At 71.9% G+C, this 56,162-nt stretch carries 52 protein-coding genes and 1 pseudogene (2 of these 53 cut by a window edge); 36 read left to right on the top strand and 17 right to left on the bottom strand.

Annotated elements, in window-relative coordinates; genetic code table 11:
* Positions 1-1,661, bottom strand: the 5' portion of a protein-coding gene (locus tag AB0D74_RS31470) for a glycoside hydrolase family 15 protein (protein WP_362594560.1). The gene continues 142 nt to the left of window position 1, outside the view; only the first 1,661 of its 1,803 coding nucleotides appear in the window; it begins with the start codon at positions 1,659-1,661; its stop codon lies off the left edge, out of view.
* A gap of 515 nt (positions 1,662-2,176) precedes the next feature.
* Here AB0D74_RS31470 and AB0D74_RS31465 point away from each other — a divergent pair.
* The 12 genes from AB0D74_RS31465 to AB0D74_RS31410 all read left to right on the top strand — a co-directional run bounded on the left by AB0D74_RS31465 (position 2,177) and on the right by AB0D74_RS31410 (position 15,948).
* Positions 2,177-3,865, top strand: a complete 1,689-nt coding sequence (locus AB0D74_RS31465) for a CTP synthase (RefSeq protein ID WP_362594558.1) — start codon at positions 2,177-2,179, stop codon at positions 3,863-3,865.
* 84 nt (positions 3,866-3,949) lie between these two features.
* A complete protein-coding gene (locus AB0D74_RS31460; protein ID WP_362594526.1) occupies positions 3,950-4,576 on the top strand; it encodes an NUDIX hydrolase in 627 nt (208 codons plus the stop codon).
* A 195-nt stretch (positions 4,577-4,771) separates the two neighbouring features.
* On the top strand, positions 4,772-6,847 hold the full coding sequence (locus AB0D74_RS31455; RefSeq protein WP_362594524.1) for a tetratricopeptide repeat protein: 2,076 nt from the start codon (positions 4,772-4,774) through the stop codon (positions 6,845-6,847).
* A 135-nt stretch (positions 6,848-6,982) separates the two neighbouring features.
* Complete coding sequence (ald, locus tag AB0D74_RS31450; protein WP_362594522.1) at positions 6,983-8,107, top strand: alanine dehydrogenase; 1,125 nt, start codon at positions 6,983-6,985, stop codon at positions 8,105-8,107.
* Between the two features lie 405 nt (positions 8,108-8,512).
* Positions 8,513-9,640: a ParA family protein gene (locus AB0D74_RS31445; protein WP_351962411.1), complete on the top strand. Its 1,128-nt coding sequence runs from the start codon at positions 8,513-8,515 to the stop codon at positions 9,638-9,640.
* Positions 9,625-10,227, top strand: a complete 603-nt coding sequence (locus AB0D74_RS31440) for a hypothetical protein (protein WP_362594520.1) — start codon at positions 9,625-9,627, stop codon at positions 10,225-10,227. The genes AB0D74_RS31445 and AB0D74_RS31440 overlap by 16 nt, the downstream gene beginning before the upstream one ends.
* A gap of 18 nt (positions 10,228-10,245) precedes the next feature.
* Positions 10,246-11,343 (top strand): segregation/condensation protein A, encoded by a 1,098-nt coding sequence (locus tag AB0D74_RS31435; RefSeq protein ID WP_362594518.1) that lies wholly within the window; start codon positions 10,246-10,248, stop codon positions 11,341-11,343.
* Positions 11,340-11,990 carry an SMC-Scp complex subunit ScpB gene (gene scpB, locus AB0D74_RS31430; RefSeq protein ID WP_362594516.1) on the top strand — a complete coding sequence of 217 codons (651 nt, stop codon included), beginning with the start codon at positions 11,340-11,342 and terminating at the stop codon, positions 11,988-11,990. The genes AB0D74_RS31435 and scpB overlap by 4 nt, the downstream gene beginning before the upstream one ends.
* Before the next feature lie 11 nt (positions 11,991-12,001).
* Positions 12,002-13,126, top strand: coding sequence for a pseudouridine synthase (locus AB0D74_RS31425; RefSeq protein WP_362594514.1), 1,125 nt, complete (start codon positions 12,002-12,004; stop codon positions 13,124-13,126).
* 320 nt (positions 13,127-13,446) lie between these two features.
* A complete protein-coding gene (locus AB0D74_RS31420; RefSeq protein WP_362594512.1) occupies positions 13,447-14,166 on the top strand; it encodes an NUDIX domain-containing protein in 720 nt (239 codons plus the stop codon).
* Entirely contained in the window at positions 14,163-15,185 is a 1,023-nt protein-coding gene (locus tag AB0D74_RS31415) for an ADP-ribosylglycohydrolase family protein (RefSeq protein WP_362594510.1), read from the top strand. The genes AB0D74_RS31420 and AB0D74_RS31415 overlap by 4 nt, the downstream gene beginning before the upstream one ends.
* 4 nt (positions 15,186-15,189) lie before the next feature.
* Positions 15,190-15,948 carry a nucleotidyltransferase domain-containing protein gene (locus AB0D74_RS31410; protein ID WP_362594508.1) on the top strand — a complete coding sequence of 253 codons (759 nt, stop codon included), beginning with the start codon at positions 15,190-15,192 and terminating at the stop codon, positions 15,946-15,948.
* Here AB0D74_RS31410 and AB0D74_RS31405 read toward each other — a convergent pair.
* Genes AB0D74_RS31405 through AB0D74_RS31390 form a run of 4 tightly spaced genes read right to left on the bottom strand, consistent with a single transcriptional unit; the run spans position 15,874 to position 18,426 of the window.
* The gene (locus AB0D74_RS31405; RefSeq protein WP_362594506.1) at positions 15,874-16,617 is read right to left on the bottom strand and encodes a nucleotidyltransferase domain-containing protein; all 744 of its coding nucleotides are present in this window, start codon (positions 16,615-16,617) and stop codon (positions 15,874-15,876) included. The two genes, AB0D74_RS31410 and AB0D74_RS31405, sit on opposite strands and share 75 nt — an antisense overlap.
* Positions 16,618-16,640: 23 nt before the next feature.
* On the bottom strand, positions 16,641-17,129 hold the full coding sequence (locus AB0D74_RS31400) for a Rieske (2Fe-2S) protein (protein ID WP_362594504.1): 489 nt from the start codon (positions 17,127-17,129) through the stop codon (positions 16,641-16,643).
* Positions 17,126-17,710: a DUF6529 family protein gene (locus AB0D74_RS31395; protein WP_362594502.1), complete on the bottom strand. Its 585-nt coding sequence runs from the start codon at positions 17,708-17,710 to the stop codon at positions 17,126-17,128. Before AB0D74_RS31395 ends, AB0D74_RS31400 begins: the two co-directional genes overlap by 4 nt.
* 29 nt (positions 17,711-17,739) lie before the next feature.
* The gene (locus tag AB0D74_RS31390; protein WP_362594500.1) at positions 17,740-18,426 is read right to left on the bottom strand and encodes a hypothetical protein; all 687 of its coding nucleotides are present in this window, start codon (positions 18,424-18,426) and stop codon (positions 17,740-17,742) included.
* 124 nt (positions 18,427-18,550) lie between these two features.
* Between AB0D74_RS31390 and AB0D74_RS31385 the strand changes: the two genes are divergently transcribed.
* From AB0D74_RS31385 to der, 6 genes are all read left to right on the top strand, one after another.
* Positions 18,551-18,724, top strand: a complete 174-nt coding sequence (locus AB0D74_RS31385) for a hypothetical protein (protein ID WP_362594498.1) — start codon at positions 18,551-18,553, stop codon at positions 18,722-18,724.
* Between the two features lie 131 nt (positions 18,725-18,855).
* On the top strand, positions 18,856-19,218 hold the full coding sequence (gene aroH, locus AB0D74_RS31380) for a chorismate mutase (RefSeq protein WP_362594496.1): 363 nt from the start codon (positions 18,856-18,858) through the stop codon (positions 19,216-19,218).
* Positions 19,215-20,300, top strand: a complete 1,086-nt coding sequence (locus AB0D74_RS31375) for a prephenate dehydrogenase (protein WP_362594494.1) — start codon at positions 19,215-19,217, stop codon at positions 20,298-20,300. The genes aroH and AB0D74_RS31375 overlap by 4 nt, the downstream gene beginning before the upstream one ends.
* A 97-nt stretch (positions 20,301-20,397) precedes the next feature.
* Positions 20,398-21,084: a (d)CMP kinase gene (gene cmk / locus AB0D74_RS31370; RefSeq protein WP_362594492.1), complete on the top strand. Its 687-nt coding sequence runs from the start codon at positions 20,398-20,400 to the stop codon at positions 21,082-21,084.
* Positions 21,085-21,137: 53 nt separating this feature from the next.
* On the top strand, positions 21,138-21,725 hold the full coding sequence (locus AB0D74_RS31365; protein WP_362594556.1) for a lysophospholipid acyltransferase family protein: 588 nt from the start codon (positions 21,138-21,140) through the stop codon (positions 21,723-21,725).
* Positions 21,726-21,808: 83 nt separating this feature from the next.
* Positions 21,809-23,293, top strand: coding sequence for a ribosome biogenesis GTPase Der (gene der / locus AB0D74_RS31360; RefSeq protein ID WP_362594490.1), 1,485 nt, complete (start codon positions 21,809-21,811; stop codon positions 23,291-23,293).
* A 69-nt stretch (positions 23,294-23,362) separates the two neighbouring features.
* Here the strand turns inward: der and AB0D74_RS31355 are convergent, their stop codons facing one another.
* Both AB0D74_RS31355 and AB0D74_RS31350 read right to left on the bottom strand, forming a co-directional pair.
* Positions 23,363-23,770: a hypothetical protein gene (locus AB0D74_RS31355; RefSeq protein WP_362594488.1), complete on the bottom strand. Its 408-nt coding sequence runs from the start codon at positions 23,768-23,770 to the stop codon at positions 23,363-23,365.
* A 139-nt stretch (positions 23,771-23,909) separates the two neighbouring features.
* Positions 23,910-24,692 (bottom strand): hypothetical protein, encoded by a 783-nt coding sequence (locus AB0D74_RS31350; protein ID WP_362594487.1) that lies wholly within the window; start codon positions 24,690-24,692, stop codon positions 23,910-23,912.
* A gap of 540 nt (positions 24,693-25,232) precedes the next feature.
* Between AB0D74_RS31350 and AB0D74_RS31345 the strand changes: the two genes are divergently transcribed.
* Positions 25,233-25,937, top strand: a complete 705-nt coding sequence (locus tag AB0D74_RS31345; protein ID WP_362594485.1) for a transglycosylase family protein — start codon at positions 25,233-25,235, stop codon at positions 25,935-25,937.
* A 492-nt stretch (positions 25,938-26,429) separates the two neighbouring features.
* Positions 26,430-26,645 carry an I78 family peptidase inhibitor gene (locus tag AB0D74_RS31340; RefSeq protein WP_362594483.1) on the top strand — a complete coding sequence of 72 codons (216 nt, stop codon included), beginning with the start codon at positions 26,430-26,432 and terminating at the stop codon, positions 26,643-26,645.
* 104 nt (positions 26,646-26,749) lie between these two features.
* Here the strand turns inward: AB0D74_RS31340 and AB0D74_RS31335 are convergent, their stop codons facing one another.
* Together AB0D74_RS31335 and AB0D74_RS31330 are read right to left on the bottom strand one after the other, a co-directional pair.
* Positions 26,750-27,769: a phosphatase PAP2 family protein gene (locus AB0D74_RS31335; RefSeq protein ID WP_362594481.1), complete on the bottom strand. Its 1,020-nt coding sequence runs from the start codon at positions 27,767-27,769 to the stop codon at positions 26,750-26,752.
* A gap of 238 nt (positions 27,770-28,007) precedes the next feature.
* Positions 28,008-29,318, bottom strand: coding sequence for a mannosyltransferase family protein (locus AB0D74_RS31330; protein ID WP_362594477.1), 1,311 nt, complete (start codon positions 29,316-29,318; stop codon positions 28,008-28,010).
* A 271-nt stretch (positions 29,319-29,589) separates the two neighbouring features.
* On the opposite strand from AB0D74_RS31330, the gene AB0D74_RS31325 reads away from it, so the two are divergent.
* Positions 29,590-31,206 (top strand): MFS transporter, encoded by a 1,617-nt coding sequence (locus AB0D74_RS31325; RefSeq protein WP_362594475.1) that lies wholly within the window; start codon positions 29,590-29,592, stop codon positions 31,204-31,206.
* A gap of 347 nt (positions 31,207-31,553) precedes the next feature.
* Positions 31,554-32,747, top strand: a complete 1,194-nt coding sequence (locus AB0D74_RS31320) for an acyl-CoA dehydrogenase family protein (RefSeq protein WP_362594473.1) — start codon at positions 31,554-31,556, stop codon at positions 32,745-32,747.
* 36 nt (positions 32,748-32,783) lie between these two features.
* Here AB0D74_RS31320 and AB0D74_RS31315 read toward each other — a convergent pair whose 3' ends face one another.
* Positions 32,784-33,224 (bottom strand): cell division protein SepF, encoded by a 441-nt coding sequence (locus AB0D74_RS31315; RefSeq protein ID WP_362594471.1) that lies wholly within the window; start codon positions 33,222-33,224, stop codon positions 32,784-32,786.
* Positions 33,225-33,741: 517 nt separating this feature from the next.
* Here AB0D74_RS31315 and AB0D74_RS31310 point away from each other — a divergent pair.
* The 10 genes and pseudogenes from AB0D74_RS31310 (at position 33,742) to AB0D74_RS31265 (ending at position 44,752) form a co-directional block, all read left to right on the top strand.
* The gene (locus AB0D74_RS31310) at positions 33,742-36,006 is read left to right on the top strand and encodes a nitrate- and nitrite sensing domain-containing protein (protein ID WP_362594469.1); all 2,265 of its coding nucleotides are present in this window, start codon (positions 33,742-33,744) and stop codon (positions 36,004-36,006) included.
* A complete protein-coding gene (locus AB0D74_RS31305; protein WP_362594467.1) occupies positions 36,003-36,431 on the top strand; it encodes a roadblock/LC7 domain-containing protein in 429 nt (142 codons plus the stop codon). Before AB0D74_RS31310 ends, AB0D74_RS31305 begins: the two co-directional genes overlap by 4 nt.
* A complete protein-coding gene (locus tag AB0D74_RS31300) occupies positions 36,428-36,778 on the top strand; it encodes a DUF742 domain-containing protein (RefSeq protein ID WP_362594465.1) in 351 nt (116 codons plus the stop codon). The genes AB0D74_RS31305 and AB0D74_RS31300 overlap by 4 nt, the downstream gene beginning before the upstream one ends.
* On the top strand, positions 36,762-37,358 hold the full coding sequence (locus AB0D74_RS31295) for an ATP/GTP-binding protein (protein ID WP_362594463.1): 597 nt from the start codon (positions 36,762-36,764) through the stop codon (positions 37,356-37,358). Before AB0D74_RS31300 ends, AB0D74_RS31295 begins: the two co-directional genes overlap by 17 nt.
* Positions 37,359-37,906: 548 nt before the next feature.
* On the top strand, positions 37,907-39,661 hold the full coding sequence (locus AB0D74_RS31290) for an FAD/NAD(P)-binding protein (protein ID WP_362594461.1): 1,755 nt from the start codon (positions 37,907-37,909) through the stop codon (positions 39,659-39,661).
* A 109-nt stretch (positions 39,662-39,770) separates the two neighbouring features.
* A complete protein-coding gene (locus AB0D74_RS31285; protein ID WP_362594459.1) occupies positions 39,771-40,586 on the top strand; it encodes an LLM class flavin-dependent oxidoreductase in 816 nt (271 codons plus the stop codon).
* Positions 40,587-40,650: 64 nt separating this feature from the next.
* A pseudogene (locus AB0D74_RS31280) lies at positions 40,651-41,260 on the top strand (DUF1684 domain-containing protein).
* Positions 41,261-41,522: 262 nt separating this feature from the next.
* Positions 41,523-42,422: a S1 family peptidase gene (locus AB0D74_RS31275; RefSeq protein ID WP_362594457.1), complete on the top strand. Its 900-nt coding sequence runs from the start codon at positions 41,523-41,525 to the stop codon at positions 42,420-42,422.
* A 147-nt stretch (positions 42,423-42,569) separates the two neighbouring features.
* Positions 42,570-43,397 (top strand): slipin family protein, encoded by an 828-nt coding sequence (locus AB0D74_RS31270; RefSeq protein WP_362594455.1) that lies wholly within the window; start codon positions 42,570-42,572, stop codon positions 43,395-43,397.
* Between the two features lie 275 nt (positions 43,398-43,672).
* Positions 43,673-44,752, top strand: a complete 1,080-nt coding sequence (locus AB0D74_RS31265; protein WP_362594453.1) for a S1 family peptidase — start codon at positions 43,673-43,675, stop codon at positions 44,750-44,752.
* A gap of 137 nt (positions 44,753-44,889) precedes the next feature.
* Here the strand turns inward: AB0D74_RS31265 and AB0D74_RS31260 are convergent, their stop codons facing one another.
* Positions 44,890-45,960 carry a LacI family DNA-binding transcriptional regulator gene (locus AB0D74_RS31260; RefSeq protein ID WP_362594451.1) on the bottom strand — a complete coding sequence of 357 codons (1,071 nt, stop codon included), beginning with the start codon at positions 45,958-45,960 and terminating at the stop codon, positions 44,890-44,892.
* Between the two features lie 141 nt (positions 45,961-46,101).
* Here AB0D74_RS31260 and AB0D74_RS31255 point away from each other — a divergent pair, with 141 nt between their 5' ends.
* Positions 46,102-46,977, top strand: coding sequence for a TIM barrel protein (locus AB0D74_RS31255; protein ID WP_362594449.1), 876 nt, complete (start codon positions 46,102-46,104; stop codon positions 46,975-46,977).
* A gap of 55 nt (positions 46,978-47,032) precedes the next feature.
* Here the strand turns inward: AB0D74_RS31255 and AB0D74_RS31250 are convergent, their stop codons facing one another.
* Together AB0D74_RS31250 and dnaE are read right to left on the bottom strand one after the other, a co-directional pair.
* Complete coding sequence (locus tag AB0D74_RS31250; RefSeq protein ID WP_362594447.1) at positions 47,033-48,058, bottom strand: ImpB/MucB/SamB family protein; 1,026 nt, start codon at positions 48,056-48,058, stop codon at positions 47,033-47,035.
* A complete protein-coding gene (gene dnaE / locus AB0D74_RS31245; RefSeq protein ID WP_362594445.1) occupies positions 48,055-51,507 on the bottom strand; it encodes a DNA polymerase III subunit alpha in 3,453 nt (1,150 codons plus the stop codon). Before dnaE ends, AB0D74_RS31250 begins: the two co-directional genes overlap by 4 nt.
* Before the next feature lie 574 nt (positions 51,508-52,081).
* Here dnaE and AB0D74_RS31240 point away from each other — a divergent pair.
* Positions 52,082-52,942: an alpha/beta fold hydrolase gene (locus tag AB0D74_RS31240; protein ID WP_362594443.1), complete on the top strand. Its 861-nt coding sequence runs from the start codon at positions 52,082-52,084 to the stop codon at positions 52,940-52,942.
* A 73-nt stretch (positions 52,943-53,015) separates the two neighbouring features.
* On the opposite strand, the gene AB0D74_RS31235 is transcribed toward AB0D74_RS31240, so the two are convergent.
* Positions 53,016-54,011 (bottom strand): lytic polysaccharide monooxygenase, encoded by a 996-nt coding sequence (locus tag AB0D74_RS31235; RefSeq protein WP_362594441.1) that lies wholly within the window; start codon positions 54,009-54,011, stop codon positions 53,016-53,018.
* 198 nt (positions 54,012-54,209) lie between these two features.
* Between AB0D74_RS31235 and AB0D74_RS31230 the strand changes: the two genes are divergently transcribed.
* The gene (locus AB0D74_RS31230) at positions 54,210-54,659 is read left to right on the top strand and encodes a GNAT family N-acetyltransferase (RefSeq protein WP_362594439.1); all 450 of its coding nucleotides are present in this window, start codon (positions 54,210-54,212) and stop codon (positions 54,657-54,659) included.
* A gap of 18 nt (positions 54,660-54,677) precedes the next feature.
* On the opposite strand, the gene AB0D74_RS31225 is transcribed toward AB0D74_RS31230, so the two are convergent.
* Positions 54,678-54,812 (bottom strand): hypothetical protein, encoded by a 135-nt coding sequence (locus AB0D74_RS31225; RefSeq protein WP_362594437.1) that lies wholly within the window; start codon positions 54,810-54,812, stop codon positions 54,678-54,680.
* Between the two features lie 140 nt (positions 54,813-54,952).
* Between AB0D74_RS31225 and AB0D74_RS31220 the strand changes: the two genes are divergently transcribed.
* Positions 54,953-55,567 carry a class I SAM-dependent methyltransferase gene (locus tag AB0D74_RS31220; protein WP_362594435.1) on the top strand — a complete coding sequence of 205 codons (615 nt, stop codon included), beginning with the start codon at positions 54,953-54,955 and terminating at the stop codon, positions 55,565-55,567.
* 43 nt (positions 55,568-55,610) lie between these two features.
* On the opposite strand, the gene AB0D74_RS31215 is transcribed toward AB0D74_RS31220, so the two are convergent.
* Both AB0D74_RS31215 and AB0D74_RS31210 read right to left on the bottom strand, forming a co-directional pair.
* Positions 55,611-56,126 (bottom strand): DUF402 domain-containing protein, encoded by a 516-nt coding sequence (locus AB0D74_RS31215; RefSeq protein WP_362594433.1) that lies wholly within the window; start codon positions 56,124-56,126, stop codon positions 55,611-55,613.
* Positions 56,107-56,162 carry the 3' portion of a GNAT family N-acetyltransferase gene (locus tag AB0D74_RS31210; RefSeq protein WP_362594431.1) on the bottom strand. Its footprint extends 874 nt past the window's final position, so only the last 56 of its 930 coding nucleotides appear in the window; the start codon falls outside the window, past its right edge; its stop codon occupies positions 56,107-56,109. Before AB0D74_RS31210 ends, AB0D74_RS31215 begins: the two co-directional genes overlap by 20 nt.

Here is a 56,162-nt window from a genome sequence, read left to right as displayed (position 1 = left end):
AGCGCGAGGAGCTTCTCGAACAGCTTGCGGGCCTCGTCGACGCGCCCGATCATCGCGAGGTCGTCGGCCATCCAGAACGAGCAGGCCAGGAAGGCCCCCTCGTCGCCCGGCAGGCCGTCCACGCCCTCCTCGCCGCCCGAGGTCGGGTAGCGCAGGATGAAGCCGTCCGAGGTGGACAGCTCGCGCTGGATCGCCTCGATGGTGCCGATGACCCGCTTGTCGTCCGGGGGCAGGAACCCCATCTGGGGGATCAGCAGCAGCGACGCGTCCAGCTCCTGCGAGCCGTAGGACTGGGTGAAGGTGTTGCGCTCCTTGTCGTAGCCGCGCTCGCAGACGTCCCGGTGGATGTCGTCGCGCAGCTCCTTCCAGCGCTCCAGCGGGCCGTCCGCGTCCCCGGACTCGATCAGCTTGATGGTGCGGTCGACGGCGACCCAGGCCATCACCTTGGAGTGCACGAAGTGCCGGCGCGGCCCGCGCACCTCCCAGATGCCCTCGTCGGGCTCGTCCCAGTGGTCCTCCAGGTAGCGGATGAGCTTGAGCTGGAGGAGGGAGGCGTAGTCGTTGCGGGCGAGTCCCGTCATGTGGGCCAGGTGCAGGGCTTCGGTGACCTCGCCGTAGACGTCCAGCTGGAGCTGGTGGGCGGCGCCGTTGCCGACCCGGACCGGCGCGGAGTTCTCGTAGCCGGGCAGCCAGTCCAGTTCGGCCTCGCCCAGCTCCCGCTCGCCCGCGATGCCGTACATGATCTGCAGGTTCTCGGGGTCGCCCGCGACCGCGCGCAGCAGCCACTCGCGCCAGGCGCGGGCCTCCTCGCGGTAGCCGGTGCGCAGCAGGGAGGACAGGGTGATGGCCGCGTCGCGGAGCCAGGTGTAGCGGTAGTCCCAGTTGCGGACGCCGCCGATGTCCTCCGGGAGCGAGGTGGTCGGCGCGGCGACGATGCCGCCGGTGGGGGCGTAGGTGAGGGCCTTGAGGGTGATCAGCGAGCGGATCACGGCCTCGCGGTACGGGCCGTGGTACGTGCAGTGCTCGACCCACTCCCGCCAGAAGTCCTCGGTCGCCTGAAGCGACTGCTCCGGCTCCGGCAGCGCGGGCGGCTGCTTGTGCGAGGGCTCCCAGGAGATCGTGAACGCGATCCGGTCGCCCGGGGCCACCGTGAAGTCCGCGTACGTGGTCAGCGCCTTGCCGTAGGTCTCGGCCTCCGTGTCGAACCACACCGAGTCGGGGCCCGCGACGGCGACCGTACGGCCGTCGTGCTTGTGCACCCAGGGGACGACCCGGCCGTAGGAGAACCGCATGCGCAGCACCGAGCGCATCGGCACCCGGCCGGTGACGCCCTCGACGATGCGGATCAGCTGGGGCGCGCCGTCACGCGGGGGCATGAAGTCGGTGACCCGGACCGTGCCCCGCGGGGTGTCCCACTCGGACTCCAGGATCAGCGAGTCGCCCCGGTAGGTGCGGCGCGCCGCGGTCGGGGGCTCGGAGTCGGCGGCGTGCGCCGGGCCGAGCCGCCAGAAGCCGTGTTCCTCGGTGCCGAGCAGACCGGCGAAGATGGCATGCGAGTCGAAGCGGGGCAGGCACAGCCAGTCGACTGTGCCGTCCCGGCAGACCAGGGCAGCGGTCTGCATGTCTCCGATGAGTGCGTAGTCTTCGATGCGCCCGGCCACGTGCAACTCCAGTCGAACGGCCACGTCACCCCCCAGGCAGAAGGGGGCTGTCGCTAGTGCGGTCAAGGGGGGTTGTTGTTGTACGTCGTTGAGCGGTGAAGCAAAGCAGCCCGCCCTGCCCTGAGGCAAAACGACAGTCATAGCTCAACGAACTGCCGAGCTCTCGTTGTTCCGGGGGTTACGGGCGGGGGTGTGCCGTTATTCCGGCCGGGCTCGGCAGCGAGTGTCCGAGCAGGATACGACGCACGTAGATGATCTGCGTGCCGCTCCGAGCAACCCGTGTGGGCCGAACGGGTGAGCCCTGGGTGAAAAGCGGGTAAGGCAGGCCCCAAGTCCGTGCCGACGTGTGTACGGAGCGTGGCCGGAAGCCATCTCTCCGCGGCGCTGATACCCTGGTAGCCCGTGGACCGGTGGGCACGAAACCCCCGAACCGCAGCGACGGCACCACCCCGGAAACTCCAGGACGGCAGCCGTACCGCACGACAGACCGCGACCACGGGAGCCCCCTCTTGGCCATGCCGCCGCATGCTTTTAAAAACAGCGCAGCTACGACGACCAAGCACATCTTCGTCACCGGGGGTGTCGCCTCCTCGCTCGGCAAGGGCCTGACGGCCTCCAGCCTGGGCATGCTGCTCAAGGCCCGGGGCCTGCGCGTCGTGATGCAGAAGCTCGACCCGTACCTGAACGTCGACCCGGGCACGATGAACCCCTTCCAGCACGGTGAGGTGTTCGTCACCAACGACGGTGCCGAGACCGACCTGGACATCGGCCACTACGAGCGTTTCCTTGACCGCGACCTGGACGGCTCCGCCAACGTCACCACGGGTCAGGTCTACTCGACGGTGATCGCCAAGGAGCGGCGCGGCGAGTACCTGGGCGACACGGTCCAGGTCATCCCGCACATCACCAACGAGATCAAGCACCGCATCCGCCGCATGGCCACCGACGAGGTCGACGTGGTCATCACCGAGGTCGGCGGCACGGTCGGCGACATCGAGTCGCTGCCGTTCCTGGAGACCGTCCGCCAGGTCCGGCACGAGGTCGGCCGGGACAACGTCTTCGTGGTGCACATCTCGCTCCTGCCGTACATCGGCCCGTCCGGCGAGCTGAAGACCAAGCCCACCCAGCACTCCGTGGCCGCCCTGCGGAACATCGGTATCCAGCCCGACGCGATCGTGCTGCGCTGCGACCGCGAGGTGCCCACCGCCATCAAGCGCAAGATCTCGCTGATGTGCGACGTCGACGAGGCCGCGGTCGTGGCCTGCCCGGACGCCCGGTCGATCTACGACATCCCGAAGACCGTGCACGGCGAGGGCCTGGACGCCTACGTCGTCCGCAAGCTGGACCTGCCGTTCCGCGATGTGGACTGGCGGACCTGGGACGACCTGCTCGACCGCGTCCACAACCCGGACCACGAGATCACCCTCGCGCTGGTCGGCAAGTACATCGACCTGCCCGACGCCTACCTCTCGGTCACCGAGGCGCTGCGGGCCGGCGGCTTCGCCAACAAGGCCCGCGTGAAGATCAAGTGGGTGACGTCGGACGACTGCCGGACCCCGGCGGGCGCGGCGGCCCAGCTCGCCGACGTCGACGGCATCTGCATCCCCGGCGGCTTCGGCGACCGCGGTGTGCTCGGCAAGGTCGGCGCCATCCGTTTCGCCCGCGAGAACCGGATCCCGCTGCTCGGCCTCTGCCTGGGCCTGCAGTGCATCGTGATCGAGGCCGCCCGCAACCTGGCCGGCATCCCGGACGCCAACTCCACCGAGTTCGACTCCGCCACCGGCCACCCGGTCATCTCCACCATGGCCGAGCAGCTGGACATCGTGGCCGGTGAGGGCGACATGGGCGGCACCATGCGCCTGGGCATGTACCCGGCGAAGCTGGCCGAGGGCTCCATCGTGCGCGAGGTCTACGACGGCAAGGAGTACGTCGAGGAGCGGCACCGGCACCGCTACGAGGTCAACAACGCCTACCGCGGGGAGCTGGAGAAGAAGGCCGGTCTGCAGTTCTCCGGCACCTCCCCGGACGGCAAGCTCGTCGAGTACGTCGAGTACCCGCGCGACGTCCACCCCTACCTGGTCGCCACCCAGGCGCACCCGGAGCTGCGGTCCCGCCCGACCCGCCCGCACCCGCTCTTCGCGGGCCTGGTGAAGGCAGCGGTCGCGCGTCAGCAGGGCGCCGTGGAGCAGGAGAATTCGAAGTAACACACCAGTTGTACGGTGGCCGGGGTGCATACCTTCAAAGGTGCGCACCCCGGTTTTCCTCCTGTACGTCCGGAAGGGTTCGGCATGACGATCAAGGACACCCCCGAGGAGTGGGAGATCCGCGCGACGGAGACCCCTTTCGTGGGCAACAAGACCTCCGTCCGCACCGACGAGGTGGTCATGCCCGACGGCTCCGTGGTCCGCCGCGACTACCAGGTCCACCCCGGCTCGGTGGCCATCCTGGCCCTCGACGAGGCGGACCGGGTGCTGCTCATCCGCCAGTACCGGCACCCGGTCCGGCAGAAGCTCTGGGAGATCCCGGCCGGCCTGCTCGACATCCCCGGCGAGAACCCGCTGCACGCCGCCCAGCGCGAGCTGTACGAGGAGGCGCACGTCAAGGCCGAGGACTGGCGGGTGCTGACCGACCTGTACACCACCCCCGGCGGCTGCGACGAGGCGGTGCGGATCTTCCTCGCCCGGGACCTGTCCGAGGCCGAGGGGGAGCGCTTCGAGACCGAGCACGAGGAGATCGACCTGGAGTACGCGCGCGTGCCGGTCGACGAGCTGGTCCGCCTGGTGCTCGCCGGCGACGTGCACAACAACTGCCTCGTGACCGGTGTCCTCTCGCTGGTCGCCGCCCGCACGGGCGACGGCCTCGACGCGCTGCGCCCGGCCGACGCGCCCTGGCCGGCCCGCCCCTTCGAGGCCTGAACCCGTCCTCCGGTGTCCTGAACCCGCCCTCCTGGGGTACCGGTGTGACCATCGCCTGATCCGATCGGGCGATGCGCCCGCCGTGCTCCGCCGGGAACGTCCGCGCACGTGAACTAGGCTCGACGCGATTGAGCCGAAACGCCCGAACCGGAGCCCCGGCGGGCCTGCGTATGCGGTGGGACGGGAGTGTGGCCCGTGACGGATCAGGCGGTGGACACAGGCGGCGTACGGCGTTCGGCGCCCGCGGCCACGGACGACCGGTTCCTGGGCCGTACAAGGGAGTTGAAGGAGCTGCGCGCCGACATCGAGCGCGCGGGCCTGGACACCATCGCCGGCCGCAAGGCCCCCCGCGCGCGGGTCCTGCTGATCGCCGGCAGACCCGGCTCCGGCCGCACCGCCCTCGCCGCGGAACTCGTCCGGCAGGTCGCCCCCGGCTACCCCGACGGGGTACTGCGTGCCCGCCTCTCCGAGCCCGACGGCACCCCGGTCCCCGTCGAGCGCACCGCCCGCGACCTGCTCACCGCCCTGCGGCTGCCCACCCCGCCCGGCGCCGCCGCGGACGACCTCACCCACGCCCTGCGCACCGCCCTCGCCCAGCGCCGGATGCTGCTCCTCCTCGACGACGCGCCCGGCGCCGAAGAGGTCGACGTGCTGCTCCCCGAGAGCCCGGACTGCCTGGCCGTCGTCGTCTCCGGCGGCCCGCTCACCGGGATCTCGGACGTCCGCCCCTGCACCCTGGGCGGCCTCGACACCAAGTCGGCCGTGGAACTGCTCAGCCGGCACACCGGCTCGGTCCGCATCACCGTCGACCCCCGGTCCGCCGAGTCGCTGGTCGAGGCGTGCCAGGCGCAGCCGGCCGCGCTCGCCCTGGCCGGCGGCTGGCTCGCCGCCCGCCCCCAGACGGCCGTCTCCGACCTCGCCAAGCGGCTGCACGCGGAGCCGGACGACGCGACCGCGCTGGCCCGGGTCTTCCGGTTCGCGCACGACCAGCTGCCGGACCGCTCCGCGCGGATACTGCGCCTCCTCAGCCTGGCCCCGGCCGGCCTGGCCGACCCGCACACCGCCTCCGCCCTGGCCGGCTGCTCGGTCGACACCGCCCGCACCACCCTGGACGAGCTGGTCCGCCACGGCCTGCTGCACCCCGTGGGCTCCCCGCTGCCCCAGTACGAGGTCCCCGGCTGCCTGCACCCGCTGCTCCTGCTGCTCGCCGAGAGCCACGAGCGGGCCGGCGAGCTGCAACTGGCCCGCGCCCGGATGCTGGAGCGCACGGTCCGGCTGCTGCAGTCCTGCCGGGCGATCACCGAGACGGACAACCCGCAGGCCCGCGAGAAGCTCCAGGCCCTGCCGCGGGAGCTGCGCTTCCCCACCCCCCGGGCCGCCGCCGACTGGCTGCGCGTACGGCGCCCGGCGCTGCTGGCCGCCGCCCGCGCTGCGGTCGCCGACGGTGAGCTCGACACGCTGGCCCGCCGCCTGATGGCGCAGCTGGTCAAGGCCATGGTGGCGCACCTCGGCACCCAGGCCGCGGCCCCCGACCTGTACGGCATCCACGGGCTCGTCCTCGACGTCGCCCGGCGCCGCGAGCTGCCCCGCGAGCAGGCCGCCGCGCTCCTGAACCTCGGCGACCTGGACGCGCAGACCGGACGGACGACCGACGCGTTGGTGCGATATCGGTCGGCTTTGGCCGCCGGACGCAGCGCAAATGACCCGTACGCGACCGGTCGCGCAATGGAATCCGTAGGTGGCACCTACCAGGAGCTGGGGGACTACGACCGGGCGGCCGACTGGTTCGGCCGTGCCCTCGCCGAGCGACTGGCCCGCGGCGAGCGTACCGAGGCGGCCCGGCTCTACGGCCGTATCGCCGGCGCGCACACCTACGCGGGCCGCTACGGCGAGGCGCTGCGGGCGTGGCGGGCGGCCGTTTCCGGCCACCGCAAGAACGGCGATGTGCCCGCGCAGGCAAGGGCGTTGAGCGAGCTGGCCCGGGTCCAGGAGTACGCGGGACGGCCCGAGGAGTCGCTGCGCACCTGCCAGGAGGCGGTGGAGTGGGCGCGCCGCGCCGAGGACGTCCGGCTGCAGGCCGCGCTCCAGCTGCGGCTCGCCGACACGCTGGAGCGCCTCGGCGACTCCACCGCCGCGAGCCTGCACCGCTCGGCCGCCGAGCGCATGCTGGGGGAGGAGCCGCCGGACCTCTTCGGGCACGCGGAACCCGACTCCGACCCGGAACACGGCGCTAACGCCTGCGAAATCCGTAGTGCATCCGGCGAAGATTGATGCAATGAAAGGCTAGACAGTCGGAACACCTTCATTAAACTGGCTCTGCCGTCGGTTCTTCCGCGGTGTCTCCTGGTATGCCGCCGCATGCCGGGTATGTGCGTCTATGCCCCCACACCCTCTGAGCCAAGGACCGTGATCCACGTGAAGGTCGGCATCCCCCGCGAGGTCAAGAACAACGAGTTCCGGGTGGCCATCACCCCGGCCGGCGTGCACGAGCTGGTGCGCCACGGCCACCAGGTCGTCGTCGAGCGCGGCGCGGGCCTCGGCTCGTCGATCCCGGACGACGAGTACGTCTCCGCCGGTGCCACGATCCTGGACACCGCCGACGAGGTGTGGGCCACCGCCGACCTGCTGCTGAAGGTCAAGGAGCCGATCGCGGAGGAGTACCACCGCCTCCGCAAGGACCAGACCCTCTTCACCTACCTGCACCTGGCCGCGTCCAAGGAGTGCACGGACGCCCTCCTGGAGTCCGGCACCACGGCGATCGCCTACGAGACCGTCGAGCTGCCCAGCCGCGCGCTCCCGCTGCTCGCCCCCATGTCCGAGGTCGCGGGCCGGCTCGCCCCGCAGGTCGGTGCCTACCACCTGATGCGTGCCGCCGGCGGCCGTGGCGTCCTGCCCGGCGGTGTCCCGGGCGTGCTGCCCGCCAAGGCCGTCGTCATCGGCGGCGGCGTCTCCGGCTGGAACGCCGTGCAGATCGCCATCGGCATGGGCTTCGACGTGACCCTGCTCGACCGCGACATCAACAAGCTGCGCGAGGCCGACCGGATCTTCGGCACCAAGGTCAAGGCCGTCATGTCCAACGCCTTCGAGCTGGAGAAGGCCTGCCTGGAGGCCGACCTCGTGGTCGGCGCCGTGCTCATCCCGGGCGCCAAGGCCCCCAAGCTCGTCACCAACGAGCTGGTCTCCCGCATGAAGCCGGGAAGTGTCCTTGTCGACATCGCGATCGACCAGGGCGGCTGCTTCGAGGACTCCCGCCCCACCACGCACGCCGAGCCGACCTTCAAGGTCCACGGGTCGGTCTTCTACTGCGTCGCCAACATGCCCGGCGCGGTGCCCAACACCTCCACCTACGCGCTCACCAACGCCACGCTCCCGTACATCGTCTCGCTCGCGGACAACGGCTGGGCCGAGGCGCTGCGCCGCGACGCCGCGCTCGCCAAGGGCCTCAACACCCATGACGGCAAGGTGGTCTACAAGGAGGTCGCCGAGGCGCACGGCCTGGAGCACGTGGACCTCGACACGCTCATCGGCTGACCCGGCCCGGACGAGCAAGTCACCTTTTCGTAAAGGCGATACGTCAACAAGCCGCGTCAAGCGCGCACATCCGGCCGGACCTTGCCCGACAAGGTCCGGCCGGATGTGTGTATGGTCACTTTGCGACTTGCGGTCAACTCGCCTCGAACGTAACCCTTCGACCGATTCGCACACCGGTGAAACCTGCTGTGCGACGGCCGTACGCCCTTGACAGCGGGATGTTTCATTGCCGACACATCCTGCCGGGTCCGGCGGATTGTGTTGCTGCGAACGCCCGACACGCCATAGAGTCGCCAACCGTCGGCATAGTGCCACGCTGACCTGTCTAGAAGTTTCCTGGTCACCAAGGAGGTAAGACGACTTGTGAATGAGTCGACATTTTCTCCCGGGGGTGGTCAACCAGGAATGCCGGTACGGGACCAGGGTCCCGCGGGGTTCGAGGCTGTCGGCTCCGTCGCGGTGCGTACCTTCGCAGCAGCCCGGACTCCGCTGACCACGCGGACAGCACACCAGAGCATGGATGGCCATCACGTGAACGCCATGGCCGGCGACGGAAGTGGCGCGCCCCACAACCAATTCGCCGACTACGACGAACTGCCCGACGGGCACTTCTACGACCCCGACGCCGAGTACGAGCCCGATCCGGAGTACGCGGCCACGCTCGCGCCCGACGCGGCCCGCCAGCGCCGCGAGCGCGTCGGCCCGACCGGGCGCCCGCTCCCGTACTTCCCGATCCCGGGCCCGGTGACCAGTCACGGCCCCGCGACGATCATCGCGATGTGCAACCAGAAGGGCGGCGTCGGCAAGACCACGTCGACCATCAACCTGGGTGCCGCGCTCGCGGAGTACGGCCGCCGGGTGCTGCTCGTGGACTTCGACCCGCAGGGCGCGCTGTCGGTCGGTCTCGGCGTCAACCCGATGGAGCTCGACCTCACCGTCTACAACCTGCTCATGGAGCGGGGCATGGCGGCCGACGAGGTCCTCCTGAAGACCGCGGTCCCCAACATGGACCTGCTGCCTTCCAACATCGACCTGTCGGCCGCCGAGGTCCAGCTGGTCTCCGAGGTGGCCCGCGAGTCGACGCTGCAGCGCGCCCTGAAGCCGCTGCTGCCCGACTACGACTACATCGTGATCGACTGTCAGCCTTCGCTCGGCCTGCTCACGGTCAACGCGCTGACGGCCGCTCACAAGGTGATCGTGCCGCTGGAGTGCGAGTTCTTCGCGCTGCGTGGTGTCGCCCTGCTGACCGAGACCATCGAGAAGGTCCAGGAGCGGCTCAACCCGGAGCTGGAGCTCGACGGCATCCTCGCCACGATGTACGACTCGCGCACGGTCCACAGCCGTGAGGTGCTGGCCCGTGTGGTCGAGGCGTTCGACGACCACGTCTACCACACGGTCATCGGCCGCACGGTCCGCTTCCCGGAGACCACGGTCGCCGGCGAGCCGATCACCACGTACGCCTCCAACTCCGTCGGTGCCGCCGCCTATCGCCAGCTCGCCAGGGAGGTGCTCGCCCGGTGTCACGCCGAGTGAGTCTGCCCGGGGCCGACGAACTGTTCCGTACGACCGGGGGGATGGCGCTGCAGCCGTCCACCCCCAGGCGCCCGGCCAACGGCGAGGCCCGGGTGCCGGCTCCCGCGTCTCCCGTGGGGGAGCACCACGACGACGCGGCCGAGGCCGCCGAGGACGCGCCCCAGTCGGTGCCCGTGCAGGGCGGCGACGGGGAGGGTGCGGAGCATGTGGCGGCGGAGGCCGAGCCGGCCGACGCCGGGGAGTCCCGCAACCGCTCGGCGGCGGCCACGGTGGCGCCCTCCGGGCCGCGCCGGCCGCCGGCGCAGGAAGCTTCCGGCGTCGACGCCCAGGGCCAGCCGCGCAAGCGCGGGGGCAGGGCGCCGGCGCGGCGGCCCAGCGGGCGGGAGCGGCACGACGAGAAGATCACCGTGTACGTCTCCGCCGAGGAGCTGATGGACCTGGAGCACGCCCGACTCGTGCTCCGGGGCGAGCACGGGCTGGCCGTGGACCGGGGCCGGATCGTCCGCGAGGCGGTCGCCGTGGTCCTCGCCGACCTGGAGTCCCGCGGGGACGCGAGCATCCTCGTACGACGGCTGCGCGGGCGGTAGGGGTAGCCTGCGGGGGCTATGACCTCGAACGACGCATCTGTCCCCGCCGCCGGCGGCCGTCGCCGTGCGCTGGGGAGGGGGCCGGGGGGTGCGCCTCCGCCTCCGGTGCCGGAAGAGGTGCCCTCGGCCGACGGGGGGCCGTCCTCGGCCGAGGCTGGGTCTCCGGTCGCGCCCGGTGGTGCGTTGCGCCCACCCGTTCCGCCCAGCGGAACGCCTGCCCACAACGCAGGGGCGCGTGAAGAAGAGCTCGGCGCTGCCGAAGTCCCCGACGGTGTCTTCAAGGTTCGGCTCGCCAACTTCGAGGGGCCCTTCGACCTGCTCCTCCAGCTGATCTCGAAGCACAAGATGGACGTCACCGAGGTCGCGCTGTCCAAGGTGACCGATGAGTTCATGGCGCACATCCGGGCCATGGGGCCGGACTGGGACCTGGACCAGACGACCGAGTTCCTCGTCGTGGCCGCCACGCTGCTCGACCTGAAGGCCGCCCGGCTGCTGCCCGCCGCCGAGGTGGAGGACGAGGCCGACCTGGCGTTGCTGGAGGCCCGGGACCTGTTGTTCGCGCGGCTGCTGCAGTACCGGGCGTACAAACAGATCGCCGACATCTTCAACCGGCGCCTGGACGACGAGGCCCGCCGCTGGCCCCGGACCGTCGGCCTGGAACCGCACCTCGCCGAGCTGCTGCCCGAGGTCGTCATCAGCATCGGTCCCGAGGGGTTCGCCAAGCTCGCCGTCAAGGCGATGCAGCCCAGGCCCAAGCCGCAGGTGTACGTCGACCACATCCACGCCCCGCTGGTCAGCGTGCAGGAGCAGGCCCAGATCGTGGTGGCGCGGCTGCGGGAGCTGGGCGAGGCCAGCTTCCGGGTGCTCGTCGAGGACACCGACAACACGCTCACCGTCGTGGCCCGTTTCCTCGCCCTCCTGGAGCTGTACCGGGAGAAGGCCGTCGCCCTCGACCAGGAGACCGCCCTCGGGGATCTGATCGTGCGGTGGACCGGCGGTGACACGGAGGCCCAGCCGGCGGTGACCGACGAGTTCGACCGGCCGCCCGAACCGCCCAAGGACGAGCGGCCCAAGGACGAGCGGCCCGACGAGCGGCCCAAGGAGGAGAAGGCGTGAGCGAGGAGACCACGGAGCTGCCGGCGGGGCTGCGGCCCGTCGCCGAGCTCGATCTCAAGCCGGCCCTGGAGGCGGTCCTCATGGTCGTCGACGAGCCCGCCACCGTCGAGCACCTGTCCAAACTCCTGGAGCGGCCGAAGCAGACGGTCACGAAGGCGCTGCGAGCGCTGGCCGACGAGTACACCGCCCAGGGCCGCGGCTTCGAGCTGCGGTTCGTCGCGGGCGGCTGGCGCTTCTACACCCGCGCCGAGTTCGCGCCCGCCGTCGAGCGGCTGGTCCTGGAGGGGCAGACCGCCCGGCTGACCCAGGCCGCCCTGGAGACCCTCGCGGTCGTCGCGTACCGCCAGCCGGTCAGCCGCAGCCGGGTCTCGGTCGTCCGCGGAGTCAACTGCGACGGTGTGATGCGCACCCTGCTCCAGCGCGGGCTGGTCGAGGAGGCGGGCGCGGAACCCGAAACAGGTGCGATCCTGTACAGGACGACGAACTACTTCCTGGAGCGGATGGGCCTGCGCGGCCTGGACGAGCTCCCGGAGCTCGCGCCCTTCCTCCCGGAGGCGGAGGCGATCGAGGCCGAGACCCAGGAGGGCGTGCCGTCGTTCGATCCGGACGCACCCGATGCGCCGGACGCAGACGACGCAGACGACTAGACGGAAAATTGATGCGAAGCAGCAGCGGCAGGAACAGCAGCGGAAACAACGGCGGGAGCCGTGGTGGCAACAGCGGCGGCCGCGGCGGGAGCAGCGGCGGGCGCGGTAACCACCGCGGCGCCGGGAACGACCGCGACGACAAGCAGGGCGCCGGCCGGCCCAAGAAGCCGCGCCCGGAGGAGCGGCGCTACGACGTGGGCCCCGGCGCCACCCAGGACGGCCCGAAGTCGGGCCGCGGCGCCTCGGCGCGCGGCGGCGCCAAGGGCGGCCCCCGGCAGGGGCAGGGCACCGGACGCGGCCGTACGGCCCCGGCCAGCTCCCGTGAGTACGACGCGCGGGCCGAGGAGCGCAACCGGGAGCGGTACGCGGGCAAGCCGGACGTGAAGCTCCCCAAGACCTTCCCGGGCGCCGAGCAGGAGGGCGAGCGGCTGCAGAAGATCCTCGCCCGCGCGGGCTACGGCTCGCGGCGCGCCTGCGAGGAGCTGATCGAGCAGGCCCGTGTCGAGGTCAACGGCGAGATCGTCCTGGAGCAGGGCAAGCGCGTCGACCCGGAGAAGGACGAGGTGCGCGTCGACGGGCTGACCGTCGCCACGCAGTCGTACCAGTTCTTCTCGCTGAACAAGCCGGCCGGTGTCGTCTCCACCATGGAGGACCCGGACGGGCGGCAGTGCCTCGGCCACTACGTCACCAACCGGGAGACCCGGCTCTTCCACGTGGGGCGGCTCGACACCGAGACCGAGGGCGTCATCCTGCTCACCAACCACGGCGAGCTGGCGCACCGGCTGACCCACCCCAAGTACGGCGTGAAGAAGACCTACCTCGCGCACATCGTGGGGCCGATCCCGCGCGACCTGGGCAAGAAGCTCAAGGACGGCATCCAGCTGGAGGACGGGTACGCGCGCGCGGACCACTTCCGGGTCGTCGAGCAGACCGGCAAGAACTACCTGGTCGAGGTCACCCTGCACGAGGGCCGCAAGCACATCGTGCGGCGCATGCTGGCGGAGGCCGGGTTCCCGGTCGACAAGCTGGTGCGGGTCGCCTTCGGGCCGATCACCCTCGGCGACCAGAAGTCGGGCTGGCTGCGCCGCCTGTCCAACACCGAGGTCGGGATGCTCATGAAGGAAGTCGACCTCTAGATCCCACTGGATCCCACTGGATCCCACTGGATCCCACTGGATCCCACTGGATCCCACTGGATCCCACTGGATCCCACTGGATCCCACTGGATCCCACAGGCCCGCGAACCCCGTGAGGGTGCGTGCACGGCCTTCTGGCGGCCGGTCCCGGGCACTCCGGGACTGGCCGCCGTCGTATCCGGGAACGGGGCTCCATCGGCCACTGAGAGCTCGTGCGCTGGGTAGTGAGCACTCCGGAGGGGTTGCCCGACGACCCGCGGGCTCTTTATAGTCGTCCCGACTATTACTGTTGTCGATCATCGAGGGGGGTGGACGGGCGCATGCAGGGCTACGACAAGTACGCCTTCGAACCCTTCGCCGTCACCGTCGACCTCGCCGTCCTCACCCTCCGCGCCGGTGTCCTGCATGTGCTGCTCGTCGAGCGCGGGCAGGAGCCGTACGCCGGACAGTGGGCGCTGCCCGGCGGCTTCCTGCTGCCGCGGGAGTCGGCCGAGACGGCGGCCCGGCGGGAACTCGCCGAGGAGACCGGACTGTCGGACGTGTCCGGGCTGCACCTGGAGCAGCTGCGGACCTACAGCGGGCCGGACCGCGACCCGAGGATGCGGGTCGTCTCCGTCGCCTTCACCGCGCTGCTGCCCGACGCCCCCGAGCCGCACGGCGGCGGTGACGCGGCCCAGGCGCGCTGGCTGCCGTACGACCCGGGCAGACCGCTCGCCTTCGACCACGAGCGGATCCTCGCCGACGCCCACGAACGGGTCGGCGCGAAGCTGGAGTACAGCTGCCTCGCCACCGCCTTCTGCCCGCCCGAGTTCACGCTCGGCGAGCTGCAGCACGTCTACGAGACCGTGTGGGGCGTCGCACTGGACCGCCCCAACTTCCGCCGCAAGGTGCTCGCCACCCCCGGCTTCGTCGAACCCGTCCCCGGCGCCGCCCGGCTGACCGGAGGCCGCGGCAAACCGGCCGCCCTCTACCGCGCGGGCACCGCCACCGCGCTGCACCCGCCCCTGCTCCGCCCGTCCCGGGAAGGACGCCCCGCATGACCACGAACATCGGCGACAAGCGCGCCGCCACCGGCTCCCTGATCGGCCTCGCCCTCGGGGACGCGCTCGGCTTCCCCACCGAGTTCAACGACGTGCCGTCGATCGTCGCCAAGTCCGGACCATGGCGGGAGATGGGCCTGCCGAGGCCGGCCGTCGTCTCGGACGACACCCAGATGACCCTCGCCGTCGGGCGTGCGGTACGCACCGCCATGGACCGCGGAGTGCTCGCGCCCGAGCACCTGGAGCGGCCGTTGCGCGACGAGTTCGTGGCCTGGTACGAGTCGCCGGACAACAACCGGGCGCCGGGCAACACCTGCCTGCGCGCCTGCGCGCTCCTGAAGGACGAGAGCCGGGCCTGGCAGGACGCCAGCCAGATCGACTCCAAGGGCTGCGGGGCCAACATGCGGGTCGCGCCCCTCGGGCTCGCGCCGGGACTGAGCGACGAACAGCGCGCCGGGGCCGGCCAGTTGCAGGCCGCGCTCACCCACGGCCACCCCACCGCCCTGGCCGCCTCCGACCTCACCGTGCGCGCCGTGCACCTGCTCGCGCAGGGGGCCGAACCGGACGGGCTCGTCGAGCAGTTGCGGTCGTACGCCGGCGAGAACCGCAGCCGCTACCACCAGACCTGGCTCGGCGACCTGTGGACGCGCAGCCAGGACGCGACCGCCGAGGCGTTCATATCGCGCGGCTGGGACGAGTGCCTGGCGATCCTCGACCGGCTCCGGGAGGCCGTGCGCACCGCCTCGCCGGAGGCCGACCCGTGCCTGGCCACCGGCGCCGGCTGGATCGCCGAGGAGGCCCTGGCGACCGGTCTGCTCTGCTTCCTGCTCTTCCCCGACGAGCCGCTGCTCGCGCTGCGCCGGGCCGCCTGTTCCTCCGGCGACTCGGACTCGATCGCCTGCCTCGCCGGGGCCTTCGCGGGCGCCCGGCTGGGCGCGGACGCCTGGCCGACGGAGTGGGCCGACCGGATCGAGTACGGGGGCGACCTGCTGACCCTGGGCGCGCTCTGGGACGCTTGAGCCCATGATCGACGACCTTGATCCGGACCTCGACCTGGCGCCCGTCGTCGCGGAGCAGCCCGACCCCCTGCTGTTCGCGACCGTCTCCGGCGCGCACCTGTACGGCTTCCCGTCCCGCGACTCCGACCTGGACCTGCGGGGCGTCCACCTGCTGCCCGCCGCCGACCTGGTCGGGCTGCGCGAGCCGGAGGAGACCCGCTCGAAGACCTGGGTGCGCTACGGCGTCGAGATGGACCTCGTCACCCACGACCTGCGCAAGTTCGCCCGGCTGATGCTGCGCCGCAACGGCTATGTGCTGGAACAGCTCCTGTCGCCGCTCGTCGTGCACACCGGCGACACGCACCGCGAGCTGGCCGCGCTCGCCCCGGGCGTGCTCACCGGCCACCACGCCCACCACTACCGGGGTTTCGCGGTCACCCAGTGGCGGCTGTTCGAGAAGACCGGCGAACTCAAGCCGCTGCTCTACACCTTCCGGGTGCTGCTCACCGGCATCCACCTGATGCGCAGCGGCGAGGTGCAGGCCCATCTGCCCACGCTCCTCGGCGAGGTCCCCGAGGCCCCCGCCCACCTGCCCGAGCTGATCGCCGCCAAGGCCGAGCAGGAGCATGGCACGGCCGAGGTCGGACACGCGCGCGTGGAGGCCGACGTGGAGCGGCTGCACGTCCTGCTCGACGAGGCGCAGGACGGCTCAGCGCTGCCCGACGCGCCCCGTGTGCACGACGCCCTGCACGACCTGGTGATCCGCGTGCGTCTGGAGGGCTGAGTCCCGGCGCGCCCGGAAGACGAAGTCGGCCACGCGCGCGTGGTCCGGCTCCGCCGGGAGCGGGCTGCCGGACAGGGCCCGCTCGGTCTCCGCGGCGAGCCGGGCCATCCGGGACTCGACCTCCGCCCAGGAGACCTCGCCCCGCTTCACCGCCAGGAACTCCGCGCGCCGGTCGCCGACGTCGATCGTCAGCTCGCCGGTGCGCAGCAGGTCGCGGGCGCTCGTCAGGAGCCGCAGCAGGTGCATCGCGTGCTTCCAGCGCGGTGCGCCGTGCGTCCGGACGTCGGCGTCGAGCTTGCGGCGCTGGCCGAGGGCGTAGCGGGTGAAGGTGTCGTGGGCGCGCCGGGAGAGGAAGGCGCCGCGCAGGGCGAGCAGTTCGCGGCCCGTGGCGTCGAGGCGCTCGACCAGCGGCGAGTGCAGGCACTCCAGGATGTTCGGGTTGGCCCGCAGCGCCAGCTCGCAGAACCGCTCCAGCTCCCAGGAGAACTGCTCCTCGCCCGGCCCCTCGACATGCGTGGGCGGCTTCTCGAAGCCCCAGAACAGGGGGGTGGGGGCGAGGAACACACCCCGGCGGTCGGTGTCGCTGTCCTCGGTGGCCAGACCGAAGGCCCGCGACCCCATGACACAGGCGTAGATCGTGTGGTCGCGTACCAGGTCCTCGGGCTGCATGTCCGGGAGCGTACGGGGGCCGGTCAGCCCAGGGTGATCGAATTTCCGGTCACCGTGATCGACTCGGCCGGCAGCGGCCTCGTCGCCGGGCCGTGGGCGACCGAGCCGTCGGCGATGTGGAACTTGCTGCCGTGGCAGGGACAGTCGATGGTGCCGTCCACCACCTGGCTCACGGTGCAGCCCTCGTGCGTGCAGATCGCCGAGAAGGCCTTGAACTCGCCCTTCGCCGGCTGGGTCACCACGATCTTCTGGTCCTTGAAGATCGTGCCGCCGCCCTCGGGGATGTCACTCGTCTGCGCCAGCGCCTTCCCGGCAGCCGCGCTCGCAGAACCGGAGGCGGACGATCCGGCGGTGGGCGACGCCTCGGACGCGGTCGGCGCCTCGGACGCGGTGGGCGTCCCGGACGCGGTGGAGGAGCTGTTGCCGTTGTTGCTGCCGCAGCCCACGCAGGTCGCGGCGAGCGCCGCGGTACCCGTCGTGAGCATGGTGCGCCGAGTGGAGCCGTCGGTCATGTCGTCACCCCGAACGTGCGGAAGAACCAGAATGCGGACGTCAGCCAGACGAGCGTGAGCACGGCGAACACCAGCCCACCGACGATCGGCAGCAGCCAGCCAGGGAGTCGCTCCCAGCGGAGCAGCAGCATCTTGGCACTGAAAACACCGAAGAAGAAGCAACCCAGGATGGAGTGCCACAAAACGCGTGTTTCGTACGTCTGATAGCCCAACGCGTAGAGGCAGTGCACCGCCACGGGGACGGCGACCAGGAAGGCGATCCGTCCCGACCAGCGGTGCAGTCCCGAGGCCCAGCGCGGTCCCGGCAGCCTGCCGTACAGCATCAGGGCGGAGACCAGCTGGACGAGCGCGAAGAAGAGCGCGACCGAGGCCAGCCACGACTTCCCCGCGAACGTGCTGCTGAAGGCGCCGAGGCCGAAGACGTGCCCGGTCGGGTGGTGGACCCTGCCGTACACGCCGAGGGCGACCGCGACCGCGCCGGCCACCAGGACGGGGACGAGATAGCGGGCGGGGTGCGGGCTGTGGCGGTTCGGCTCCTGCGGCGGCCAGCTCTGGGTGGCGGCGTTCGGGTCGACGGTCATGGTCGGCTCCCTCGGGTCACGGCCGGATGTCAGGGGAGAGCCGGGGTCGCCGTCAGCGGCTGTCCGTCCACCGTCACGGCGCCGGTCTCCGGGTCGATGCGGGGTGCGGACGAAGGCGTGCCCTCGCGGTCGACGATGCCCACCTGGCGGCCGTCGGCGAGCACGATCCAGCCGCCTTCGACCTTCGCCCCGCGCACGGTCGCCGCAGCCCGGTACAGGCCAGACCCCTTGACGGCCTTCGGGGCGGTGAAGGCGTAGTGGCCGCCGTCCAGGTCGACGGTCCCGCGGATGCGGCTGCCGTCCCGCAGCGTGCCGTCCAGCGCGGCGCCGTGGCTGCCGGTCAGCCTCATACTGCCGTCGGGTCGCACCGGGCCCTTGAGCCAGGACTCCTTGCTGCGCCCGTCGCAGAAGTAAGCGATCGCCCTCCCGTCGCGGACCGAGACGGCGACGGAGGACGAGTCGTCATCGGTGCGTCCGGCGTAGGAGGCATCGGCGATCTTCGACGACGACGGCGACGACGGCGACGACGGCGACGACGGGGGCGGCGACGGAGCCGGTGCCGGGGCCGCCGTGCTGCTCGTGGGCGTCGGACTCGCCGGCTTCTCCTGGTCCGACGACGAGGCGTTCCTCGTCCCCGCCGTCGCGTCGAGCGTCAGAGTGAGCAGGCCGAGCAGCAGACCCGCGAGCAGGGTCAGCAACGGACCGGGGCGTTTCATGACAGACCTCCCCGAGGCGGGACTGCCTGTCATCAGAGCGGACCGGCGGGCCCGGCGTAAAGAGGCGCACGGGGGCGTATCACCCCAAGTAGCGGAATTGGTTCATACGCGTGACATTGGGGCCATGGCAGGCAACGACCTTGAAAACATACTCGGCAGCCTCCTCGGCGACGACGGCGAGGGCGCCGGGAGGCTGACCACACTGATCGGCGCGATGAGCCACGGCCAGGGCGGGGGCTCGCTCGGCGGGCTCCTGGAGACCCTCGCGAAGTCCGCTCCGGCGGCCCGGAAGGACTAGAAGGCCGGAAGGACCGGAAGAGCCCCGGGGCCCGAGGCGCGTCTCAGCGGGCGGGCACGGTGCACCGGCCTGGCGGCGGGCTGACTAGGCTGGACGGACCAAGACGCCGACGTCAGAACAGGAGCAGCGCCGTGGCGGTACGAGCGGTCCGGGGGGCGGTCCAGCTGGAGCGGGACGAAGCCGGCCACATGGACGAGCAGGTCGGAGCGCTGCTCACGGCCATCCTGGAGCGGAACGGTCTGACCGGCGACGACCTGATCAGCATCTGGTTCACGGCCACCCCCGACCTGCACAGCGACTTCCCGGCGGCGGCGGCGCGCAAGCTCGGCATCGTCGACGTGCCGCTGATCTGCGCCCAGGAACTGGACATCGCGGGCGCCATGCCCCGCGTCGTACGGATACTCGCGCACATCGAGTCCGACCGGCCGCGCGCCGACATCACCCACGTCTACCTCGGCGCCGCGGCAGCCCTGCGCAAGGACATCGCCCAGTGAGAACCGCGCTCGTCATCGGCACGGGTCTCATCGGTACGTCCGCCGCGCTCGCCCTCGCCCAGCGGGGTGTCGTCGTCCACCTCGCCGACCACGACCCCGAGCAGGCCCGCACCGCGGCAGCGCTCGGCGCCGGGACCGACGTCACCCCGGCGGGCCCCGTCGACCTCGCGATCGTCGCCGCCCCGCCCGCCCATGTCGCCGCCGTCCTCGCGGACGCGATGAGCCGAGGCCTGGCCCGCGGCTACATCGACGTGGCCAGCGTCAAGGGCGGCCCGCGCCGGGAGCTGGAGGCCCGCGGCCTCGACCTGTCGGCGTACATCGGCACGCACCCCATGTCCGGCCGGGAGAAGTCCGGGCCGCTGGCGGCCACCGCCGACCTCTTCGAGGGCCGGCCCTGGGTGCTCACCCCCACCCGGGACACCGACACCGAGGTGCTGAACCTCGCCCTGGAGCTGGTCTCGCACTGCCGGGCCCTGCCCGTCGTCATGGACGCCGACGCCCACGACCGCGCGGTGGCCCTGGTCTCCCACATGCCCCACCTGGTCTCCAGCATGGTCGCGGCCCGCCTGGAGCACGCCGACGAGTCGGCCGTCCGGCTCTGCGGACAGGGCATCCGGGACGTCACCCGGATCGCCGCCTCCGACCCCCGGATGTGGATCGACATCCTCTCCGCGAACCCCGGCCCGGTCGCCGACCTGCTCGCCGACGTCTCCGCCGACCTCGACGGGACGGTCCGCGCCCTGCGCGCCCTGCAGTCCGCGGACGAGGAGAAGCGGCGCGAGGGCGGCGAGGGCATCGAGGACATGCTGCGCCGCGGCAACGCCGGCCAGGTGCGGGTGCCCGGCAAGCACGGCTCGGCGCCGCGGGCGTACGAGGTCGTGGCGGTGCTCATCGACGACCAGCCCGGCCAGCTGGCCCGGATCTTCGCCGACGCCGGTGCGGCCGGCGTCAACATCGAGGACGTACGGATCGAGCACGCGACCGGTCAGCAGGCCGGCCACGTCCAGCTCTGGGTGGAGCCGAAGGCGGTGCCGGTGCTCACGTCGGCGCTGCGGGACCGGGGCTGGGCGCTGCGCCAGTAGGCCTGAGAACGGCGGTCCCGGGGGCCGGTAACCTTGTGCGGGGGCGCACCGTCGCCCGTACCCCACCCACCACCCTGCACCCGGAAGGTCTCCCCCCGTGGAAAACGGCGCCGTAAAGCCCGTGATTGTCGCGATCGACGGCCCCTCGGGCACCGGCAAGTCGAGCACGTCCAAGGCCGTGGCCGAGCAGCTCGGCCTCAGCTACCTGGACACCGGCGCCCAGTACCGGGCGATCACCTGGTGGATGGTGACCAGCGGCATCGACCTCACCGACCCGACCGCGATCGCCGCGGTGGCCGGCAAGCCGGAGATCGTCTCGGGCACCGACCCGGTCAAGCCGACGATCACCGTCGACGGCGTGGACGTCTCCGGCCCGATCCGCACCGAGGAGGTCACCTCCAAGGTCAGCGCGGTCAGCGCGGTGCCGGAGGTGCGGACCAGGATCAGTGAGCTGCAGCGGTCGCTGGCCCGTGCCGCCGCGGACGGCATTGTCGTCGAGGGCCGGGACATCGGCACCACCGTGCTGCCCGACGCCGACCTGAAGGTCTTCCTCACCGCCTCCCCGGAGGCCCGCGCGGCCCGCCGCAGCGGTGAGCTGAAGGGCGCCGACGTCAACGCCACCCGCGAGGCCCTGGTCAAGCGGGACGCGGCCGACTCGACCCGCAAGACCTCGCCGCTCGCCAAGGCGGGCGACGCCGTCGAGGTGGACACCACCGAGCTGACGCTGGCCCAGGTCATCGAGTGTGTCGTCACCCTCGTCGAGGAGAAGCGGGCCGGGAAGTGAGCCTTCCGTCACAGCGCGGCGCCGAGACCGGGCGCCGCATCGGGGTCGGCCTGATGTACGGCCTGTGGAAGCCGCGCGTGCTCGGCGCCTGGAAGGTGCCCGCGCAGGGCCCGGCGATCCTCGCCGTGAACCACTCCCACAACATCGACGGGCCGATGGTCATGGGCGTGGCGCCCCGGCCGACGCACTTCCTCATCAAGAAGGAGGCGTTCGTCGGCCCGCTCGACCCGTTCCTGACCCGGATCGGGCAGCTGAAGGTGGACCGCCAGTCCACCGACCGCGCGGCGGTCACCCGGGCGCTCGGCGTCCTGGAGGCCGGGGGAGTGCTCGGCATATTCCCCGAGGGCAGCCGCGGCGACGGCGACTTCGCCGCGCTCCGCGCGGGCCTCGCCTACTTCGCGGTGCGCTCCGGGGCGCCGATCGTCCCGGTGGCCGTGCTGGGCAGCGCCGAGCGCCGCGGACGGCTGGTCAAGGGGCTGCCCCCGCTGCGCGCCCGCGTCGACGTCGTCTTCGGCGACCCCTTCGAGGCGGGCGACGGCACCGGCCGGCGCACCCGCACGGCCCTGGACGAGGCCACCGAGCGCATCCAGAAGCAGCTCGCCGGCCACCTGGAAAACGCCAGGCGTCTGACCGGACGCTAGGCGACACTGAGTAGTGGATCAGCCGCATCGCTTTCTGCGGCCGATCCACCGATCACCACGATGAACGACGAGGTACGGACTTCATGAACGACCACAGCCAGCCCGGCGACTCGGCTGAGCACGAGTACGACCACGGGGCGCTCGGTGACACCGAGTACGCGGAGTTCATGGAGCTCGCCGCCGAAGAGGGCTTCGACATCGAGGACGTCGAGGGCGCCATCGAGGCGGCCGGACACGGCCCGCTGCCCGTTCTCGCCGTCGTCGGCCGCCCGAACGTCGGCAAGTCGACCCTGGTCAACCGCATCATCGGCCGCCGCGAGGCCGTCGTCGAGGACAAGCCCGGGGTCACCCGGGACCGCGTGACCTACGAGGCCGAGTGGGCGGGCCGGCGTTTCAAGGTCGTCGACACCGGCGGCTGGGAGCAGGACGTCCTCGGCATCGACGCCTCCGTGGCGGCCCAGGCCGAGTACGCGATCGAGGCGGCCGACGCGGTCGTCTTCGTGGTCGACGCCAAGGTCGGCGCGACCGACACCGACGAGGCGGTCGTACGCCTGCTGCGCAAGGCCGGCAAGCCGGTCGTACTGGCCGCCAACAAGGTCGACGGACCCAGCGGCGAGGCCGACGCGGCCTACCTCTGGTCCCTCGGCCTCGGCGAGCCGCACCCGGTCTCCGCCCTGCACGGCCGTGGCACCGGCGACATGCTGGACGCCGTCCTGGAGGCGCTGCCCGAGGCGCCCGAGCAGACCTTCGGCGGCCCCGGCGTCGGCGGCCCCCGCCGGATCGCCCTCATCGGCCGCCCGAACGTCGGCAAGTCCTCCCTTCTCAACAAGGTGGCGGGCGAGGAGCGCGTCGTCGTCAACGAGATCGCCGGCACCACCCGCGACCCGGTCGACGAGCTGATCGAACTCGGCGGGATCACCTGGAAGTTCGTCGACACCGCCGGTATCCGCAAGCGGGTCCACCTCCAGCAGGGCGCCGACTACTACGCCTCGCTGCGTACCGCCGCCGCCGTCGAGAAGGCCGAGCTCGCGGTCATCCTGCTCGACGCCTCCGAGAACATCTCGGTGCAGGACCAGCGGATCGTCACCATGGCCGTCGAGGCGGGCCGTGCGGTCGTCCTCGCCTTCAACAAGTGGGACACCCTCGACGAGGAGCGCCGCTACTACCTGGAGCGCGAGATCGAGACGGAGCTCGGCCAGGTCGCCTGGGCGCCCCGGGTCAACGTCTCGGCCCGCACCGGCCGGCACATGGAGAAGCTGGTCCCCGCGATCGAGACCGCCCTCGCCGGCTGGGAGACCCGTGTCCCCACCGGCCGGCTCAACGCCTTCCTCGGCGAGCTGGTCTCCGCCCACCCGCACCCGGTCCGGGGCGGCAAGCAGCCGCGCATCCTGTTCGGCACCCAGGCCGGCACCAAGCCGCCGCGGTTCGTGCTGTTCGCCTCCGGCTTCATCGAGGCGGGCTACCGGCGCTTCATCGAACGCCGGCTGCGCGAGGAGTTCGGCTTCGAGGGCACGCCGATCCATATCTCTGTGCGGGTGCGTGAGAAGCGCGGCGCGAAGAAGAAGTAGGGACCCGGAGAACACAGGGGAGAGGGCGGCCACCGGACTCGGTGGCCGCCCTCTCCCCTGACGTCGACGTCACATCCCCCGGCGCGGAGCCGGTGGAAGCGCCACAGGGACCGGCGCCATCCCGGTCTCCTGGGCCCGCCCGAGCGTCCCGATCCGCTGCCACTGCGGCGCCTGGGGCTGCCCGCTGCCGCTCCGGGCGCTGTAGGCCCCCGCGCTGTACGCGCTGTACGAACTCCCTCCGTACGAGCCCAGGCCGTGGGTGCCGGTACTGAACGGGGCGCTGCCGAAGGCGACGAACCCCAGCGACTCCTCACCGCTGCGATCACCCGGCAGCGTACGGAAGGCCTTGACCCACTCCGCGTAGAGCGAGTCGTAGATGGGCGTGGCCGAGAGCCCGCCCTGGGCCTCCTGAGCCACCCGGGCGGCGGGAACGGCGGAGAAGGACGGCCGATGGTGAGGAAGGTCGTATGCGTGCACGTATGTCCAAACGACCAGGTCTTCAAAGAGATGCGGTCCTGAGGCGCCCCTTTAGGGGCGCGGGGAACTGCGCGACCAGCCACGGACTACCCGCAGCCGCCCACGCACCGCAGCTCCCACCCCCCCCCGTGGGCGCCCCTCAGACCCCCGCGAGCGGCAGCGCCGCCGCCACCAGCTGCCCGTTCGCCGCCGCCTTGTCGATCGCGTCGCGCAGCAGGTCCTCCCGGGGCTGCCGCCCGATCGACCCCACCGGCGCCGCGAACATCAGCACCTGCTGGTGCTTGTTGGCCGCCGCCCGCCACCCGTCGGTCACCTGCAGCGGCTGGTGCGCCTGCCACCAGGCCACCGGCTGCCCGCCCACGGGCCCCGGCTGCAGCACCGCGTGCAGCTGACCCACCGCCAGCAGCACCGACCACCCGTGCAGCACCGGCGGCACCGCGGTCAGCTCCGGCACCGGCATGAAGCCCTGCTCGATGAGGAGCGGCAGGAAGTCGTCGCCCACCCCGTCCGTGCCGGGCCGCACGATCGGCGAGGTCGGCTCCACGACCAGCGCGGGGTGCAACTCCCCGGCGATCAGGACGAGTCCGCTGGTCACCCCGAGCACCGCCTGCTCGGGCACGGACTTCCGCGCCCCGCCGGGCGCGCTGTCGCCGCTGATGGAGCGGACCGCGCCCTGCAGCTGCTCCTCGGTGACCTGGACGACCTGCGACGGCAGGCAGGTCGCGTGGGCGAAGGCGAGGACGGCGGTCTCGTCGCCGATGAACAGGACGGTGCTGGTGCGCTCCTGTTCGGAGTCGCCCGGGGTGCGGCAGGACGTGCAGTCGTAACTGCCGGGGGCGTTGTCTCCGGCGAGCAGCCGGTCGGCTTCTTCGTCGCCGATCTCGGCGCGTACCTCGTCGCTGACGTCGAGCATGCGCGGCACGGTGGCTCCCTCGGGATGCGGTACGTGAAGGCCCGGGTGGCTCCCGGTCCGTGAGCCCCCGGGGTCGCGGGCTCATGAAGAAGACAACGGGCGATCTGTGGTGGGGGTCACGCATCAGGGGGATCGGGATCGAACCATCCGCTGCACAGGGTCACTCGTCGTGCGGAATCCGGCACTCCCCGTCAACTCTTCGCATGCCAAAGCAGTTTGACGCGGTGAAGTGAATCACAGATCCGTCGAACCCATGGTCGACAAATCACGAAATCCTGGAATGTAGTGGGTGGCTCAAAATCGCCGCTACCCACGGTAACACCGAACTGGCCTGGCCTGACAGGGAGTTGGTTGATTTCGGGCGTTCCCGATCTCTAGATTCCTCCGCCGTGTGCAGCGAGCACCGCTCGGGTACGTCCGCCGGCCGGCACAGGCAGAGCACCACCGCAGTACCGGCCGCGGCGGACGGGGCGAGCGCGAGGAACCGCGTCCATTGCGCGGGGACCGCGTCCCGCCTGGGGGACCCCGGGTATGTGGAGAGGGAAATACATGTCCGAGTGTGCCGATACCACCCGTGAGACCGCCGCGAACAAGAACGGCTCCCGCAAGGGCCGTACGACGGCCGCCCTGGCCGGAGCGGCACTGCTCGCCCCGCTGGGCCTGCTGGCAGTCACCGGCAACGCCGCGGCGGCGGACAACGGAGTGTGGGACCGCATCGCCCAGTGCGAGAGCGGCGGCAACTGGCACATCAACACCGGCAACGGCTACTACGGCGGACTCCAGTTCTCCGCCTCCACCTGGCGCGCGTACGGCGGCACCGCCTACGCGGCGACGGCCGACCAGGCCTCCAGGGAAGCGCAGATAGCCGTCGCCACCAAGGTCCAGCACGCCCAGGGCTGGGGCGCGTGGCCGGTCTGCTCGGGGCGGGCCGGGGCGACCGGCTCGGCGCCGGAGAACGCCTCCGCGACCACGAGGAGCGGCACGGAGTCGGCGACGAGGTCGTCGAAGTCCTCGACGTCCTCGACCACGTCGACCACCCGGAAGTCGGCCCCCGCGGCGAAGACGCCGCAGCGCTCGACGGCCGGCACCGGCCACACCTCCGCCAAGGGCGACTACACCGTCCGCGAGGGCGACACCCTGAGCGAGATCGCCGAGCGGCACGGCACCACCTGGCAGCGTCTCTACGCCGCCAACGAGGCCGTCATCGGCGGCGACCCGAACCTGATCGTGCCCGGGCAGCGCCTCGCGCTCTGACGCGAGCCCCCGCCCCGCACGCCCCTGCCCCGCCCGGCCGAACCGGGCGGGGCACGGTGCGTTTCGTGGGGACATGTACATGCTCCGAATGGGGGCGTGCCCGTATGTGAGGGCGATTCATGTGCGGACGGCAGGTCCTGAGTTCACGTGGCCGCAACCCCGCACCTACCCGCGCGGTACGGGGGTTCTGTGCCGGACCGGTGAATCTCTTATGCGGTGTCACCTTCGCCGCGTCCCGCCGGAATCGGAATGGAATGCAGGCGCCGGAGTGTCCCGGATCCGTGCTTCGGGTTCTTTCCGGCGGCTTTTCGGAAGACCCTACCGGCATCGGGGAATTACGCTCGAATACGCCAGGAAGGCGCATGGAACCGCTCGTACGTGTGACGGAGTTCGAACGAAACGCGTGTCGTGATTCTGTGACAGAAGTGTGACCGGAGGTGGACCGGGGACTTCGGCTTCCGTCTCCGCCGGAAGCGGCCTAGCGTGGGCGGCATGGCACCGGACACCGCTCCGCCGACGGAGCCCCAGGACAGCCCGCAAGGGTACGTAGGCCGCGACGCGGGCGACGCGGAACGGCTCGCCCGGCAGCGCGGGTGGACCACGGTGCGCTCGCTGCCGCCGGGCGCGATCATCACCATGGAGTACCGGACGGGGCGGCTCAACTTCGAGGTACGGGACGGCGTCGTGGCGCGCGCCTGGAAGGGCTGACCGCACGACGGCGAAGGCCCCGGTTCCCCACTGCGGGAACCGGGGCCTTCGCCGTGCCGGGGCCGGCTGTGCGTACCTGACCCCGCTGTCGTGTCGTACGGCCGTCAGCCGCCCGTGAGCGGGCGGGCCGCCTGGGCGGCGGTGCCGCGCGGCTGCCGCTCGGGGTGCGGCGGGCGGCGGCTGCCCGCCGGGGTCACCGGGGTGCGCTCCGAGCGGGCCGTGTGCGGGCCGGGCGCCAGATGGATCGGGGCCCTGGGCGGGCGGGACAGGGAGACCGGCTCGGGATCCGGTGCCGACTGTTCGACGGGCGCCGGGCGCGGCTTGAGGACCACGGGCACCGGGACGGGCGCGGGCACCGTGCTGCCGCTGCGGGCGCGCCAGCGGTCGCGCAGGTCGAAGAGCCAGGCCTCGGCGCGTGCGATGAACGGCTCGCACCAGGGCAGCGCCAGCAGGATCAGCAGCCCCGCAGCCCAGCCCAGCAACACGTCGCTCAGCCAGTGCGTACCGAGGTAGACGGTGGACATGCCGACGCCGAGGGAGGTGACCGCCGAGGCGGCGGAGAGCCAGCGGCGGGCTCTCGGGGTGGAGGCCAGATATGCCAAAATTCCCCAGGTCACCACCGCGTTGGCGGTGTGTCCGCTGGGGAATATATCGCCGCCCAGGCCCATCTCGTTCGAGCCGATGACGGTCGCGTAGTGCGGTCCGAGGCGTCCCATGCCGAGCTTGGCGGCACCGACCGTGATGTTGAGCAGCAGCAGCGAGGCGCCGAGCGTGAGCAGCGGGCGCAGGGTGTGCTGCCGCCACGAACGCCAGCCCAGCCAGGCCGCGACCATCACGGCGGTCGGGCCGCGCTGGCCGAGGACCACGTAGTAGTCGACGAACCAGTGGATTCCCGACCACTGCTGGTACGGCCGGAAGAACATGACCTGCCAGTCGAGCCGGACCAGCCAGGACGTGATCACGACGGCCCACACGATCGCCAGGTAGAAGGCGAGGGTCGCGGTGAACAACACGACCCGGTGCCGGCTCATCTTCGGCACATCAATGTGGGCCGGCCGTTCCGGCTCACGGTCCAGCCTGGCGAACACCCGGTCCAGACGGGTGAGGTTTCGTTCGGTACGCACCCAATCGACGTTACAGCGAGTGAGCTCTGTTCCCGGACGAAACTGCTGCTTTGTGATGACGATGTGATGTGGGAAACCTCTCAGGAGGTCTCCGAATTCTAAGGATTCCGTAATCCTCGGCGGGTCGGCCCTTCAATTCCTTTGATCATGTCGGGCCGCCGTTTTATGGCACTTATGAATTCGTTAACCAAAGAGTGGGGTGGAATTCTCCCACTGCTCATCGAGCCCACCGGAACGATCATGGAGGTCCGGAGCCGTTCAGCCAGAACGCGCCATACACCGCCGAGGCCACCGCCACACCGGCCGTGACCAGCGCCGATCTTCCGGCGCGCAGCCGGGCGAGGGCCCGGGCGAGCGGCAGCAGCACCGGGAAGGCCGGCATCAGCAGCCGCGGCTTGGACCCGAAGTAGCTCGACGCGCAGAGCGCGAGCGCGAGGACGACACCCGTGTAGACCAGCAGGGGGAGCGGCTGCCGCTGGCGGACGCCGGTCACGTAGAGCCACAGCAGCAGGCCGACGCCGAGGATCAAACCCGCTCCGGCGAGAGCGGACGGAAATGACGTGAACTTGTCGGCGACGAAGCGTGCGAACGCATAGCCGCCGTCGAACCCGTTACGCCAGCCCGCCTGGACGTCCAGGTAGCCGAGCGGGCCGCGGCCGGTGCGGTGGCCGACCCACAGGACGTAGGCGGCGGCGCCGACCGGGGCGAGCAGCATGCCGAGGGCGCGGCGCCAGGCGGGGGCGCCGGGGACGGTGGCAAGGGGGGCGAGGGGGGCGTGTGGTGCGTGAGGTGCGCCGGTTGTCTGTGGGGCGCGCCGGGCTCGGGCCGCGCCGGACGCCTCAGGGGCGCGTTCGTCGAGACGCGCGCCGTCCGGTTGATCCGTACCACCGTCCAGCGCGCCCCTGCCTCGGTCCCGCACGAACGAGACCACCCCCGCCGTCCACACCGCCGCCACCACGGCGAGCCCCACCGGCCGGGTCAGCCCCGCCAGCGCGGCCAGCGTCCCTGCGGTCACCCAGCGGCCGGTCAGCACGGCGTACAGCGACCACGCGGCCAGCGCCGTGAACAGCGATTCGCTGTACGCCATCGACTGCACGACGCCGACCGGCAGCACGGCCCACACCAGCACCGCGCAGACCCCCACCCGGCGGCCGTACACGACGTCCGTGACCGCGAAGATCCCCCAGGCCGCGGCGAGCGAGGCGAGCAGGCTCACCGTGAGGCCGGCGTCGGCGTACGACAGCGGGGCGAGCGCGTGCAGCAGCCGCTCCAGCCAGGGCAGCAGCGGGAAGAAGGCCAGGTTGGAGTGGACGTCGCCGTTCGGCAGCCGCACCTGGTAGCCGTAGCCCAGTTCGGCGACCCGCGTGTACCACAGCGAGTCCCAGCGCGCCGTCAACAAGGTGTACGCGCTCTTGCCCCGCGCCGCGCTCCACCCGGCCAGCACGACCAGGCCGAGGGCGCGGACGGCCGCGTACCCGAGCAGGGCCGGCGCCGCCCGGCGCAGGGCGGGGGCGCGCGGCGCCGCGACGGGCGTTTCAAGATCGGTCACGGGCTCGATTATCGACGGGACGCGGAACCACGGGGTCGGCGCGGGCGTGGTGCGGCCGTGCTGCGGAGCGGGGGCAGTGGCGTACGCCACATGAGTTCTCCGGAGCGTGTGAGAGGTCCGCCACGTGCCCCCGCAACGAACTCGCGTACGCTGGCATGTCACTCGCGTTCGTATGCGCGGGCCGGAGACCCCGCTCCTCTCCGGCCGTACGACGGGGAGTCCCCACCCCGCCGCTCCGCCGCACGCGAGGGACCATCTGGGAGGTACGTACATGTCCGGGACGACCACGGCCGCCGTACGACCGCGCCGTCGTGCGGTGTCCGGGGCCGGTGCCGGTGCCAACCGCTGGGTCGTCCTCGTCGTCCTCTGCGTCAGCCTGCTGCTGGTCGCCCTCGACGCCACCGTGCTGCACGTCGCCGTGCCGGCCGTCACCGAGGACCTCAAGCCCGGTGCCATGGAGCTGCTCTGGATCGTCGACGTCTACCCGCTGGTCTGCGCCTCGCTGCTGATCCTGTTCGGCACGCTCGGCGACCGGGTGGGCCGGCGGCGGGTCCTGCTCCTCGGCTACGCCCTGTTCGGCATCGCCTCCGCGGCGGCGGCCCTCGCGCCGAGCGCGGCGGCGCTGATCGGAGCCCGGGCACTGCTCGGCGTCGGCGGCGCGATGATCATGCCCGCGACCCTCTCCATCCTCCGGCAGGTCTTCCCCGACCGGCGCGAACGGGCCCTCGCCATCGGCATCTGGAGCGCGGTGGCGGCGGTCGGCGCGGCCGTCGGCCCCCTCCTCGGCGGCTTCCTCCTCGAACACTTCTGGTGGGGCTCCGTCTTCCTGGTCAACATCCCGCTGATGCTGGTCAGCCTCCCGGTGGGGCGCCTCCTCCTGCCCGAGTCCCGCGGCGACCGCGACGGCCCCTGGGACGTGGTCGGCGCGCTGATGGCGGCGGTCGGCCTGTTCGGGGTCGTGTTCGCGGTGAAGCGCCTCGGCGGCGGCGAACCGGCGGGCAGCGCGCTGACGTTGGTGCCGCTGCTGCTGGGTGCGCTGCTGCTGGTGCTGTTCGTACGGCGGCAACGGCGGCGGGCGTTCCCGCTGGTGGACCTGAAGATGTTCGCGCGGCCCGCGTTCAGTACGGCGGTGGGCTGCATCGTGCTGGCGATGCTGGCGCTCGTGGGCCTCGAACTGATCGCCGCGCAGTACCTGCAACTGGTGCTGGGCCTCTCACCGTTGCAGACGGGGCTGCGGCTGCTGCCGCTGACGCTCGCCGCGATGGCGGCGGGGCTGGCCGGGGCGCGGCTGCTGCGGCGTTTCGGGCCGCGCCGGATGGTGTGCTTCGGCTTCTGCCTGACCGCGGTGGCGGTGCTGGTGCTGACCCCGATGGGCGGGACGGACAACGCGGTCCTGCTGCTCGTCGGTTTCCTGCTGCTCGGGTTCGGCCTGGAGACCACGCTGTTCGGGGCGTACGAGTCGATGCTGAGCGAGGCGCCTGCGGCGCAGGCCGGCGGGGCGGCGGCGATCGGCGAGACGTCGTACCAGCTGGGTGCCGGGATCGGGATCGCGCTTCTCGGCAGCGTGATGAACGCGGCGTATGCGCCGGGGCTGGCCGGGGTGCCGGGGGTGCCTGCGCCGGCGTCGGCCGCGGCGGGGCATTCGCTGGGGGAGGCGTACGAGGTCGCCGGGCGGCTGGGCGGGGCTGCGGGGGCGGCGTTGCGGCGGGCGGCGCGGGATTCCTTCGTGCACGGGCTGCATGTGACGTTGCTGGTGAGCGCGGGGTTGCTGTTGCTGGGGGCCGTGATGGCACTGCGCCTACCGCGCGCCATGCACTGCGAGGACACCGCCGCACCGGTCGACCTCCCCGCCCCTCGCGAACCCGAACGCTCCCGCGTGTCGGCGTAGCCGCGCTCGGCCCACCCGCGCACCGCCCGTGCGACCTGTGGGGGTGGTGCGCGGGTGGCGGGTGCGGGTCAGGGCCTTTCCCACCCGCGCACCGCCCGTGCGAGTTGGGGGAGAGGTAAGCGACCTGTGGGGGGAGTTCGCCGTTGGCGGGTGCGGGTGCGGGTGCGGGTGCGGGTGCGGGTGCGGGGGCTGGGGGCTGACTCTGTGGGGACGTCTGGCTGCTGGCGCCGGCGGTGAATGCGTGGCGCGGGAGAGAGTTCTGCTTCTCGGGTGACCTGCACGGGTGGTGCGTGGGTGGGGGGACGGGGGAGACTGTAACTAGCGCTGCTAGTTTTGGGAGGGTTCTGATGTCCGCGTCCGTGAAGTTGCCTCCGTTCGATGCCGGTGATCCGCTCGGGATCGACGATCTTCTGGAGCCGGAGGATCTCGCCGTACGGGAGACCGTCCGGAGCTGGGCGGCGGACCGGGTGCTGCCGTTCGTCGCCGAGTGGTACGAGAGCGGGGAGTTGCCCGGCATCAGGGAGCTCGCCAAGGAGCTCGGGTCGATCGGCGCGCTCGGGATGTCGCTCGACGGGTACGGATGCGCCGGGGCGTCGGCCGTACAGTACGGGCTCGCCTGCCTGGAGCTGGAGGCCGCCGACTCGGGCATCCGGTCGCTCGTGTCGGTACAGGGGTCGCTCGCCATGTACGCGATCCACCGGTTCGGGAGTGAGGAGCAGAAGCAGCGGTGGCTGCCGGGCATGGCCGCCGGCGACGTCATCGGGTGCTTCGGGCTCACCGAGCCCGACCACGGGTCCGACCCGGCCGCCATGCGGACGAACGCCCGGCGTGACGCCGGCGGCGACTGGGTGCTGAGCGGGCGGAAGATGTGGATCACCAACGGGTCGGTGGCCGGCGTCGCCGTCGTGTGGGCCCAGACGGAGAACGGGATCCGCGGGTTCGTCGTACCCACCGACACGCCGGGGTTCGCGGCGCCCGAGATCAGGCACAAGTGGTCGTTGCGGGCGAGTGTCACCAGTGAGCTGGTGATGGATGATGTGCGGCTGCCGGCCGACGCCGTGCTGCCCGAGGTCACCGGGCTCAAGGGGCCGCTCAGCTGTCTGTCGCACGCCCGGTACGGGATCGTGTGGGGCGCGATGGGCGCGGCCCGCACCTGCTTCGAGACCGCCGTCGACTACGCGAAGTCGCGGGAGCAGTTCGGTCGGCCCATCGGCGGCTTCCAGCTCACCCAGGCCAAACTCGCCGACATGGCGGTCGAACTGCACAAGGGGATCCTGCTCGCCCATCACCTGGGGCGGCGGATGGATGCCGGTCGCCTGCGTCCCGAGCAGGTCAGCTTCGGCAAGCTCAACAACGTACGGGAGGCGATCGAGATCTGCCGTACGGCGCGGACGATCCTCGGGGCCAACGGGATCTCGCTCGAATATCCCGTCATGCGGCACGCGACCAACCTGGAATCGGTGCTCACCTACGAGGGCACCGTCGAGATGCACCAGCTGGTGCTGGGCAAGGCACTCACCGGGCTCGACGCCTTCCGGTGACCCCGCGCGGGGGCAGGGCCGGTGAGCGGCCCTGCCTCAGCTCTGGTTGAAGAAGCCGTCCTCGCGGCGCCTGGCCGGCTCACCGCTGACGATCTCGGTGTTCGAGGGGGTCAGCAGGAAGACCCGGTTGGCGACCCGCTCGATCGTGCCGCGCAGGCCGAAGGTCAGCCCGGCCGCGAAGTCGACCACGCGCTTGGCGTCGCCCGGCTCCATGGCCGTGAGGTTCACGATGACCGGCACACCCTCGCGGAACAGCTCGCCGATCGCGCGGGCGTCCCGGAAGCTGTCCGGGGTGACCGTGCCGATCCGGCGGCCCTTCTCCTCGGCGGTGTCCGTGGCCACCTTGACCCGGGGGTCGGTGACCCAGGCATCCCCGGGCTGCTCGGTCCCTTCGGAGTAGTCGTCGTCGTAGTAGCGCTCGTCATCGTTGTCGTCGACGAGGCCAAGCCAGGCACTCGCCTTGCGTACCGATCCCATGGACGCCTCCTCTCACAGCGGTCCTTCTTGCTTCCGCATCCCTATGGTCGTCCATGATGCGGATGTCGCGCCAAGTGGATAGACGCCGCACGGGGGGTTTGTGACGGTACTGGTGCAGAGCCAAAACGTCGAGAGCCCAGGTACCCCAAGGGCGGTAGCTCACACGGCTGCTGACTGAGAGTGAAATATGATTGTTTCCGGCGTACGGGTGATGAACGGTGCGTCAGGGTGAACGGACCGAGGCGGTCCGGGGGGCTTTGACGCAGGCTCAGGGGTGCGTCGGCGGGCCCGGGTGCGTCGCGGACGGCGTCAACCGGCGTGTGCGTCCGTCACCGTATACGGACGGGTGGCGCCGGGACGCCCGCCTCGGGATTCACCTTGATCCTGTTTCCGTGACGTAAAACAAAAACATGATCGGGTGACCGCTGCCCGGAGAGGTTCGTTGGCCGAAGCGCAGAACCATTTCTCCCCCCGGTTCTGCACATCCATCAACTCGCCTCATGATTAAGGCACTTCCGTGCAAGCAGCCACCATTCGCACCAGGCTCCTGCGGATCCTGGTCCTGGCCCTCGCCGTCCTGCTGACGCTGCTGGGCGTCGCCGCCGCCGAGCAGGTCTCCGCCTACCGCAACGCCTCCGCCACCGCGGACAACGCCCGGCTGGAGATCACGCTGCAGGGCCTCGTCCACGAACTCCAGAAGGAGCGCGGTCTCACCACCGGATACGTCGGCGGCGTCAAGGAGTTCGCGGGCAAGCTCCCCGCGCAGCGCAAGGCCACCGACACCGCCCGCGACCGGCTCGGCCAGGCGCTCCGGGGCCGTGACGACAGCGCCGCCGGCTCGGTGCGCGAGTCCCTCGGCCGGCTCGACGGCCTCGCCGGCATCCGCAAGCACGCGGACGACCACACCGGCGTGGTGAAGGACACCTTCGACTACTTCACCACCACCATCACCGTCCTCGACCGGCTCGACCTCGGCCTGAGCGACGTCCACGACGCCACCCTGCGCGACGCCTACCAGACGCTGCAGATCCTCGGCAACGCCAAGGAGTTCACCGGCGAGGAGCGCGCCATCGTGCTCGGCTCGGTGCGCGCCGGGCAGTTCCAGGGCGACGACTACAGCAGGTTCATGGAGATCCGGGCCGGCCGCCTCGCCGCCCTCGACGCCTACCCGCGCTCGGCCACCGACGCCCAGCAGCGCCGCCTGGACGCGGCCATGACCACTCCGGACGCCGAGCGCGCGCTGGCGTACGAGGACACCGCCGTCAAGGGCGGCGGGAAGCTGAAGTGGAACGACATCCCGCCCATGCAGTGGTGGGACGCGATGACCGCCACCATCAACGGGCTGCGGGACGTCCAGGTCTCGCTCGGCACCGACGTCGAGAACCGGGCCTCGGCCCTGGAGGGCACTGCCCAGCGCGACCTGCTGCTCTTCCTGCTGCTCGCCCTGGGCACCGTCGCCGCGCTCGGCGCGCTCGCCCTGGACTGTGTACGGTCCGTCTCCGCGCCGCTCGCCGAACTCGCCCAGCAGGCCCGCGAGGTCGCCGGAGAGCGGCTGCCCAAGGCCGTCGCCGCCGTCCAGGACGGCTCCTACGGCGAACACCCCGAGCCGCCCGCCCCGCTCGCCGTCTCCGGCCGGGCCGGTGCCGAGGTCAAGGAGGTCGCCGAGGCCTTCGACCGGGTGCAGCGGGCCGCCTACGACCTGGCCACCGAGCAGGCCGTGCTGCGCCGCAACGCCACCGACTCGCTGGTCAGCCTCGGCCGCCGCAACCAGAACCTGGTGCGCCGCCAGATCAGCTTCATCAACAAGCTGGAGCACGAGGACGCCGACCCCGCCACCCTCGCCAACCTCTTCGAGCTGGACCACCTCGCCACCCGCATGCGCCGCAACGCCGAGAGCCTGCTCGTCCTCGCCGGGGAGTCCAGCCCCCGCCCCTGGTCCACCCCGCTGTCCGTCACGGACGTCCTGCGCGCCTCCCTCGCCGAGGTCGAGGAGTACCGCCGGGTCACCCTGCGCCGGGTCGAGCCGGCCCACCTCACCGGCGCGGTCGTCGCCGAGATCGCCCACCTGCTCGCCGAGCTGATCGAGAACGCGCTGAGCTTCTCCCCGCCGGACTCGGACGTCGAGATCGAGGGCCGCCGCACCAGCGCCGGCTACCTGGTCGCCATCGTCGACCACGGCTTCGGCATGGACGCCCAGGCGATCGCCGAGGCGAACGTACGGCTCTCCGGCACCGCCAGCTTCATGGCCGAGCCGACCCGGTTCCTCGGCCACTTCGTGGTCGGCGCGCTCGCCCGCAAGTGCGGGATCGAGGTGCGTCTCGGGGAAGCGCCGGCCGCCGGAGTGGTGGCCCGGGTGCTCGTCCCGGACAACCTGCTCACCGAGGCCACGACAGCCCCGAAGCAGCAGGCGCCTGCCGCCGTACCGGCCCCGCGCAAGGAGTCGGACGACACGCAGCTCGTCTCCGTCGCCGCCGAGGCCAGGCCCGAACAGCCGCAGAAGAAGGGGGCCTCGGCCGCCCGGACCCGCAACGGGCTCGTGAAGCGACCGCAGCGCAGCGCGATCTCGGAGGCCGTCAGCGAGACGGACCGCCCCAGCCGCCCGGCACCCGCCGAACGCACCCCCGTCCGCAGCCCCGAGGAGGTCTCCGGAATGCTCGCCACCCTGCGCAGCGCGCACATGCGGGGCGGGATCAGCGTGGAGAAGGAGAAAGAGAAAGAGAAAGAGAAAAAGAAGGAGCAGGCTCAGGTGTCCGAGGCGCGTACCGAGGAGGACGGCGAGTGACCACCGTCGACACCCCCAACGACTCGCGGACCTTCAACTGGCTGCTCGCGAACTTCGTCAGGTCCACGGACGGGGTACGGGACGCGGTCGCCGTCTCCTCCGACGGGCTGCTGATCGCCGTCTCGGACGGGCTCGGCCGCACCGAGGCCGACCATCTCGCGGCGATCGTGTCGGGGCTCTCGTCGCTCGCGCGCAGCGCGTCCAAGCGGTACAGCTTCGACGGGGTCAAACTCATCATGATCGAGATGGGGCGCGGCTTCCTGCTGGTCTCCGCCATCCGGGACGGCAGCTGTCTCGGTGTCCTCGCGGACTCCAGCGGCGAGCTGGGCCTCGTCGGCTACGAGATGGCGGTGCTCGCGGAACGGGCCGGTGACCTGCTGACCCCGACGCTCATCGCCGATCTGCGGCAGGCGTTGCCACGATGAGTGCGCGGGAGCCCGCCGAACCCGTCGAGGACACGGCGTTCGTACGGCCGTTCATCATCACCGGCGGGCGGGCCGAGCCGCTCCAGACCGACCTGCGGCTGGAGACGCTGGTCGTGGCCGTGGGCGCGCCGGACGAGTCGCTCACGTTCGAACGCCGGCACATCGTGGCGGTGTGCGCGCAGCCGACGACGGTCGCCGAGGTGGCGCACCGGGTCGGCGTCCCCCTCGGAGTCGCCAAGGTGCTGATCTCCGATCTCGTCGTCGCCGGACAGCTCGCCTGCCGGCAACCCGCGGAGCTGCCGCTCCCGTTGCTCGAAAGGATCAGGGACCATGTCCGGGCGCTCTGAGAAGGTCGTGCCGCTCGCCGTGAAGATCGTGGTGAGCGGGGGACTGGGGGTCGGCAAGACGACGTTCATCGGGGCGATCTCGGAGATCGAGCCGCTGGACACGGAGGCGGCGATCACCCAGGTGTCGGTCGGCGTCGACTCGCTCGCCGGGGTCGAGTCCAAGACCACGACGACCGTGGCGCTCGACTTCGGCCGGATCACGCTGGATCCGGCCGTCGCGCTGTACCTGTTCGGGACGCCCGGGCAGGACCGGTTCTCGTTCCTGTGGGACGACCTGGTGGAGGGAGCGCTGGGCACGGTGGTCCTCGCGGACACCCGCCGGATCGAGGAGTGCTTCCCCGCCGTCGACTACTTCGAGTCCCATGGGGCGCCTTTCGTCCTCGCCGTGAACCGCTTCGACGGCGCCGAGCGGTTCGACCTGGAGGAGGTACGGGAGGCGTTGGGGCTCGGGGCGGACGTGCCGGTGCTGGAGTGCGACGCGCGGGAGCGGGGGTCGGTGCGGGACGTGCTGGGCGCACTGATGGACCGGGTGATCGGGGTGAGGTCCGTACCCAGGAGGAGGGCGGTGGCGGTGCGCTAGTCGCCGTGGGGGCGCGGGTTGTCCGGCGAGTGCCTGTCGTATGTGGTGCTCGCGCAGTTCCCCGCGCCCCTTTGGGGCGCGTCGATGCGGCGTCTGCTTCTGAGGGGAGGGGGGTGCGTGTGAAGGCGAGGGGAGAACGCGAAGGGTCCCCGCCGGTCGCGGGGCGTGCAGGGGGTCAGCTCAACAGGAACAGGACCACACTCGACCGAAGTCGATGTGGGAGCGCTTGACCAGCCACTGCTGCGGATGCATGGGCCAAGTGGAACAGGTCTCCGGTTCTCCGTCAACCGACCTGAGACGCGCTGCTCACACTCTGGACACCCTTGACAGCGAGGGGAAACGGCACCGTAGAGTCGACGGACGGCCCTGCTGAGGGGCTCGGCCGTAAGAACGCCGTGCACCGGCGTTCCGTGTGAAGGCACCCGCACCCCGTGTGCGCGTCCACCGTGTTCGATTGATCCGCCACGGAGCCTTCGCATGTCTTCCGAGACCCTTGCCAGAACCGCCGTTTCCTCCGTCCCCGGCATACCCGGGCCCGAGGCCGTCCGATGAGGCCCCAGCTGGTGATCGTGGGAGCCGGGCCGCGGGGGACCGGACTCCTGGAGCGCATCGCCGCCAACGCGCCCGAGCTGTACGCCGGTTCGGGCCTCGACATCCATCTGGTCGACCCGCATCCGCCGGGCGCCGGGCGGATCTGGCGGGCCGCCCAGTCGCCGTTGCTGTGGATGAACTCGCACGCCGAGGACGTCACCATGTTCACGGACGAGTCGGTGCGGATGGCCGGGCCGGTGCGTGAGGGCCCCACCCTGCACGAGTGGGCGGGCCTGGACGGCCGTACCTTCGCCGACCGGCCGATCCAGGGCCGCTACCTGCGCCACGTCTACGACCGCGCCCTCGCCGACCTCCCGGACGGCATCACCGTCCACCACCACCCGCGCCGGGCGCTGCGGGTCAGCGGGCCGCGCGAGGGCCGCCAGCAGGTCTGGCTGGAGGGCCGGCCGCGTCCGCTCCTCGCCGACCTCGTCGTCCTCGCCCTCGGCCACCTGGACGCCGAACTCGACCCGGAACAGGCCGCGTTGGCCGAGTACGCCGAGGCGCACGGCCTGGTCCACCTGCCGCCCGACTTCACCGCCGACAGCGACCTGTCCGCGCTGCGGCCCGGCGAACCGGTGCTGGTGCGGGGGTTCGGGCTCGCCTTCGTCGACCTGATGGTGCTGCTCACGGAGGGGCGCGGCGGCCGTTACGACGGCGACACCTACGTGCCGTCCGGGCAGGAGCCGGTGCTGTACGTCGGGTCGCGGCGCGGCGTGCCGTACCACTCGAAGATCGGGTACGACTGGACCGGCGAACGCCCGCCGCTGCCCCGCTTCCTCGGCCCCGCCGAGATCGACGCACTGCTGGCCCGGCCGGGCGGCTTCGACTTCCGGCGGGACGTGTGGCCGTTGGCGGAGAAGGAGCTGGGCTTCGCGCACTACCACCGGCTGTTCACCGTCCATCCCGAGCGGACGGCCGTCGCCTGGCGGGACTTCGAGGAGAAGTACGCCGCCGCCGAGGGCGAGGCGGAGGTGCGGGCGCTGGTGGCGGCGGCCGTACCGGATCCGGCCGACCGGCTCGATCTCGCGGCGCTGGACCACCCGCTGGACGGGGTGCGGTACGGGTCGCACGAGGAGTTCCAGGCCGGGCTGCGCGGCTATGTCGAGGCCGACCTGGACCGCCGGCACGATCCCGCGTACAGCGCCGACCTGGCGGTGTTCCTCGGACTGCTCTCCGTCTACGGGCAGTTGGTGCGGCTCGGCGACATCGGGTCCTGGTGGCACGGTTTCTTCAGCTACCTCGCCTCCGGGCCGCCCGGCCCCCGGCTGCGGCAGCTGCTCGCGCTGTCCCGGGCCGGGGTGCTGCGGTTCGTCGGCGCCGGGATGACGGTGACGGCCGAGGACGGGGTGTTCCGGGCGTCCGCCGACACCGTGCCCGGGTTCTCCGTCGCGGCGCGGGCCCTGGTCGAGGCGCGGCTGCCGGAACCCACCGTGGGCCGGGCCCGGGACGCGTTGCTGCGCGGGCTGCCCGCGGACGAGGCCGCCGAGACGGCCGACGGGCTGCTCCGGGTGGACCCCGCCGACGGGCGGATCCTCGACGGGGGCGGCCGGCCGCATCCCCGGCGGTTCGCGCTCGGGCCGTTCACGAACGGCCGTACGCCCGGCGCTTTCACCCGTCCGCGCACCGGAGGGCCCGCGTTCCGGCAGAACGACGCCACGGCGCGCGCGGCGCTGGCCTTCCTGGCCGACCTGGCGGGGGTCGTGTCATGAGCGGGCGGCACGGCCGGTGTCCGGCCGGTTCACAGGCCGTTTCGCCGACCGGTCCACGGGCTGTCTCACGGGCCGTCTCACAGGGTGTCTTACAGGGAGGTTCGTGGTGATGACCGGTTCGTACGGCCGGGGGCTGCTGCATCTGGCCGCCGCCGTGGACCAGGTCGGCGTGTTCGACGCGGAGCGCTACGTCGAGCTGGTGCGGCTGGCCGAGAGCGGGGGGCTGGACTTCGTGACGCTCGACGACCGGTTCGGGTGGCCGGAGACCGACGCGCTCACCGTACTGGCGCAGGTGGCCCCGGCCACCCGGCGGATCGGGCTGGTGCCGGTGACGACCGGCCCCGAGGCCGCCGTCGCCCACCTCGACCGGGTCAGCCGGGGCCGGGCCGGCCGGTGGAGCGAGGACCCGGGGCCCGCGCCGGAGCAGCCCGTCCGGGTGGCCGACGCCACCGAGCCCGCCGCCCGGCAGGCCGCAGGCCGGTACGCCGACGTCGCCCTGGTGCGGGCCGCGAGCTCCGCGCAGGCCGCCGCCGTACGCGACGAACTGCGGCAGCGGGCGGCGGAGTTCGGGCGGGAGCCGGACGCCCTGCGGGTGCTGGTGAGTCTCGTGGTGGACCTGGGCGACGGGGAGCGCGCGGCCGAGCCGGGGCACGGGGGCGGCGGGCCCCGGCAGACCGTGCAGGGGCCGCTGTACCGGGGCGGTCCGGTGGATCTGGCGGAGCTGGTCGCAGGCTGGCACGGCGAGGGTGCCGCCGACGGCTTCCACCTGGTCCCCGCAGAGCCGCGCCGCGACCTGGAGCGGCTGGTCAACGGCACCGTGGCGCTCCTCCAGCACCGCGGTCTGTTCCGCACCTTCTACCCGGGCAGCACCCTGCGCGAGCACCTCGGCCTCGCCCGGCCCGCCGGGCAACTCGCGGCGCCGTGAAATACCTTGCGCGTAGGAGAGACACGACATGGGTGACGACGAAGACCAGGGAAGGGCTGATCGGATGAACGCGGACGCGGCCGGGGACTGGAAGCGCTGGCACGAACACCGCGAGGAGACGGTGTCGGCGCCGTACGGGCCGCTCGCGCTGGTCGGCAGCCTCCCCCAGTGCCTGAACGGCCTGGGGGGACCCCCAGATCGAGGACCACCCGGACGGCCGGCTCCCCGACCTGCCCGGCATAGGGGTGGCCGACGGGGACGGCGTCGTGCTCACCGCGACGGCGGCCGACGGCCTGGCCCTGGACGGCGAGCCCTTCGCCGGTGAGGTCCGGCTCTGGGGCGTACGGGAGTAAGACCCGGCCGCCGGGACCCGCCGCGCCTTCCGGGGCATCGACGCCACCCCGTACGACCCGCGCTGGTCGGTGCCGGGACGCTTCACGCCCTACGACGGCGATCCGCACACCGTCCGGGTCGACACCACCGGCGGAGCGGGCGGCTTCCGGTTCAGGTTCCTCTATTCGGCCGCCCCGGCCGCCGACGGCTCCACCACCGTCGACTTCAACCGGGCGCAGCTGCCGCAGTGCGCCTTCGCGGACCACTTCATCTGCCCTTTCCCGCCGCCGGGCAACACGCTTGACGTCGCCGTCGAGGCGGGGGAGCGGAAGCTCGTCTGAGGCATTCGACGGGCGTTCGACGGACATTCGACAGGGTGTCAACTCACCCGGACCGCGACAGGATCACGCAAAGGCGGCATGGTTCGAACAAGGTCGCACGGCCGAAAGGCACCCTTGCGGGTACCGGTCGTTCGCCCGAATACTCCCCCACAGCGCTTGTCAGGGGCATTGCGTGTCCGAAATCCGGGCGCCACCCACTGGCTGCGCCTCACGGGCCCCGACCCCACGCGGGCCCCCGACTTCCCCTGGGAGGGAACGAAAAGTGAGGATCAAGCGCACGACCCCCCGCAGTGGTATCACGAGACGGACCCGGCTGATCGCCGTGGGCACCGGCTTCCTGGCCGCGGCGGCGCTCGCCGTCCCCACCGCGAGCGCGAGTGACACCCACACCTTCAGCACCACCGAGCTGAAGGCCGTGAACGGCTCCGTCCTGAAGGCGGACGTCCCCGGCACCGCCTGGGCCGTCGACAGCAAGACCAACCGTGTCGTCCTCACCGTGGACTCCACGGTCTCCAACGCCGAGATCGCCAAGATCAAGCGGCAGGCGGGCGTCAACTCCGGCGCGCTCACCATCAAGCACACCCCCGGCACCTTCAAGAAGCTGATCACCGGCGGCGACGCCATCTACGGCGGCGCCTACCGCTGCTCGCTCGGCTTCAACGTGCACAGTGGCAGCACGTACTACTTCCTGACAGCCGGGCACTGCGGTGAGGTGGCCTCGACCTGGTACAGCAACTCCGGCCACACCACGGTCCTGGGCACCAACGTCGGCTACAGCTTCCCGACGAACGACTTCGCGCTGGTCAAGTACACCAACACCTCGATCGCGCACCCGAGCGCGGTCGGCAGCCAGACCATCTCCAGCGCGGCCACGCCCAGCGTCGGGACGACGGTGTACCGCCGCGGTTCGACCACCGGCACGCACAGCGGCCGGGTCACCGCGCTCAACGCCACCGTCAACTACGGCAGCGGTGACATCGTCTACGGCATGATCCAGACCACGGTCTGCGCCGAGGGCGGCGACAGCGGCGGCCCGCTCTACGGCGGTTCCGTGGCCTACGGTCTGACCTCCGGCGGCAGCGGCGACTGCACCTCCGGCGGTACGACCTTCTTCCAGCCGGTCACCGAGGCGCTGAGCTACTACGGCGTCAGCGTCGGCTGACGACCCCTCGGAACGGCTCCGGGCCGGATCCGGACCGGCTCTTCCGGCGAACCCCCGTACGCAACCGGCGTACGGGGGCTCGCCCTTGTACGGCCCCGGAGTTACCGTCGAAGGACCGTTGGAGTCAGTCACCCTCTGGGGGCCGGCATGGTCGAGGCGTTGGTGGCGGCCGGGGCCGCTCTCGTGTCCGTCGGAGCGGTCTACGCGCTGGCCGCGGCACGGGTCGTCAGACAGTACGAGCGGGGCGTGGTGTTCCGCCTCGGCCGGCTGCGACCGAAGGTGCGCGATCCCGGGTTCACCATGATCGTCCCCTTCGTGGACCGGCTCCAGAAGGTCAACATGCAGATCGTCACGATGCCCGTGCCCGCGCAGGAGGGCATCACCCGGGACAACGTGACCGTACGCGTGGACGCCGTCGTCTACTTCAAGGTGACCGCGCCCGCCGAGGCGGTCGTCCGGGTCGAGGACTACAAGTTCGCGGTCTCGCAGATGGCGCAGACCTCGCTGCGGTCCATCATCGGCAAGAGCGAGCTGGACGACCTGCTGTCCAACCGCGAGAAGCTCAACCAGGGCCTGGAGCTGATGATCGACAGCCCGGCCGTGGAGTGGGGCGTCACCATCGACCGCGTCGACATCAAGGACGTCTCGCTGCCCGAGACCATGAAGCGGTCCATGGCCCGGCAGGCCGAGGCCGACCGGGAGCGCCGGGCCCGGGTCATCAACGCCGACGCCGAACTGCAGGCGTCCAAGAAGCTCGCGGAGGCGGCGAAGGAGATGTCGGAGCAGCCCGCCGCACTCCAGCTGCGGCTGCTCCAGACGGTGGTGGCGGTCGCCGCCGAGAAGAACTCGACGCTGGTGCTGCCGTTCCCGGTGGAGCTGCTGAGGTTCCTGGAGCGGGCACAGCAGCAACTTCCCCCGGCCGCGGGGGCCGATGGTGCCGGCGGGGCAGCAGGGGCGAATTCCGGCCAGGGGTAGCCGGTGAGGGGGCAGGGGCGTACGTCACTGTCGGCCGCCTGTCGCTCGCGTGCGGTGTTTGCAGTGCGAATCCTCCTGAAGTGACAGGCGGTCGGCAGCTCGGCGGTTGTGCACGATCCGTGCACAGGGGGCGCACAACATCCGCGCACGCGAGACCTGAAGTCGACCTTGTGTGCTCCCTGTGGGTCTCGGAATAGTAGGCGGCCGTCAACCAGCCTTCCGGTCTCCGAGGTCCCCACAACCTTGCGGGCCGACCCCCCACAGGAGGACATGAGTTGAAGCACCGACGCATACCCGGGCGCCGGACGGCGCTCGCCGGCGCGGCTGTCGCCGCGCTCGTCGCCGCCGGAGTGACCTTCCAGAGTGCGAACGCGAGCGAGCCCGCCAAGTCCGCCGCACCGCGGATCCTGTCCGCCCCGGCGGCCGGAAAGCTCGCCTCGACACTCGCCGCCGACCTCGGCACCGACGCGGCGGGCACCTACTACGACGCCCGGTCGAAGAACCTCGTCGTCAACGTGCTCGACGGCACCGCCGCGAAGGCCGTCGAGGCGGCCGGGGCGAAGGCGAGAGTCGTCGCCAACTCCCTCGCCGCACTCGACGGCGCGCGCACCGCCCTGAAGCAGGACGCGACCATCCCCGGCACCTCGTGGGCGACCGACCCGGTCGGCAACAAGGTCGTCGTCACCGCCGACAGGACGGTCACCGGCACCGACCTCGCCAAGCTCACCAAGGTCGTCGACGGACTCGGCCGGAAGGTCGAACTCCGGCACTCGAAGGGGGAGTTCAAGCCCTTCATCGCCGGCGGCGACGCGATCAGCGGCTCGGGCGGGCGCTGCTCGCTCGGCTTCAACGTGGTCAAGGACGGCCAGCCGTACTTCCTGACCGCCGGGCACTGCACCGAGGCCATCTCCACCTGGTCGGACTCCGCCGGGAACGTGATCGGCCAGAACGCCCAGTCCAGCTTCCCCGGCAACGACTTCGGGCTGGTCAAGTACACCTCGGCCGTGGACCACCCGAGCGAGGTCGACCTCTACGACGGCTCCGCCCAGCAGATCACCGGCGCGGCCGAGGCCACCGTCGGCATGAAGGTGACCCGCAGCGGCTCCACCACCCAGGTCCACGGCGGCACGGTCACCGGCCTCGACGCCACCGTGAACTACTCCGAGGGCACGGTAGGCGGGCTCATCCAGACCGACGTGTGCGCCGAGCCCGGCGACAGCGGCGGCTCGCTCTTCTCGGGCAGCAGCGCGATCGGCCTGACCTCGGGCGGCAGCGGCGACTGCACCTCCGGCGGGGAGACGTTCTTCCAGCCGGTGACGGAGGCGCTGTCCGCGACCGGGGCCCGGATCGGCTGACGCCCGCCGCTGTCCGGACCGGCGACACCCGCCGGGACACGGCGGGTGTCGCACCCGGCTGCCCGGCTGCCCGGCTGCCCGGCTGCCCGGCCGGTCGCCCTTCGCCCCGCGAGGGGTAGAACGTTCCAGGCGGGCGGTCAGCGAGGAGCCGGGCCGGTCGTCGAGCGTTCGACCAGGCGGGGCGTGAGCACGGTCTCCCGCGGGGTGCCGCCCCTGATGAGGTCCAGTACCGCGGTCACCGCGGCGTCCGCCATGCCGGCCGCGTCCTGGGAGACGGTGGTGAGCTGCACATGCGGCATCTTCGCCAGCCGCGAGTCGTCGTAGCCGACCACGGAGATCTCCCCGGGCACCTTGCGGCCCCGATGCGCGAGTACGTCCAGGACGCCGGTGGCCGTCCGGTCGTTGAAGGCGATGACCGCCGTGGGCGGCGGCACCTGACGGTCCAGCAGGTAGCGCACGCCCTCCGCCCCGGCCTCCTCGGTCAGGCCGCCCGCGAGCACGTCGGCGGAGTCGGCCAGCCCGTGGTCCGCCATCCCCTGCAGAAAACCGAGCCGACGGTCGGAACTGCCCGGGGCGCCGGCCCCGTCGATGTGCGCGATCCGCCGGTGCCCGAGGCCGACGAGGTGGTCGACCGCGAGCCTGATGCCCACCAGGTCGTCACCGCGGACGGAACCCACGCCCGGCAGACCGCTGCGGCGGGCGACGAGAAGGGTCGGCAACCGGCGGCCCAGGCGTTCGAGTTCCTCGCCGGACAGGCGGCTGCCCAGCAGGACGGCGGCCTCGCAGCGTTCACGGAGCAGGGCGTCGACCGCCGTGGACTCCGCGCGGCTGGGGGCCACCGCGCTGATCACCGCCTCGTAGCCGTGCCGGGCCGCGGCGGCGTAGAGATGCTCGACGAGATCGCCGTGGAAGGGCTGCTGGAGCTCGAAGACGACACCGAGCACCCGCGAACTGGACCGCCGCAGCTTCTGGGCGCGCTGGTCCGGGACGTATCCCAGCTCGTCGGCGATCCGGAGCACGCGCCGCCGGGTCTCGTCGCTGGCCCCCGGGACACCGCGGATCACGATCGAGACGAGGGCGGTGGAGATACCGGCGGCTCGCGCCACGTCCGCCATGGTCGGGCGCCCCTTGCGCGGGGAGCCGGCGGCGGTCTGCGCGGGGAGCGACTCCTCGTCGCCGTCGCCGGCGTCGCCGTCCAGCTCCGTCACTTCGCCACTTCCCCACCTGGTCGAATGCGGTTCAGCCGCCCGGCCGGACGGCCCTCCGCCGAGCATATCGACCCCTTGACCCGATCCCCGGAGTGCGCTTACCTTCCCGACTAGAACGTACTAGTCTCTGGGAGCACCGACATGGTCGTCGCCGACGATTCCCCCGACCGTCTCCGGCCCTTCGTGCTGGCCGCCAGTGCCGAAATGCTCTACCAGGACCGGCCGTTCACCGAGCGCGTGACCCGGATCGCCGAGCGCGGCTTCCAGGTGGAGATCTGGGACTGGTCGGCCAAGGACCTCGACGCCCTGGCCGCCACCGGCGCGACCTTCTCCTCCATGACCGGCTACCTCACCGGCAACCTCACCGACCCCGACGGCATCGACGCACTGCTCTCCTCGGCCCGCACCTCTCTGGAGGCAGCCGCCAGGATCGACTCCCCGCGCCTGAACCTGCACGGCACCGGTCTCGACGACCGGGGCCTCCCCGTCCGCCCCGTCGAGGCCGTCACGCCCGGCATGTGGCTCACGGCCGCCGACACCCTGCGGCGCGTCGCGGAGCTGGGTGAGGCCGCGGGCCGGGTCTTCACCCTGGAGAACCTCAACCTGGCCGTCGACCACCCGGGCACCCCCTTCGCCCGTGCCGCCGACACCCTGGCCCTCGTCCGCGCCGTGGACAGCCCGTACCTGCGCATGAACCTGGACCTGTACCACGCCCAGATCGGCGAGGGGAACCTCGTCGAACTCTGCCGTCGGGCACTGCCCTACATCGGTGAGATCCAGGTCGCCGACGTCCCCGGACGCTGCGAACCGGGCACCGGCGAGATCCACTACCCCGCCGTCGCACGCGCCCTGCACGGCTTCGGCTACACCGGCGTGATCGGCCTCGAAGGCTGGGCCCGCGACGACTCCGACGCGGCCCTGGACGCCTTCCGCGACGCCTTCACCGTCGCCGCGCCGGCCCCGTCCGGCAACGGCACGACGTCCGCCGGACCCACTGCGGCCGTGGTCGGTTCCTGAGCCGGTTCCGCCGGTTCCGCCCGTTCCGTGTCGGCGGAAGCGGAAGCGGAAGCGGTCAGTCGGCCAGCGCCGCCGGCCGTATCGCCCCGGGTCCGTAGCGGCGGCGGGCACGGTCCGCGGCGGCTTCGGCGGCGCGGGCGCGCTCGTCGCCCGGATCCATGGAGAGCTGCCGGCTGGCGTTGCCTTCCGGCAGCAGGGCGTCGGCACGGACCGCGAAGGCGCGGACTCTCGCTCGCTGGAGCCCCAGTACGTCCAGCAGGCCCAGGGCATGTGTCGCGAGGACGGGCGAGTGGTTGGTCGGCTCCGGCAGTGTGCGGGTGCGTGTGGTGGAGCTGCGGTCGGCGTACCGCACCGTGAGGGTGAGCCGGCCCGCGACCTGGTGTTCGCCGCGCAGGCGCTGTCCTACCCGGTCGGCGAGTCCGAGGACCGCTCGGTGCTGCTGTGCCGGGTCGAGACAGTCCCGCTCCAGCAGCAGATCGGCGATCAGGTGTGCCGTGGGCTCCGCGGGGGTGACCGGACGCGGGTCGTGGCCACGGGCGCGTTCGGACAGCAGCCGGGCGGGGCCCGCTCCGAGCAGTCGTTGCAGGGTTCCCGCGGGCAGGTCGACGACCTGCCCGATGGTGTGCAGTCCGTACCGGCCGAGCGTCTCCGCCGTGCTGCGGCCGATCCCGGGCAGCGCGGTGACCGGCCGTGGATACAGCCAGTCGGCCGCCTGTGCGGCGGGGACCCAGGTGGTGTCGCCGGGCGCGGAGGCGTCGGCCGCCATGGCCGCCAGCATGCGGTTGGCCGCGAGCCCGGCGCTGCTGTCGATGCCGTAGAGCGCCTTCAGTCTCATCATCGCCGTCTGGACCACGTCGTAGGGCGACAGGCCGAAGTACCGGAGCGCCGACGTCAGGTCGAGTTGGACGGCGTTGGGCGGAACGGTCTGGACGTGCGGCGTGATTCCGGACATCAGTTCGATTACGTCGCCGTACCGGACCTCGGTCAGCGGGGCGTGCAGATGGAGGTGGGCGATGTGCCGCTGCCGTGCACTCGTCCCGCTCGTCCCGTTCACCTTGCTCATCCCGCTCATCCCGCTCATCCCGCGCTCCCGGGGCTTCGGTGGCCGAACTTCTTCAGGTCGGCCGAGCGGGTGCCGGCCGGCTGGAGGTCGGCGTACGGGTGGAGGCGGGCGCCCGCGGTGCCGTCGGCCAGGGTGCGCCGCGGCTGGGCGGGCGTCGGGTGCGGGCGGGTCCGGCCGAGGAGGGCGAGGGCGGCCTCGGGGCCGTTGTCCCGACGCGCGGCGGCGATCTCGTCCAGGTCCCAGGCCATGGTCCCGACGACGGTACGGCGGGTGCCGCGCACCTGGACCGTGCCGCGCACCAGCAGCAGCCCGCTGTGGAAGACGGTGTGCGCGCAGGCCGGGTGGGAGTCCTCGAAGAAGGCCAGGTCGACGAGTCCGGAGCCGTCCTCCAGGGTGACGAAGATGATCCGCTTGCCGCTCGCGATCGGCGGGGTCTGGGTCGAGGCCCGCACCCCCGCGACCAGGACCTGCCGGCCGGCGCGCAGGCCCGCCAGGTGGGCCGCGTTGGTCGCGCCGATCTCGCGGAGCAGCCGGTGATGGTGCTCCATCAGGTGCCGGGAGACGTCGATGCCGAGGGTGTTCAGCTCGGCGCTCAGGGCCTCGCGGCCGGTCAGCTCCGGCAGCCCGCTCGGTTCCGCCCCGCCGACGGCGCCCGCGTCGATGGGCAGCTGGCCCTTGCCCGCGGACCGCACCCGGGAGGCCCGGTGGAGTTCGGCGATCTGGAGCAGCAGATCGCGCCGGGTGAGGCGGCCGTCGTGCAGACAGGTCAACGCGCCGATCTCGGCGAGGCGTTCGGCGACCGGTCTGCTGGGGCGGGCCCGCTGCCAGAAGTCGGAGAGCGATCCGTACGGCTGCCCCTCCTCGATCCGGGCACTCTCCTCCCCGCTGATGCCGCGCACCCCGGACAGGGCGAGCCGCACCCCCCACCGGTCTCCGTCGGTCTTCTCCACGGTGTGCTTCACCCGGGAGTCGTTGACGTCGACGGGCAGGACCGGAACCCCGCCCCGGCGGGCGTCGGCGACCAGGACCCGCTTGGGCCACATCCCTGGGTCGTGTTCGAGCAGGCCGGCCAGCAGGAACGCCGGGTAGTGCGCCTTGAGCCAGGCACTCTGCAGGGCGGGCACGGCGAAGGCGACCGCGTGGGCGCGGCAGAAGCCGTACGCGCCGAAGGCCTCGACGGTCTTCCACACCTCGTCCCGGACGGCCGCGCTGTAACCGCGCCCGCGGGCCCGCTCGTGGAACCAGTCCCTGATCCTGGGCAGTTGCTCCTTGTCGCCGAGCGCCCGCCGGGTGATCTCCCCGAAGGCCCGGTCGCACCCCGTCAGCACCCGCAGCGTCTCGATGATCTGCTCGTGCCAGATGGTCACGCCGTAGGTGTCGGCGAGGACGGGTTCGAGGTCCGGGTGGGCGTAGTCGGGTGTGCCGCCGTGGCGGGCGGCGATGTAGCGCTCGGGCATGCCGCCGGCGACCGGACCGGGACGGAAGAGGCTGATGTCGGCGATGACGTCCTGGACGTCGCGGGGCTGGAGCCGGGACAGCAGGTCCTGCTGGCCGGGGGACTCCAGCTGGAACAGGCCGAGGGTCTGGCTGGCCTGGATGAGCTTGAAGGCGAAGACGTCGTCGAGCGGTACCTGCCCGGGGTCGTCGAGGTCGATGTGGTTGCCGGTGGTGCGTTCGATCTCGGTGACGGCGTGGGCCATCGCGGACTGCATCCGGACGCCCAGGACGTCGAGTTTGATATTGCCCAGCGCCTCGATCTCCTCCTTCGCCGCCATGGCCATGGGGTAGTCGCCCTGCGGCGTGGGCTGCACCGGCAGCCGGTCCAGGAGGCCGGCGTCGCTGATGACCACGCCGCAGGGGTGCATGGCCATGCCGTGGACCAGGGAGTCGAGGCCCTCGGCGAGCTCCCACAGCGGGCCGTACCGGTGTGCCTCGGCGGCCAGTTGCCGTAGTTCGGGCAGTTCGGCGAGGGCACTGCCGATGTCGCAGGCGCGCAGGTGCGGGAAGCTCTTGGCGATCCGGTCGACGTCGGCGGGCGGGATGCCGAGGGCGAGGCCGGTGTCCCGCAGGGCCCGGCGGGCGCGGTAGGTCTCGGGCATGGCGGTGACCGCCACCCGCTCCTTGCCGAAGCGTTCGAAGATCGTGTCGTAGCACTCCAGACGGCGGGCGGACTCCACGTCGATGTCGATGTCGGGCAGTGACTCCCGGCGCATGCTGAGGAAGCGTTCGAACAGCAGGCTGTGGTCGAGCGGGTTGGCGGTGGCGATGTCCAGGGCGTGGCAGACCAGGGAGCCGGCGCCGGAGCCGCGGGCCGCGACCCGGATGCCCTTGGCCCGGATGTCGGCGACGACCTGTCCGACGGCGAGGAAGTACGCGTCGTAGTTCCAGTGGGAGATGACGGCGAGCTCCTCGTCCAGCCGGGCGAGCGCCTTCCGGTCGCCGTCGAGGCCGCGCCGGGCCAGGCCGGCTTCGGACTTCTGCCGCAGCAGCCGGGCCGCGCCGCCGGCTCCGGGCTCGGCGCCGAAGAGCGCCGGTTCGGGGAGGTGCGGGGTGCCGAGGCCGAGGTCGGCCGCCGGATCCACGGTGCAGGCGGTCGCGGTGGCGGCGGTGTCCGCCATCAGCCGGTGGGCTCTGCGGGCGTCCGTTCCTGCGCAGTCGGTGACCATGCGGGCGACGGCCGCCATCCCCTTCCCGTCCCTGAGCCAGCGTTGCCCACTGTCCAGCCGGCGCCGGTCGATCGGCCTGAGCAGCCGGGCGGCGTCCAGGACGTCGGCGAGGCGGTGCTGGTCGGGGTCGGCGTAGCGGACGGCGTTGGAGAGGACGGCGGTGGTGCCGGTGCGGTCGGCCAGGGCGAGGGTGCGGGCGGCCAGGCGCAGGGATCCCGGACCCGTGCCGGAACGTTTCTGCGCGACGGCTTCCAATCGAACATCCCTCCCGAAGATCTCCTGCCAGGGCGCCAGCAGCTTCACCGCGACGTCCTCCCGCCCCACCGACAGCGCCCGCACCGGCTCCGAGAGCGGGCCGAGCAGCACGGTCAGGCCGGGGCCGCCGTACTCGCGCAGCGCCTCCCACGGCACCACCGGCGGCACGCCGGACACGGCCCCGACGTGGGCGGCCGACGTGATCCGGCACAGCCGGGCCCAGCCCGCCCGGTCCTGGGCGAGCAGCACGAACCGCAGCGGCGGCTCGGCCACGTGCGCGCCGCCGCGCGCCGGGGTACGGCGCCGGAGGGCGGGCGGTGGAGGCGCCAGGGCCGCCACCGCGAGGTCGATGCCGAAGACCGGCCGGACCCCCTCCTTCGCACAGGCCCGTGCGAATCGAACAGCTCCGGTGACCGTGTCCCGGTCGGTGAGCGCGAGTGCGGACACGCCCCGCTCCGCCGCCCGCCGGACGAGCTGCTCGGGATGGGAGGCGCCGTAGCGAGCGGAGTAACCGGACGCGACGTGCAGATGGGCGAAGCCCGTCATGCCGCACCTCCATCACTCCACCCCTTTTCAGCCACAAACCCGATACACCCGATATGTTCATCGTACTCGCGTTCGATTACTCTAACCCCATCAGCCCCGGTCAGCGACTCTTAATCGAACGTGCGGACGATTCTTTGAGGGGTGGGCGGTGTTCGAAACGGGCGTCGCCCGGTCAGTTCCCGGACCGGACGGAGCAGTTGGGGGAAATCGCCGCCGGGTGACGAATGTCAGGGGAGGGGGGGAATCGAACTTTAGGGACATTCCTGCACGGGGTGGACAGTGCTGGTGTCCGATCCGGTGCGCCCATGGGTGCGTCGGTCGGTCGCGGAGGTCGTGCGGGGCTGGTGTTGCGGGAGTGTTTGGGGCGTATTACGCCCTATGGTCTTCTCGGGCCCAGCTGGTGACACTCCGTCAGGTGAGTGGCGTGCGACCGGTTACTCGGAAGTTTTACCGACGCGTAACTTCACGCTTGCACTACTCGTCCGTAACTTGATGGGTGAACAGCATCCTTCGTGATCCGGATCACAGGGCGTAAGGCCGTCGTACCTCCCTTGAGCCGCAAGGAGATCACCCGATGCTGCCCTGGAAACGAGTGCTCAGACCCCTCACCGCGCTGCTCCTCGCCGCCGCCGTCGCCACCGTTCCCGCCGCCACCGCCCACGCCTCCAGTGCCCCCACGACCGGCTGGAACGACTACTCCTGCCGTCCCTCCGCCGCCCACCCCCGCCCGGTGGTCCTGGTCCACGGCACCCTCGGCAACTCCGTCGACAACTGGCTCTCCCTCGCCCCGTACCTGGAGGACCGCGGCTACTGCGTCTTCTCCCTCGACTACGGTCAGCTGTCCGGCGTCCCCGTCTTCTACGGCCTCGGCCCCATCGACAAGTCGGCAGAGCAACTCTCCGCCTTCGTGGACAAAGTGCTCGCCGCGACCGGCGCCGCCAAGGCCGACCTCGTCGGCCACTCCCAGGGCGGCATGATGCCCCGCTACTACCTGAGGTTCCTCGGCGGCGCCGCCAAGGTGAACGCCCTCGTCGGCCTCGCCCCCGACAACCACGGCGCCACCCTCAGCGGCCTCACCAACCTGCTGCCGTACTTCCCCGGCGCCTCGGACCTGATCAACGCCACCACCCCCGGCCTCGCCGACCAGATCCCCGGCTCCGCCTTCCTCACCAAGCTCAACGCGGGCGGCGACACCGTCCCCGGCGTGCAGTACACGGTCATCTCCACCAAGTACGACGAGGTGGCCACGCCCTGGCAGAGCCAGTTCCTGAGCGGCTCCGACGTCCACAACGTCCTGCTCCAGGACCTCTGCTCGCTCGACCTCTCCGAGCACGTGGCGATCGGGCTCTTCGACCGGATCGCCTTCCACGAGGTGGCCAACGCGCTCGACCCGGCCCACGCCACCGCCACCACCTGTGCGTCGGCGTTCAGCTGAGCCGCCTGCCCAACTGAACGCCGCCGGGGCCTGTCCGGCCTGAGCCGCCGGTCAGGCCCCGGAGCCATGAGGATCAGCGCCGCGGCGCCCGCCGCCGTACCGACAGGAAGAGCGCGCTGGAGCCCAGCGCCAGGGCGGCGGCCCCGCCGATCGCCAGATACGGCGTGGAGCCGTCGCCGCCGGTCGCGGCGAGCGCCGTCGTCCCCGGGCTTCCGGCCTGCTCGGGGGCGTTGGCCCGCGCCGGGGCGCCGGTCTGATCGGCAGTCTGATCGACGGTCCGATCGGCGGTCGGATCGGCCGAGGTGCTCGCGTCGTCGTCGCCGTGACCGCCGTGCTCGATCGTCGACTTGTCGGCACCGGCCGCGATCTGCTCGTCGCTGGGGGCGGAGGCGGTGGGGGCGGAGGGGGCCGGGGCCTTGCCCGTGTGGGTGTCGTCACCGCCCCCGAACTCCACGTCCGAGCAGGAGTAGAAGGCCTCCGGGCTGTCCGAGCGCTGCCAGACCGCGTACAGCAGCTGGCGGCCGGTCCGTTCGGGGAGCGTGCCGGAGAACGTGTAGAAACCACCGGCGGCGACCGGGTCGGTGGCCGTCGCCACCGGACGGTCCAGGTCCAGGTCCGCCCAGGCGAGCGGCTTGGCCGGGTCGTAACCCGCCTTGGTGAGATACACCTTGAAGGTGCCCTTGTGCGGCGCGGTCACCCGGTACCTGAAGGTGTACGACCCGCTGCTCACGTCCGTCGCCGGCCAGTCGGCGCGGGCCAGGTCGAGGCCCTTGAACTCGTCGTTGCCCGCGCTGCACAGCTTTCCGTCCGGGATCAGCGCCTGGTGCCGGCCGTTCGCGTCGCCGATGCGGATGCCGTTCCAGTCGTAGAGGGCCTGCGTGCCGCCGGCCGCCACCGCGGCCCTGCACGCGTCGGACTTCGGGCTCTCCGGGTTCTCCGCGTAACACTGGGCGACCCGGCTGACCGGATCGCCCATCGTGCCGTGCGCGGACGCGGGCGCGGCGGCGAACGTGACCGCAGCCATGCCGAGCGCGGCGGCGACGGCGGCCTGACGGCGTGTTGCGAGCATGCGGAGACTCCTCGGAACGGTCCTCGGGGCGGGCTCGGTCCCGCCGCAGCGGATCCCGTGTGGGTGGATCCCGTGGGGGCGATCAGAAAGCTAGCCCCAAGGAACCGTGAAATCGCCTGCTGGGAGCGGGCGAAGGAGATCCTTATGGTCGCCTTAAGGGAGTGTTCGGACTGCGCTGAGGTAGCTAGCGTTCACGCCATGACGAACGACGGGATCAGGCCCGCCCGGGCCGCCGACGTACCGGCCGTGAAGGCCGTGACCGACATGGCGTACCACCACTACATCGCCCGGATCGGGGTGGTGCCGCAGCCCATGGAGGCGGACCACACGGCGAATGTGGCCGCGGGCCGGGTGTTCGTGGTCGGGGAGCCGGTGACCGGGCTCGTCGTCATCGAGGTCCACGACGACCACCTGTTCCTCGACAGCATCGCCGTCCACCCCGACGCGCACGGCACGGGGGTGGGACGGCGGCTGCTGGAGTTCGTGGACGCACGCGCGCGTGCGCTGGGCCTGCCCGAGGTCAGGCTCTACACGCATGCGCTGATGTGGGAGAACCGGAAGATCTACCCGAAGTACGGGTACGAGGTCGTCGAGCGGCGGACGGACGGGCCGTACGACCGCATCCACTACCGCAAGCGGCTGGACTGAAGGGCGCGGGGCGCACGGTCAGCCGTCCGGCCACCAGGTGCGTGCGATGTCCTTGCGCACCTCGGGGCGTCCGGCGGGGCGTTCGTCGGCCTCCTCGCGGATCCGGCGGCTTTCCGTCCTCTTCAGGGGCTTCTGCACGGTTGTGCGGCGCATGGCTGCCTCCTTCAGTGCCTACCGAGTTCCGTGATGCCACGGTGGTAGACGCTTTTGGCGAGAGTTCCTCATCGGTGCCGGTCTGTCAGTGGTCGCAGTCACATGGATCGAGTGTCAGTGGTGGGTGTCACGCTGGGGGCATGAGGAATGAAAGTGATCGGACGGTTGCGGTGAGTGTCGACTGGGATGCCGAGGCGGCCCGGTTCGACGAGGAGCCGGATCATGGCCTCGGCGCGCCCGAGGTCCGCGCGGCCTGGGCGGCACGGCTGGGGGCGTGGCTGCCCGGCCGTCCCGCCGACGTCCTCGACCTCGGCTGCGGCACCGGCAGCCTGGCCCTTCTCGCCGCCGAGCAGGGCCATCGCGTCACCGGGGTCGACAGCTCCCCGGCGATGGTGGCCCGGGCCCGCGCCAAGCTCGCCGGCCGGGACGCGGTGTTCCTGCTCGGCGACGCGGCGGCACCGCCGGTGGGCGAGCTGCTCTTCGACGCCGTTCTCGTACGGCATGTGCTGTGGGCGCTGCCGGACCCCGCGCGCGTGCTGCGGCACTGGCGCGGCCTGCTGCGGCCCGGGGGCCGGTTCGTGCTGGTGGAGGGGGTGTGGGGGACCGTGACCCCGGTCGGCATACCCGCCGACCGGCTCACCGCCCTCCTCGCCCCGCTCACCGCGGACGTGCGCATGGAGCCGCTGTCCGCGCAGGCGGCGCTGTGGGGGAAGCAGGTCGACGACGAGCGGTACGCGGTGGTGGCGACGGTGTGAGGGGGCCGCACGGCGGCAGGGATCCACGCCGGGGCGGGGGGCTTCACGGCAGCGGGGGCGGGGACAGCAGGGCGGTGAAGTCCGGCTGCCGGGCCAGCGCCTCCAGCGTGTCCAGCGCGGCCACGGCCGCCGCCGCGGCCTCCGGGTCCCGCTCCGCCAGCCCGCTCTCGGCGAACTCGTCCTCGTCCAGGCGCCGTACGTCCGTGCCGTCGGCGGAGCGCCACAGGTCCAGGTCGAGGTCCTCGACGACCAGCCGGCCGCCGGCGAGCGTCGCCGGGCGGGTGACGTCGCAGTACCAGCCCTTCAGCGTGCCGTCGGCCGCGCGGACCTCCTTCACCGCGTACCAGCGGTCCCGCCAGTAGAACTCGGTGAAGACGTCGCCCTGTTCGAAGCGGACGAAGCCGAAGTCGCGGGGCGTGTCACCTGCCCAGGGGGCGCGTACGGCGATCCGGACGCCGTCGTCGTGCAGCAGTCCGGCGGGGTAACGGATCTTCGTGCGGCCCGCCTTGACCAGCACGACGTCCACCGTGCCGGCCGGCTCAGCCGAGTTCGCGGACATACCTGACCTCCGTCGCGCAGATCTCGTACCCGAACC

Origin of the sequence: Streptomyces sp. NPDC048278 (assembly GCF_040652195.1) — a bacterium.
Lineage (GTDB): Bacteria > Actinomycetota > Actinomycetes > Streptomycetales > Streptomycetaceae > Streptomyces.
This window is presented reverse-complemented; position numbering and strand designations above follow the sequence as displayed.

What these genes read in the sequence shown, in the direction of transcription:
- AB0D74_RS31465 (WP_362594558.1), top strand. Translation starts at nt 2,177, where the DNA reads ATGCCGCCGCATGCTTTTAAAAACAGCGCAGCTACGACGACCAAGCAC.
- AB0D74_RS31290 (WP_362594461.1), top strand. Translation starts at nt 37,907, where the DNA reads ATGAGGCCCCAGCTGGTGATCGTGGGAGCCGGGCCGCGGGGGACCGGA.
- AB0D74_RS31400 (WP_362594504.1), bottom strand. Translation starts at nt 17,129, where the DNA reads ATGACCGACGGCTCCACTCGGCGCACCATGCTCACGACGGGTACCGCG.
- AB0D74_RS31340 (WP_362594483.1), top strand. Translation starts at nt 26,430, where the DNA reads ATGGCACCGGACACCGCTCCGCCGACGGAGCCCCAGGACAGCCCGCAA.
- AB0D74_RS31410 (WP_362594508.1), top strand. Translation starts at nt 15,190, where the DNA reads ATGATCGACGACCTTGATCCGGACCTCGACCTGGCGCCCGTCGTCGCG.
- dnaE (WP_362594445.1), bottom strand. Translation starts at nt 51,507, where the DNA reads ATGACGGGCTTCGCCCATCTGCACGTCGCGTCCGGTTACTCCGCTCGC.
- AB0D74_RS31255 (WP_362594449.1), top strand. Translation starts at nt 46,102, where the DNA reads ATGGTCGTCGCCGACGATTCCCCCGACCGTCTCCGGCCCTTCGTGCTG.
- AB0D74_RS31390 (WP_362594500.1), bottom strand. Translation starts at nt 18,426, where the DNA reads ATGAAACGCCCCGGTCCGTTGCTGACCCTGCTCGCGGGTCTGCTGCTC.
- AB0D74_RS31345 (WP_362594485.1), top strand. Translation starts at nt 25,233, where the DNA reads ATGTCCGAGTGTGCCGATACCACCCGTGAGACCGCCGCGAACAAGAAC.
- AB0D74_RS31230 (WP_362594439.1), top strand. Translation starts at nt 54,210, where the DNA reads ATGACGAACGACGGGATCAGGCCCGCCCGGGCCGCCGACGTACCGGCC.
- AB0D74_RS31270 (WP_362594455.1), top strand. Translation starts at nt 42,570, where the DNA reads ATGGTCGAGGCGTTGGTGGCGGCCGGGGCCGCTCTCGTGTCCGTCGGA.
- AB0D74_RS31365 (WP_362594556.1), top strand. Translation starts at nt 21,138, where the DNA reads ATGTACGGCCTGTGGAAGCCGCGCGTGCTCGGCGCCTGGAAGGTGCCC.
- AB0D74_RS31250 (WP_362594447.1), bottom strand. Translation starts at nt 48,058, where the DNA reads ATGAGCGGGATGAGCGGGATGAGCAAGGTGAACGGGACGAGCGGGACG.
- AB0D74_RS31295 (WP_362594463.1), top strand. Translation starts at nt 36,762, where the DNA reads ATGTCCGGGCGCTCTGAGAAGGTCGTGCCGCTCGCCGTGAAGATCGTG.
- AB0D74_RS31220 (WP_362594435.1), top strand. Translation starts at nt 54,953, where the DNA reads ATGAGGAATGAAAGTGATCGGACGGTTGCGGTGAGTGTCGACTGGGAT.
- AB0D74_RS31215 (WP_362594433.1), bottom strand. Translation starts at nt 56,126, where the DNA reads ATGTCCGCGAACTCGGCTGAGCCGGCCGGCACGGTGGACGTCGTGCTG.
- AB0D74_RS31285 (WP_362594459.1), top strand. Translation starts at nt 39,771, where the DNA reads ATGACCGGTTCGTACGGCCGGGGGCTGCTGCATCTGGCCGCCGCCGTG.
- der (WP_362594490.1), top strand. Translation starts at nt 21,809, where the DNA reads ATGAACGACCACAGCCAGCCCGGCGACTCGGCTGAGCACGAGTACGAC.
- AB0D74_RS31315 (WP_362594471.1), bottom strand. Translation starts at nt 33,224, where the DNA reads ATGGGATCGGTACGCAAGGCGAGTGCCTGGCTTGGCCTCGTCGACGAC.
- AB0D74_RS31385 (WP_362594498.1), top strand. Translation starts at nt 18,551, where the DNA reads ATGGCAGGCAACGACCTTGAAAACATACTCGGCAGCCTCCTCGGCGAC.
- AB0D74_RS31225 (WP_362594437.1), bottom strand. Translation starts at nt 54,812, where the DNA reads ATGCGCCGCACAACCGTGCAGAAGCCCCTGAAGAGGACGGAAAGCCGC.
- AB0D74_RS31325 (WP_362594475.1), top strand. Translation starts at nt 29,590, where the DNA reads ATGTCCGGGACGACCACGGCCGCCGTACGACCGCGCCGTCGTGCGGTG.
- AB0D74_RS31415 (WP_362594510.1), top strand. Translation starts at nt 14,163, where the DNA reads ATGACCACGAACATCGGCGACAAGCGCGCCGCCACCGGCTCCCTGATC.
- AB0D74_RS31405 (WP_362594506.1), bottom strand. Translation starts at nt 16,617, where the DNA reads ATGCAGCCCGAGGACCTGGTACGCGACCACACGATCTACGCCTGTGTC.
- AB0D74_RS31240 (WP_362594443.1), top strand. Translation starts at nt 52,082, where the DNA reads ATGCTGCCCTGGAAACGAGTGCTCAGACCCCTCACCGCGCTGCTCCTC.
- AB0D74_RS31460 (WP_362594526.1), top strand. Translation starts at nt 3,950, where the DNA reads ATGACGATCAAGGACACCCCCGAGGAGTGGGAGATCCGCGCGACGGAG.
- AB0D74_RS31420 (WP_362594512.1), top strand. Translation starts at nt 13,447, where the DNA reads ATGCAGGGCTACGACAAGTACGCCTTCGAACCCTTCGCCGTCACCGTC.
- AB0D74_RS31445 (WP_351962411.1), top strand. Translation starts at nt 8,513, where the DNA reads ATGCCGGTACGGGACCAGGGTCCCGCGGGGTTCGAGGCTGTCGGCTCC.
- AB0D74_RS31300 (WP_362594465.1), top strand. Translation starts at nt 36,428, where the DNA reads ATGAGTGCGCGGGAGCCCGCCGAACCCGTCGAGGACACGGCGTTCGTA.
- AB0D74_RS31435 (WP_362594518.1), top strand. Translation starts at nt 10,246, where the DNA reads ATGACCTCGAACGACGCATCTGTCCCCGCCGCCGGCGGCCGTCGCCGT.
- AB0D74_RS31425 (WP_362594514.1), top strand. Translation starts at nt 12,002, where the DNA reads ATGCGAAGCAGCAGCGGCAGGAACAGCAGCGGAAACAACGGCGGGAGC.
- AB0D74_RS31395 (WP_362594502.1), bottom strand. Translation starts at nt 17,710, where the DNA reads ATGACCGTCGACCCGAACGCCGCCACCCAGAGCTGGCCGCCGCAGGAG.
- AB0D74_RS31235 (WP_362594441.1), bottom strand. Translation starts at nt 54,011, where the DNA reads ATGCTCGCAACACGCCGTCAGGCCGCCGTCGCCGCCGCGCTCGGCATG.
- AB0D74_RS31320 (WP_362594473.1), top strand. Translation starts at nt 31,554, where the DNA reads ATGTCCGCGTCCGTGAAGTTGCCTCCGTTCGATGCCGGTGATCCGCTC.